Origin of the sequence: Nocardiopsis sp. NPDC007018, assembly GCF_040635075.1 — a bacterium.
In the GTDB taxonomy this organism is placed as follows: Bacteria; Actinomycetota; Actinomycetes; order Streptosporangiales; family Streptosporangiaceae; genus Nocardiopsis.
The window spans coordinates 1-47,672 of record NZ_JBEYHA010000043.1 but is presented as its reverse complement, the minus strand read 5'-3'; the positions used below and the strand labels follow the sequence as shown (position 1 = coordinate 47,672).

Genomic DNA, 47,672 nt, shown 5'->3' with positions numbered 1-47,672 from the left:
ACGCGCCGCGCCAGCTGGGAGGCGTGTTCGCGGTCGGACTCGTGGATGCCGATGTCCAGCAGGGACAGGCCCACGTAGTCGCGCCCGCCTACGAACCCGAACAGCTCGCGGGCGTACGGGTTCCAGTAGCGAAGAAGGCTGAACCGGTCGATGACGACGATGGCGATCTGGGCCTGGTCGACGACCTCGGCCGTGGCGAGCGCGTCGCTCTCCCGGAAGGGCTCACCCCACCGTGTCATCTAGCCGCCACCTCGCCGTCATGAGCTGCACACATGCCTGCTCCGGGTACCCCGAACGACCACACCTTGGGGCGAGCGTAGCAACACCGTCAACGTTCCCGCAGCGCAATGAGACAATCCCGATGAGCAACCAATCAACGTGGACGAACGCTTCACGGCTTGGCGACGAAGATGTGCCCGGCGACATCCGCCGGGAGCTCGGTGTTCTCGCTCGCGCCGATGACGCGCACGCCGTCGTCCGTTGCCTGAAGCACGACTTCCTGTCCGGGTTGTACCCCGGATTCGCGCAAGGTCAGCATGATGTCCGCGTCGGGCTGGAGCTGTTCGCTGATACGGCGCACCGTGACGGCGGTCTCGGTGTGGGAGACCGCGTCGATCATCGGCACGATGGAGTCGTCGGTGAACGGCTCGGGGGCGTACCCCTCCAGCCCCAGCTCCTCCAGGCCCGGGATCGGGTTGCCGTGCGGACACACCGAGGGCGCGTTGAGCAGCGTGACCAGGCGCTCCTCCACGGCTTCGGAGATGACGTGCTCCCAGCGGCAGGCCTCGATGTGGACGTCCTCCCACGGCAGCCCGATGACGTCGACGAGCAGGCGCTCGGCGAGACGGTGCTTGCGCATGACGTGGGTGGCGAGCCTGCGTCCCTCGGCGGTCATCACCAGGTGGCGGTCGTTCTCGACCCTCAGCAGGCCGTCGCGCTCCATACGGGCGACGGTCTGGCTCACCGTGGGGCCGCTCTGGTGCAGGCGCTCGGCGATCCGGGCCCGAAGCGGGACGATGCCCTCCTCTTCGAGCTCGAAGACCGTACGGAGGTACATCTCCGTGGTGTCGATCAGCCCGTGTGCGGTCAAGACTCCCCTCCCAAGGCTCTGCGCCCGACGCGCGGTCACGTGCGGGCACGGCAGGTCTCTCACAACACAGGCCGGGACCACGTGATTCCCTGGGGCCAGGTGGGGACCGGGGCGTCCGCACGACCGCGGGAGCGACCTCCGATGCGTCCAGCATATCGTGGCGCGGCGTGCGTGGATTTCGACACCGTCTCACGATCCGGACACTCCCCCACCGCGACTCTCCGTCGGCGCAAGGGTCCAAGGTCACAGGCGTGCAGGTGATCCCGTCGGTGTGTGAAGTATCCGAAGGTCCCCCGCACAGGGGCCGGTCGACCCGATTCGACTCGAACCCGCGTTCGACGCGACCAACGTCACTCCGGGGAACGCGGCGCGGGAACCGGCGTCGGGGGCGCCCCCGCTGGAGGGACCGGGGCTCACGGCGCGAGGCGCTCGACCACCCAACCCCCGTCGGTCCACAGGTAGCGGAACCGGTCGTGCATGCGGTCCTCGCCGCCCTGCCAGAACTCCACCTCGCTGGGCACCAGGCGGAAGCCGCCCCAGTAGGACGGCCTCGGGACGGGCTCGTCCGCCCGCCACACCGTGTCGAACCCCCGGTAGAGGCGGTCCAGCTCGGCGCGGTCGGCCACCGGCCGCGACTGGCGCTCGCTCGCCCACGCGCCCAGCTGAGACCCCCGGGGGCGGGACGCGAAGTAGAGGTCGTTCTCCTCGTCCCCGAGCCGCTCCACGCGCCCGGCGACCAGGACCTGGCGCCGGATCGCGTGCCAGGGGAACACGACGCAGGCCCGGGGATCGGCCGCCAGGGCGCGCCCCTTGCGCGAGGTGTAGTTGGTGAAGAAGCGCAGGCCGGTCGCGTCGTAGCCCTTCATCAGGACGGTCCTCGACCGGGGCATCCCGGAGGGCTCGACCGACGACAGCACCATCGCGTTGGGTTCGGCGAGACCCGACTCGTGCGCCTCGCCGAACCACACGTGGAACTGGGCCATCGGACGGTCGGCGAGGTCGCGGCGGCGCAGCGGTGCACCCAGGTACGGTTTCCGCAGTTCCGCGGGGTTCTGGTGGTCCACACGACGCATACTCTCACGGCGTGTCCGCCCCGCCCCCGGTGCCCGGGGACTGACACCGGGCGCCGGGTTCGACCGTGTTCGCGTTGCGCGTGCCACACCTTTGGACCACGTGCTGGCGTTGGCGTTCACCGGTTTCGGGATTGACCACCTCGGGCCCCACCAGCACCGTGCGGCCTTCGAACCAGTTCCCCTCGTTGACGGTGTCGAACTCGATGCGGCCCGAGACCCCGGTGAGGTTGCGGGTCCACTTCACCGCGCCGTGCGGCTCCTCCCGCTGCTCCTCGTACTACTCCTGGGTGCGCGGGCAGGGGTGCCGGTTCAGGCCGATCCACCACAGCGGACCACGGGCCCGAGTTCCTCCGGGGTGAGGCCGCCGGTGGGCAGCGCCTCGGAGACCCAGGAGGGCGGCGCCGGGCCACCGCGAGCGCGATGCCTCGGAGCGTCAGGTACTCGGAGCGCGTCGGGCGGCGGCCCAGGCTGTCGAGGACCCCGACGAAGGTCCGGTCCGTCCGTTCTTCTTCGCCAGGTGTCTGATCGGACACTCGAAGCTTCCTTCCGGGATCGTGTTGTCTGGCCCGCCCCGCGGCAAGTGCCTCATCAGACAGCAAAGGGCACCGGGTCGACATCCCCTTTGTCGCGATCGGGGCTGGCCCATACCGGCCAGTACCCGCCCACCTGTGATGATTCGATGTGACGGTCACGTGATTTCACGCCACCAATCGCCGACCTGACCGGCGCTCCGGCGACCTCCACCACTACGCTGGTCCGCGTGACCGAGATTCAGATTCCCGCGAACCTGCTGCCCGCCGACGGTCGTTTCGGGAGCGGCCCCTCCAAAGTCCGTGCCGCCCAGCTCGACGCCCTCGCCTCCTCCGGCTCCCGCTACCTGGGGACCTCCCACCGGCAGAAGCCGGTCAAGTCCCTGGTCGGTCGGGTCCGCGAAGGCGTGCGCGACCTTCTCTCCCTCCCCGAGGGCTACGAGGTGGTCCTCGGCAACGGCGGCACCACCGCCTTCTGGGACATCGCCGCCCACGGCCTGGTGCGCTCCAAGTCGCAGCACCTGGCGTTCGGCGAGTTCTCCAGCAAGTTCGCGAAGGTCGTCAAGGGCGCCCCCTGGCTGGACGACCCGACGGTCATCACCACCGACCCGGGCACCCACGGCGAGAGCGTCGCCGAGGCCGGGGTGGACGTGTACGCGCTCACCCACAACGAGACCTCCACCGGTGTGGCCGCACCGATCCGCCGCGTCGCCGGCGCGGACGAGGACGCCCTCGTCCTGGTCGACGCCACCAGCGGCGCGGGCGGCCTGCACGTCGACATCACCGAGACCGACGTCTACTACTTCGCACCGCAGAAGAGCTTCGCCGCCGACGGCGGCCTGTGGATCGCGGTCATGTCGCCCAGGGCCCTGGCCCGGGTGGACGAGATCGCGGCCAGCGGACGCTACGTCCCCGAGTTCTTCTCGCTGCCCACGGCGGTCGCCAACTCCGCCAAGGACCAGACGTACAACACCCCGGCCGTGGCCACCCTCCTGCTCCTCGCCGAGCAGCTGGAGTGGATGAACGGCCAGGGCGGGCTGAAGTGGGCCGTGGCCCGCACCCACGAGTCCAGCTCGATCCTCTACAACTGGGCGGACCGCTCCCCCGTCGCGTCGCCGTTCGTCGCCGACCCGGCCCAGCGCTCCCAGGTGGTCGGCACCATCGACTTCTCCGAGGAGGTCGACGCCGCCCGGATCGCCCAGGTGCTGCGCGCCCACGGCGTCGTGGACACCGAGCCCTACCGCAAGCTGGGCCGCAACCAGCTGCGCGTGGCGATGTTCCCCGCCGTGGAGCCCAGCGACGTGAACGCGCTCACCGAGTGCGTCGACCACGTCCTCGCCCAGCTCTCCTGACGCGGTTCACCCGGAGACCGTCCTGAATCGGTCCACCGACGCTGGAGAATGGAGGCCGACCCGCCGCGCGTGGGTCGGCCTCCTCCTCCTTCTTCCGATCATCGTTTCCCAGGACGGTCCCACTGTGCGCAGGAACAAGAAGACTGAACTCCCCATCAAGATCATCAGCCACCGCGGGGCCTCCGGTCACCGGCCCGAGCACACGCTGGCCTCGTACGAGCTGGGCGCCCGGCACGGCGGCGACTTCATCGAGATGGACCTGGTCTCCACCAAGGACGGGCACCTGATCTGCCGCCACGAGCAGGAGATCGGCGAGACCACCGACGTGGCCGACCGCCCCGAGTTCGCCGACCGGCGCACGGAGCGGACCATCGACGGGCGCACCGTCGAGGGGTTCTACGCGCAGGACTTCACCCTCGCCGAGATCAAGACGCTGCGCGCCCGCGAGCGCATGGCCGGGGTCCGACCGGACAACGCGGTGATGGACGGCACCTACGAGATCCCGACCCTCCAGGAGGTCGTCGAGCTGGCCCTGTCCCTGACCAAGGAGCTGGGCCGCCCCATCGGGATCTACCCGGAGACCAAGCACCCGGCCCACCACGTGGAGCAGGGCCTGGACCTCGAACCGCCGCTCATCGCCGCGCTGCGCGGGGCCGAGCTGGTCGGCGAGGAGCCCCGGGTGCCCGTGTTCCTCCAGTCCTTCGAGGCCGAGAGCCTGCGCAAGCTCGCCGAGACGGGGCTGCCGCTCGTCTACCTGATGGGGACCGAGGAGCACTGGCTGCACCACACGACCCCGGACGGCCTGGCCGAGGTGGCGTCGTTCGCGCACGGCATCGGCCCGCACAAGAGCCTGGTCATCCCCACCAACGAGGACGGCTCGCTGGGAGAGCCCACCGACCTGGTCCGGGACGCCCACGAGGCGGGTCTGGTCGTGCACCCCTACACGTTCCGCAGCGAGAACCACTTCCTCCCCGAGGACCTGCGCTCGGACGGCGAGCCCAAGGACTACGGGGGTTTCGCCGCCGAGTACGAGGCCTTCTTCGACGCGGGGGTGGACGGCGTGTTCACCGACTTCTCACGGCACGCGTTCCTGTGCCGCGAGCACTACCTGGACCCCCAGCCCGCCAAGTAGGCCCCCGTCCCTGGGCCCTTCGGCGCGGGCTCGGGGACCGGTCCCGGCGAGGAGTGCGCGACAGGTCCCGGGGAACGCGGAATCAGCGCCCCGACCACATGGCGGCGTTGACGATCGCGCTCATCTTGTCGGACAGCTCCGCGAGGGCTTCGGCCTCCCCGTCGAGGTCTCCCTCCCGCACCTGGAGGCGGATGCGGGCCGAGAACTCGTCCAGGAGGAAAACAATGGTCAGGGCCTCGGAGGACAGGAGCTCCGCCGTCCCGCCGCGCTCCTCCACCCTGGTCGCCAGCTCCCGCTCCAGGGCCGCGCGCAGGCTGTTCACCTCTTCGGCGAAGGTGAGCGGCCGCGAGATGGACTCACCTTCCGCCCCGGAATCCGCGTGATCCTGCCTTGAGAGGACATGCGTGCGCTGGTCCGGATTCGCGCCATCACCCATCAGGGACCTCCACGTAGGTTGCCGGACAGTGTAGCCCCGGGGTCGGGACCGGTGGCGCTGAGGGCCGGACCGGCGGAGCGGGCTCAGGTACGGCGCACCAGCAGGACGATGGCGCCGATCAGGACCACCGCCACCGCCGCCCCGCCGAGGATGAGCGGCAGCGCGCCGCCCGCGTCGGCCTCCTCCGGTTCCTCGGCGGCCGACTCGTCGACGACCGGGGAGGCCTCGGCCGCGTCCTCCGTGTCCGCGGCCATCTCCGGGAGCTGCTCGCCCGACAGCGGCACACGCCAGACCGGGGAGTTCGCCCCCTCGCTCCCGGCCATCAGCGCGGACCCGTCCGGGGTGAAGGCCACCGACTCGCCCTGGTCCATTTCCGGCAGGTCGAAGGAGCCCACCGGGCGGCCCGGCACCCCGTTCGTCCCGTCGTACACGCTCACACCCCAGTAGGTACGGATGGCGTAGCGGGTGCCGTCCGGGCTGAACGCGGCGTCGGTGGCGAAGAGCGGCGCGGAGTCCACTCTCGTCAGGACGTTCTCACCGACCGGGTCCAGGTTCTCCGGCGCGACGTACACGCTGCCCGCGAACTCCTTGGACACCACGTACAGCCGACCGTTGCGGGGGTCGATCATCATCCCCTCCGCGTCGCGCCCGCCGTCCTCGTACGTGAAGGTGAACACCGACGGGTCCAGCGCGGAGTCGCCGAGGACCTCGGGTTCGGTGAAGTGGTAGACGCGGACGCTCGGCCACCCACCGCCGAAGTTGTCGCCGATGTCGCCCACGAAGACGGCCGGAACCCCGTCCGGCCCCTGGGCGACGCTGATCGCCTCCCAGTCGCGCCGCTCCACGTTGAGGGTGACGGTGGCGACGGTCTCGCCGTCCTCGTTCACCGCGTACACCTCGGAGGGGTGGTCGCCGCTGTCGTTGTGCGTCCACCACACCCCCTCGTGCAGGAGGGAGGGTGCCAGGCCGCTGGACTCGGAGATGCGGTCGTCCTGGAACTCGAAGGCGATCTCCGAACCCTCGGGGCCCTCGCTGCCGCGCGGGTAGTCGAACCCGCCGGTGCCGTCCTCGGGGTCCGCGGTGGCCGCCACGGCGGGAACCGCCGGAGCCAGCGCGAGGAGGGCGGCGGCGACGAGGGTCAGAGAGCTTCTCATGCCCGCCATCCTGCCAGGGCCGCCCGCCGGGGGCTTGCACCCGGGTGTGAACGGGCACATTCGGCAGTGAGAGCGCCGCAAGGAGAGACCTCATGAGGATCGTCGCCTGTCTCAACGGTGACCGCCGTCCGGGTGCGCACCCGGCGCTGCCCGTCTCCGTCGACCAACTCGTCACCGACGCGCACGCCGTGGTGGCGGCGGGCGCCACCGGCCTCCACGTCCACCCGCGCGACGCGCGCGGGGCGGAGTCCCTGGAGCCCGGGGTGGTGGCCGAGCTCATGGAGCGCCTGCGCGCGGACGGGCCCGACGTCCCGGTGTCCCTGACCACCGCCCTGTCCGCGGAGCCCGACCCGTGGCGGCGCTACGACCTGGTGAGCCGGTGGGCGTCGCCGTCGTTGCCCGACTCGGTGTCGGTGAACCTGCACGAGGCGGGCTCGGTGGACCTGGTCAACCTGTTGGGCGACCGCCGGGTGGCGGTGGAGGCGGGGGTGTGGTCGGTGGACGCCGCGCGCATCCTGGTCGCCACCCGGGTGGAGGTGGCGGCGGTGCTGGTGGAGCCGACCCAGGTGGCGGTGGAGGACGCCCGGCGCAACACGGAGGCCATCACCCGGGTGCTGGACCGGGGCCGGGTGCGGGTCCCCCGGATGCTGCACGGGGTGGACGCGACCGCGTGGCCGATGCTCGAACGGGCGCTGGAGGAGGGGCTGGACCTCCGGATCGGCCTGGAGGACACGATGCGGCTGCCCGAGGGGGTGGAGGCGCACGACAACGCCGCCCTGGTGGAGCGTGCGGTCTCCCTCGCCGGGGCGGCCGCTTAGGGGCGGCCCCACTGGTCGCCCTCTCTCACAGCACATCCACCCGGGATTCGAGGCGGCGGAGGAACATGCACAGCGGGAACGCGTCGAACTGCATCTGCCCCACGCTCTGCCCGGGAGCGATCCGAGCCGCGTGCTCGTCCAGGACCTCGGCGATCACCAGGGCGTAACTCGGGGTCAACACGATCCTGCGGTCTCTCTTGATCGGCCACGAGGAATACTGGTAGTCCTCCAGGGACTCCTTTTCGTCCGGCCTTCGAGGGACCTCTTCGCTGTCGAAGATCTCCCTCTGAAAACGACCGTCCTCCTCCAGGGGAACAGCGAAGGCGAGATCACGCACACAATGAAGGGAGGGTTCCACACCTTCTGTGGGTTCGACCCACGCGGGTTCCTGGCTCCCGTCCAGGATGCGCGACACCCTCCGCGCGACATCCACCACCGGCACCGAGACTCCCCGCTCCCAGAGGCCGACGGCCTCGTCCCGGGAGGGGACCGCCTCAGCTGCCGCCCGGGCCAGAGCGCACAGCCGCTCGTAGTCGGCCTCGGACACCTCCCTCGCCTGCGCTGGCGCGTCGGGTCCGGTGGGCTGGGGCATCGCAGGTGTCTTGGGCCTGTCCCGCAGTGGTGCCCGCAACTGGTCCGCCACGTCTCGGTACACCTGGGCCAGCTCCCGGCTCTGGGGACCGAATGTCACCGCCGGGCGCCCGGGGGCCACGCGGGCGTCGAACTCCCCTTCGAACAGATAGCTCACCGAACTGTGCCATCCGGTCGTGAGAACCACCGCGCTGCCCGGAGCCAATCCCACGTACCCCATCGGGCGCGGCTGCGGGGTGAGCTTGGGCCCGTTCACCAGACGCTGGTGCCAGTCATCGGCCGCCCGCGTCAACGTGATCGGCTGCCCTTGCGGCCCCCGGCGCGACAGCAGGTGGTGCGCGGGGTCGAAGCCCTCCAGGGCCTGGACATCCTGCCGCGCCAGACGCGCCAACTCCGCCTCCAGCGCCGCCCACGCCGCGGACAGACGTGACGGCCATTCCTCCCCCAACCAGGGGTAGATATCGTCCTCCGTCCACATCATCTGTGAGGCGGCGGTACGGACTCGTCGGAAGTGATCCGCTCGACGCTCGTTCACGAAAGGCCCTTCAGGGGAGGGGAATGAAGAACTTCGACGCCATGCTATTCACGGCGAACGGCGGCACCCGAGCATGGGGGAATCGACGGACCGGCACGGGTCGGCCCCGGCGCACGAAGGGCTCCGCGACCTCGCGCTCCGTCTGGTCCACGACCGCGCCACCGCAGGGGAACCCTGCCGCGGACCCCTCCGCGGGTGTCTAGTGGCCGGTGCCCTCGGCGAGCTGGCGTTCGATCCGGTGCTGGGTGGCGGTGAGCGCCTCGATCCGTTCCCGGACCGCCTGGAGCCTCTGCTCGTAGAGCTCCACGACCCCGGCGCAGGCGGGTTCTCGGACCAGGTCCAGTTCGAGGCAGTCCTGGAGTTCCCGCACGTCCTCTGAGGTCAGACCGGATTCGAGGAGCAAGCGAATATTGCGCACCCGGTCCACGGCCTCGGGCCCGTACTCGCGGTACCCGTTGGCCGTGCGCTCCGAGGAGAGCAGTCCCCGCTGCTCGTAGTACCGCAGGGAGCGCGGGCTGGCGCCCGTGTGTTCGGCGAGTTCCCCGATGCGCATTCGTCTCCGACCTCCGTGGGGCGGGCGCGCCGGTACGCGCCCGCCCCACCAGCCTACGAAACGCGCTCACGCCGTGGTGGGCGCGCTCTCCGAGGGGGCCGTGGCCGGGAAGCGCCGGACGGAGAACGCCATCAGGGCCAGGGCGGCGAGCCCCACCGCGGTGGCCGCGACGGGAACGCCCGTTCCCCCGTACCCGGCGACGACGGCTCCGCCCAGGGCACCGGCCACCGCCGTCCCCACGTAGAGACCGCCCGTGTTGAGGGCCAACGCCTCGGTGCCCGCGTCCCCGGCGAGGAACAGCAGGCGGGCGCTCATCGGGGCCGCGAACCCCCAGGCGGCGAACCCCCACAGGGCCAGCGAGCAGCCCAGGACCCACACCGGGACGGTGGAGGGGAGGGCGAGCGCGGCCAGGAGCGCGCTGGCCCCGACCATCCCCGCGAAGGTGGCAAGCAGGACCCGGTCGGCGCCCCAGCGGTCGGTGGCCCGCCCGCACAGGAAGGTCCCGACGGCTCCGGCAGCGCCCACCGCCGCGATCAGCGGGGCCAGGGCCATCGGACCCGCACCCGTGAGGTCCCGGGTAAGCGGGGCGAGGTAGGTGTAGGTCATGAAGCCGCAGGAGGCACCGGCGACGGTCCCGGCGACGCAGGTCAGGATCGCGGGGCGCCCCAGGGGGCGCATCTGTGCGAGGAGCCCGGCCTCGGGCGCCCCCGGGAGCGGCGGCAGGAACCGGAGCGAGGCGAGCAGGACCGCGCCGGTGAGCAGGGCGACGGCGATGAAGGCCCAGCGCCAGCCGAACGCAGAGCCCAGGAGAGCGCCGAGCGGCACACCGAGGAAGAGGGCGACGGTCAGTCCGGCGGCGACGGCGCCGACCGCGCGCCCGGTGTGCCCGGCCGGTGCGAGCCGGGCCGCCATGGAGAAGGCGGCGGGGGTGAGGGCGGCGGCGGTCAGCGCCGCGACCACCCGCAGGGCCATGAGGACGGCGTACGTGGTCGCGAAGGCGGTGACCAGGTTGACGAGGGCGAACAGCGCGAGCCCGGCGACGACCAGGGTGCGGCGGGGCAGCCTCGCGGTGGCGACCGCCAGTGGCGGCGCGGCCACGGCGTAGGTGAGGGAGAAGACGGTGACGAGCTGTCCGGCGGCGGAGACGCTGACGTCGAGGTCCTCGGCCATGACCGGGAGGAGTCCGGCGATGACGAGGTCGTCGGTGCCGACGGCGAAGGCCGTGAGGGCCAGGCAGGCCAGCCAGCCGGATCGGAGTGTGTGCGTGGACATGGCCGCACGCTAGGACCCTGACACCGGTGTCAGGGTCAAGCCGCGGCTCAGCCGAGGATGGCGCCGAGCACCACGATGAGCATGATGGAACCCAGCACCACGGGCAGCAGCCAGCGCTGCTTGCGGTTGTTGGTGAGCATGCTCATGACGTGCCCCGCTCCGGTGCTCGTTGGGATTCGCTACCCCAGGGTAGTCCCCAGCTCCGGACGGTCCGGTAGCGGTCCGGCCCCGACGGGCGGCTCTCGACGAGGTCGACCCGGTCCGCACGCCAGTCGGTGGGGGTCGCCGGGCCCAGCGCACGCAGGGTCCGGGTGACGTCGCGCGGCCGCCGGGAGCGGGCGAGGGTGACGTGCGGCACGAAGGGGCGTGACGAGACGGGCACCCCCGCGTGCCGCGCGGAGTCGGCCAGGGCACCGGCGAGCCCGGTCAGCCCGGCGCCCCGGACACCGGCCCACACCACGGAGGCGCCCCGTCCGGCGTCCGGTTCTTCGGGGCGGGGGAAAACGCCCCAGCCGTCGAGGGTCAGGTCCAGGGGCGGGCGGCCCTCCACGGCGCGTTCCAGGGCCTCGGCCACCCGGGGCGTGCGATCACCGGGCTCCCCCAGGAAGACCAGGGTGAGGTGCCATCTCCCCGGCGGGCTCCAGCGCAGGTCCGGTGCCGTGGGTCGGGCCTCGCGCACCGCGCGGCGCAGGTGGTCGCGGACCCGGTCGGGCGGCCACAGCGCGACGAACAGGGGCATGGGATCATCATCCCTTCGACCCGGTCCGCCCGCCACCCTCCGACGCGGTGCGTCCCGCACGTCCGCCCCGTCCGCCACCGTCCTGTGAGCCGCCCGTGTACGTCCTCGCCTGTGTGTTCGTGGTCCTGACCGTCGCGGCCCTGGTCCGCATCACCGCCGGGTTCGGGTTCTCCCTGGCCGCCGTCCCGCCGCTGGCCCTGCTGCTGGACCCGGTGACGGCGGTGGTGGTCGCCGCGACCCTGGCCGTTCCGCTGAACCTGTGGGTCGCCCTGCGGGACCGTGCGCACGTGGACCGGCGGGCGGCCTCGCTGCTGCTCGTGTGCGCGCTGGCGGGGGTGCCGTTCGGGTTGTGGGCGATCAACGTGCTCTCGGAGAGGGTGCTGCTCGTGCTGATCGCGACCACCGTGGTGCTCGGCACGGTACTCGTGTGGCGGCGGGTACGCGTGCCCGGCGGTCTGGGGGCGGTCGCCGGGATGAGCGCGCTCTCGGGGGCGGCGTTCGCCTCCACCGCGATCGACGGCCCGTTGATGGTGGCGGGGCTCCAGGGGTCGCGGCTGTCCGAGCTGGAACCCCGCGTCCAGCGGGCCACGCTCGCCGTCACGTTCTCCGCGACGAGCGTGGCGACACTGGTGGGTTTCGGGTTCGGCGGGCAGCTAACCTCGCAGGTCGGCGGCCTTCTGGTGGTCGGGGCCCCGGCCCTGGTGCTCGGTACCCTCGTGGGGGAGCGGCTCTTCCGCAGGCTGGACGCCGAGCTGTTCCGCCGCACCGTGCTGGTGTTGCTCGCGGTCAGTTCGGTCTCCATGGTCACCCGGGTGGTCACCGCCTGATCCCCCGGCTGGTGCCGGGGTGGCCGGAGCGCTCTCGGTCCCGCCGGGGCTTCGAACCGTCTCGGCACCGGCGGCCGCCCGGCCCCGGCGACGGCGCAGCAGGGCACCGGCGGACAGCCCGCGCGCACGCATCAGCAGCACGGTGAGGACACCGACCACCACGACCGTCACCGCGCCGCCCGTGAGGAGGCTGGCCTGCGGCCCGAAGGCATCGGCGATCAGGCCCACCACGGGTGCGCCGATGGGGGCCACGCCCATGAACACCAGCAGGAACATGCTCATGACCCGGCCGCGCATCTGGGGGTCGACGCTCAGCTGGAAGGTGGCGTTGAGCGTGGTCACGAAAGTCATGAAGAGCACGCCCATGGGCACCAGGACCACGACGAACGAGACGTAGCCGGGCATGAGGCCCGCCAGGAGCTGGGTGGCTCCGAAGCCCATCGCACCGACCAGTACCAGCTTCAGCCTCGGGTGGTCGCGACGCGCCGCCAACAGCGCTCCGGCCAGCGCGCCCACCGCGAGCGAGGCGGCGGCCACCCCGAAGGCGGTGGCACCGGCCTCGTACACGTTGTTGACCATGAGTGCGATCTGGTTCTGCGCGTTGGCGCCGAAGAACTGCACGGAACCGGCCAGGACCAGCAGCAGGACCAGGTCGCGTCTACCGCCGATGTAGCGCAGGCCCTCACGGATCTGCCCCTTGCCGCGCGGAACGGGTTCGGTGGGGTTGAGCTCGGCGGTGCGGATCAGCAGGAGCGCCACGATGGTGAAGGCGAACGAGAGGCCGTTGACCATGAACACCGGGCCGCTGCCGACCAGGCCGATGAGCACACCGGCGACGGCGGGTCCGGTGACGCGGCCGAGCTGGAAGCTGGCGCTGTTCAGGGCGATCGCGTTGGGCAGCATCTCGCGGGCGACCATCTCGGGGACGAACGCCTGGCGCCCCGGGTTGTCGAGCACGGTGATCATGCCGAGGCCGAGGGCGAACAGGTAGACGTGCCAGACCTGGGCGGCGCCGAGGGTGGCCAGGACGCCCAGGCCGACGGCGAGGACGCCCATGGTGGCCTGGGTGCCGATCAGGAGCTTGCGCTTGTCGAAGCGGTCGACCATGGCGCCGCCCCAGAGCCCGAGGAAGAGCATGGGCAGGAACTGGAGCGCGGTGGTCAGGCCGAGCGCGATTCCGCTGCCTCCGCTGAGCTGGAGGACCAGCCAGTCCTGGGCGATGCGCTGCATCCAGGTGCCGGGGTTGGAGACCAGCTGGCCGAGGGCGTAGACGCGGTAGTTGCGGACGGCCAGGGACCGGAACATCGCGGCACGGCGCATCAGTCCCTCCCCGTCCGACGGTGGAACGGGGTGGGGACGTCCACCCGGGCGTGGTTTCGGGGGCAGAGAAGTAAACGGCGTTGACTCATCACCTGTCGCAACGCGGACCACCCCCGCCCGCATTCCCGCCGGGTCCCGCGTGGACCCCTCCCCCCGCACCCCGCGCCCGGGTTCGGCCCCTTCCTCCCGGTTTCGCCGTGCCGGCGCGACCACCGGGGCGCTCCACGACGAGGGCCGACACGGCTCACCGGGCCGGGAGGCACCGGTGAGGGGAGCGCGAGTCAGCCGATCAGGGCGTAGATCGGCGCCTCCGCGAAGTGGATCAGGAAGACCACCGAGATCAGCCACAGCAGCGGGTGCACCCGGCGGCCGCGGCCCGTGACCAGCATGACGAAGGCGTAGGCGAGCAGACCGAACCCGATGCCGTTCGCGATCGAGTAGGTGAACGGCATCATGATGATCGCCAGGAAGGAGCCGATGCCGATGGCCGGGTCCTTGAAGTCGATGTTGGTCACCTGGGTCATCATCATGAAGCCCACGATCACCAGGACCGGGGTGGCCGCCTCGAACGGCACCAGGGTGACCAGCGGCGTGAAGAGGGTCGCGACCAGGAACATCGCGCCGGTGACGATCGGGGCGATACCCGTGCGGGCGCCCTCGCCGACGCCCGCCGCGGACTCCGCGTAGAGCGTGGCGACCGAGGCGGAGCCGATGCCGCCGAGGACGGTGCCGAGGGAGTCGGCCACCAGCACCTCGCGGGTGCCCTCGATGTTGCCGTCCTCGTCGGCCATGCCGCCCTGGTGGGCGACGCCGACCATGGTGCCCATGGTGTCGAAGAAGTCGGCGAGCAGCAGGGTGAAGACCAGCATGACGACCGTGGCGACGCCGATGTCGGAGAAGCGTCCGGCCAGCCCGCCGTCGAGGAACAGGCCCAGCAGGGAGATGTCGGGGAGGGCGATCAGCGCACCGGGATCGCTGGGCAGGCTCGGGACGGTCAGACCCCATCCGAGGCCGTCGCCCCCGTCACCGAGGAGCGTCTCCACCGCGATGGCGAGGAACGTGGTGGCGACGATGCCGATGAGCAGGGCGCCGCGCACCTTGCGCACGTAGAGGCCGATGCTCAGGAGCAGGCCGACGACGAAGACGAGGATCGGCCAGCCGTTGAGCCCGCCGTCGCCGAGCTGGACCGGGGTTCCGTCACCGGCCTGCACGAACCCGGCGTTGACCAAGCCGATGAGGGCCAGGAACAGGCCCACGCCCACGGCGATCGCGACCTTGAGGCCGGGCGGGATCGCGGCGAAGACGGCGGTCCGGAAGCCGGTCAGCACGAGGACGAGCAGGACGACGCCCTCGATGATGATCAGCAGGAAGACGTCCGCCCACGGCATGAGCGGGGCGATGCCGTAGGCGACCACCGCGTTCAGGCCCATGCCCGCCGCGATGGCGAAGGGGTAGCGGCTGACCACGCCCATGAGCACGCAGGAGAGCGCGGCGACCAGGGCGGTCATGGCGGCGACGCCGGGGATGCCCAGGGTGTCGCCGTTGACGTCCTCGGCGGTGCCGATGATCAGCGGGTTGAGGACGACGATGTAGGCCATGGCGAAGAAGGTCGCCATCCCACCGCGGATCTCGGTCCCGAGGGTGGAACCGCGCTCGGACACGCGGAAGAAGTGGTCGAGGAAGCCCTTGGGTCTCCTCTGTTCGTCGGTGGGGGATGGTGTCGGTGCGTTCACGTCGTCAGCCTGACCTCGTCGGTTTACCGGACAACAAGGATTCTGCGCCAGGTTAGTTGCATCTTCGTACAACAGCCGACACCTGTTTCACATCATTTTCAGAGAAACCGCCATATCATCGGAGGATCGGATCATCGGGTGTGACCAAGGCATCTCTCCGCCGACCTCGGCCTCCGGCGCCTCTCCCCCTCCCTCCGCACCCAGCGGATAGCCTGGGACCGTGCCCAAACCTCGCCAGCCCGATCCCGAAGTCCACGAGAGCGACTACCGCGTCCCGGCCGCCATCGGCACGGCCGCGTGGGCGATCGCGCTCGTGGTCCTCCTGGCCATGGGAGACGGTCTTCCGGCCTCCGAGACGTGGTGGATCGGCGTGTGTGTGACCGGGATCGCCCTGGGCGTCTTCGGGTTCCTCTACATCCCCCGCCTGTTCCGCAAACGCGACGAGGCGGCGGATCGGGCGGCCGGGCGGAGCACCGGAGGGGACACCCCCGCGCCCGGTGCCTCCTGAACCGCGACCGCCCCACCGGGGCACCTCGTCACCTGACCGATAATGGGCGGGTGTCTGAGACAGAATTCCCGCGAGGACTCGCCGACCGCCTCCGCGGCATCCTGATCGACGCCGACTACACGGTGTCCGGGGTCCGCGACCGCCTCGGCGACGCCGCCGCCAAGGCCCTGGCCCGCGAGCAGCTCGTGCCCGCACTCCGCGCCACGGGCGGGGAGGAACGCCTCGGACTGCTCCTGCGCCTGTGGTGGCTCCAGTCCCCCATCCCGGCGCGCGCGGCACGTTCCATCCTGCCCGTCGACGAACTGGCCGACGCCGGACTGGTCTCCGTCGAAGAGGGACCGGGCGGCACGGTCGTGCGCGCCCTGGTCCACCTCGGCCCCTGGGAACTGGAGGACGGCCGCCCCGGCTTCGTGGTGTCCGACCCCAAGGTCCGCCCGGGCAGCGGGGACGTCCCGCGCGCCGACCACGTCGTCGGCGCGGGCGGCGCCTCGGCCAACCTCTCCCGGCTGATGGTCGACGGCCCCTACGAGCGCGCCCTGGACCTGGGCACCGGCTGCGGCGTGCAGGCCCTGCACCTGGCCTCCCGGGCCCGCGAGGTGGTCGCCACCGACCTCAACCCGCGCGCGGTGCGCCTGGCCGGGATCAGCCTGGCGCTGTCGGGGATCTCCGGCGCGCGGCTGGCCCAGGGGTCGCTGTTCGAGCCGGTCCGGGACGAGCGCTTCGACCTCATCGTGTCCAACCCGCCGTTCGTGATCACCCCCGAGGCGGCCCGCTACACCTACCGCGAGTCGGACCTTCCCGGCGACACCGTCTGCGCCGAGCTGGTCCGGCAGGCCCCGGCCCACCTCACCGAGGGCGGGTGGGCGCAGTTCCTCGCGAACTGGACGCACACCGACTCCGACGACTGGCAGGACCGCGTGGGCGGCTGGATCACCGGCACGGGCTGTTCCGGGTGGGTGGTGCAGCGCGACGTACAGGACCCCGCCGAGTACGTGGAGCTGTGGCTGCGCGACTCCTGCGAGCACGGCACCCCCGAGTACACGCGCCGGTACGACGCCTGGCTGGACTACTTCGACCGCGAGGGCATCAAGGGCATCGGGTTCGGCTGGATCAGCCTGCGCAACGACGTCGCCCAGGACGCCACCGTGCGGGTGGAGGAGCTGCGGCACGACGTCCAGCAGCCGGTCGGCCCCTACCTGCCGGACGTGGTGGACGGGGCGATGACCGCCCACCGCCTCACCGACGCGGCCCTGCTGGCCGCGCACGTGGCCCTGGCGCCGAACGTGGTCGAGGAGCGCGTGGCCGTGCCGGGGGCGCCCGACCCGGAGAAGATCCTGCTGCGCCAGCGCGACGGGCTGCGCCGCGTGGCCCGCATCGGCACCGTGGAAGCGGCCCTGGCGAGCGTCTGCGACGGCACGATGCCGGTCGGTCCGCTACTGGACGCCATCGCCGACCTCATGGGCGAGGACCCGGTGCTGATCCGCGAACGCACCCCGGAGGCACTGCGCACGCTGATCTCCGAGGGGTTCTTCCGCGTCGCCCGCTGACGAACCGTCGGAGGGTGCCCCGGCGATAGTCAGGGGGAACGGCCCCGGAGGTTGACCCCCGGGGCCGAGTCCCGGCAGTCGTACCCCGAGGAGCACCGCCACCGTGACCACGAACAGCGGCGACCGGCCGTCCGCGTCCCCGACCGCACCGCCGGTGGAGGACACCGTCCGACCCGCACCGGAGACCTCTCCCTGGCCCCGTCTGGTCCTGGCCGTGGCGGCGGGGTTCCTGGTGGGCGTCCTCACCTCGTTCGGGCAGGGCCTCCTCCCCGAGGTGCTGTCGCCCCTGGCCAACTCGTCGGGTTCCTGGAGCCTGGCCGCCCTCCTCCTCGCGTCCCTGTCACCCCGGCGCGGGTTCGCCGTCGCGGTCGGAGTGCTCGCGCTGTTCGCCATGGTGGGCGGATACGACGTGGCCTCGCTCCTGAGGGGATTCTCCCCGTCTCCGAGCGGATCGCTCTTCTGGTGCACGGCCGCGGTCGTGGTCGGCCCGTTCCTGGGGTGGGGAGGGCACGCCCTCAGGAACGGCGACCGGGTCGCCCCGCTCGCGGCGGGCGCGATGAGCGGCGTCCTGGTCGGTGAGGGCGTGTACGGACTCACCGTCATCGCCGACACCACTCCGGCCCCGTACTGGTGGGGGTCGATCACCCTCGGCGCGGCACTCCTCGTGTGGGCCGTGGTCCGACGGTTCCCCCGACCGTCGTCCGCCCTGCTCGCGGCGGCGGTCTGCGCCGTGGTCGCCACGGCCTTCCTCGCGGTCTACTCGCAGAACCTCATCTCGTTGTTCACCTGGCCCTCCTGACCCGGGGCGGCGGCCGGCGCCCCGTCCCGCCGACCGCGCCCGTGGAGAAGTGCGAACACGGCCGAGACGAGCAGGACACCCGCGGCGATGACCAAGGTGGCCAGGTAACCGTTGTCGAACGCCCGGGCGGCGGCGTCCAGTAGCTCGGCGGAGCCCCCGGAGTCCAGCTCCCCGGCGGCCGCACGGGCCTCGTCCATGCCCTCGGCCGCCCAGGGAGGCGCACCGGCGGGCAGAACGACCGTCCGGGTGTAGACGGCGGCCATCAGGCTGCCCAGCACCGCGACCCCGGACAGGCTGCCCAGCTCGTAGGAGACCTCCTCCACCGAGGCGGCCATCCCGGCCCGGTGCGCGGGGGCGTTGCCCACGATCGCCGCGGAGGCGGCCGTCATCGCCGCCGCGGTGCCCGCTCCGATCACCAGGAGCCCCGCCACAGTCCACGCCAGCGGCGCGGCCGAGGCCACGGCGACCACCACGGTGCCGAGGGCGGAGGTCGCCAACCCGGCGACGATCATCGGCCGGGTGCCCACCCGGTGCAGCAGTGCCCCGACGACCACCCCCACCGGCAGGGAGCCCAGGGCCATGGCGGCCACGGTGGTCCCCGCCTGCAAGGGGGTGAAGCCGAGGACGAGTTGCAGGCGCTGGGTGAGGACCAGCTGCACACCCGCCAGGGCGAACATCGCCATCCCGGCGGCGAGCACGCCCACGAGGATGCGGGGGTCGCGGAAGAGCGAGAAGTCGATCAGCGGGTGCGCCTGACCGCGTTGGCGCCGCACGAAGCTCCAGAGGCCCCCGACCGCGGCGAGCGCGGCGACCACGACCGCGACGGCCGAGGGCTCCGGGCCGGTCAGCTCCTTGATCGCGTAGACCACACCCACCAGGCCGACCATCACCTGCGCGGAGGCGACGACGTCCCAGGGGCGGTCGGAGCCGCCCGAGCCGCCGGGTGCCACCACGGCGGCCAGGACCAGCGCCGCCAACACGATCGGCACGTTCACCAGGAAGACCGAGCCCCACCAGAAGAACTCCAGCAGGGCGCCGCCGACGATGGGGCCGATCGCCGCTCCGACCATCGCCATGGTGCCCCAGACACCGATCGCGATCCCTCGTTCGCGCTCGTCCTCGAAGGTGACGCGGATCAGCGACAGCGTGGCGGGCATCATCGCGGCGGCGCCCACCGCGAGGAAGGCGCGCGCGGCGACGAGCACGGCCGGGCTGGCGGCGTAGGCGGCGGCCAGCGAGGCCGCGCCGAACAGCACCAGCCCCACCAGGTACATGCGCTTGTGGCCGACCCGGTCGCCGAGGGTCCCGGCGCCGAGCAGCAGGCCCGCCATCACCAGCGGGTAGGCGTTGATGATCCAGAGCCGTTCCGAGGCGCTGGCCCCGAGGTCGGAGCTGAGGGTGGGCAGGGCCGTGTACAGCACGGTCATGTCCACCGAGATGAGGAGCAGCCCGGCGGAGACGGCGGCCAACACCAGCCAGCGCCTGGCTCCGGAGACCGGGCTGGCACCGGGCTCGGGGGCTCCGGGGTCGCGGACGTCGCTCACGGCCGCTCCCCCCGCTCCCCCGGGTTGGCCGGTTCGCCGGCGACCAGGTCGGCGACGCGGGCCCGCAGCGCCCGTGCCACCTCGTCGGGGAGGGCGTTGCCGGGGGTGGCGTTGAACAGCAGCAGCCCGTCCGCGGCCAGACGCGCCAGGAAGAGGTCCAGCCCGCGGGGGTCGAGCGTGTGCGGGGTGGGGACCCACCGCTCCATGAGTTCGTCCCAGATCCGGGCCAGTTCGGGGTTGGACTCGGCCTCGACCATGAAGGCGAGGTCGGCGTGGCGGACCTCGTCCCGCATCATGACGCGTACGTAGGCGGCGCCGCGTTCCAGGCTGGTGGCCTGGGACCAGGGCTTGCCGAGTTCGGCGACGAGCCGTTCCTCCCAGTGCCGGGTGAGGTGGTGCTGGATCGCCAGGACCAAATCGTCCCTGGTCCGGAAGTGGTAGAGGAGCCCGCCCTTGGTGAGCCCGGCCTCCTCGGCGGTGGCCTCCAGGGTCAGCGCGGTGATGCCCCGCCGATCCGTCAGCCGGACGGCGGCATCGAGGATGAGTGTTCTCGAACTGGGTCGCATGGCAGTAACTGTACCTTCCGGAAGGTACAGTTACGCGGTGTGGCGTACGCCACACCTCCAGCGCCACAGGGCTCCCGTCAGGGGCCGTCCACCGCTCACGAACCGGGCCGGTAGCGTCGTCGGCATGAGCCCCACTCCGACCGCCCGCTTGTCAGCCCTCGCCGTCCACCCCGTCAAGGGGTGCGCCGGGCAGTCCCTCACCACCGCCGAGTTCACCCCCGCCGGGATCACCCACGACCGTTCGTTCATGGTGGTCGACGACGACGGCGACTTCCGCAGCCAGCGCAGGGACCCGCACATGGCGCGGATCGTCCCGGACCTGGCCGCGGACGGCTCCCGGCTGGTGCTGACCGTGGAGGGCCGCTCCCCCCTGAAGGTGGACGTGGACCCCGAGGGCCCCCGCCTGGACGTGACCGTGCACCACAACCCGCTGGTGGGCGTGGACCAGGGGGACGAGGCCGCCGGGTGGCTCACCGACCTGTTCGGCCGCCCCAGCCGCCTGGTGCGGGTCCCCGACGACAACCGGCGCGTGACCACGGGGGTCACCCCGGGCACCGCCGGGTTCGCGGACGGCCACGCCGTCGTCATCGGGTCGGTGACCTCGTTGGACCTGCTCAACGAGCGCATCGTGGCCAACGGCGACGACCCCGTGCCCATGGAGCGCTTCCGACCCAACATCGTCGTCACGGGCTGGGCCGAGCCGCACACCGAGGACCTGGTCCGCCGCGTGCGCGTGGGCACCACCGAACTGGGCTACGCGAAGATGTGCACCCGCTGCGCGGTCACCACCGTCGACCAGGAGACCGGGGTCAGGCGCGGCCCCGAACCGCTGCGCGCCCTGGCCGCCTACCGCCGGGTGGCCGACGGAGGCGTGGCCTTCTGCACGAAGTTCGCGGTGACCGCACCCGGCACGGTGTCCGTGGGTGACGCCCTCGACGTCACCGAGTGGGCCGACGCTCCCGAAGCCTAGGAAAAACGCCCCAGACAGAACGACCGCAGACCCGCCTACTCCAGGTCGGCCTCGTCCCGCATGCGGGCGGCGGACGACGGGTCGCGCAGCACGGCGGCGAGCAGGTGGCGGCGGGACCACTGGCCGGTCCGCCAGCACAGGGCCCGCGCCAGCCCCTCCGTCCCGGAAGCGTGCACCGCGCCGTCGCCGGTGTACCAGTCCACCTCCACACCGTCCACGGTGAGGGTCTGGTGGTGCAGGTAGGTGCGATCCGGTTCCCGGTCGCCCGAGAGGAACAGCGCCGCCTCGTCGGGGACCGCGCGGACGCGCCCGGCCGAGTTCACCTTGCCCGTGACGCTCTCCGAAGCCAGGTCCAGGTCGAGGACGTCGGCCAACCGTTCGGCCGCCTCCGCCTCGGCCAGCACCAGCGGCCGGTCGGCCACCAGGGGCAACAGGTCCGGGGAGTCCACCACCACGGCGTCCTCGGCGTCGGCGACGACGATCGCGCCCTCACTGACGGCGCGCACCAGAGAGGGCGGCGTGACGAGGTCGGCGTCCACCCCGGCCAGCGCCGTCCACAGACGGCGCAGGTCGGCGCGGCTCACGTGCCGGGACGGGTCGGCCAGCCGTCGGAGCAGGTCGTCCGGGCCGTCCGGGTCGGCGAGCAGGTCGGCGACCGTGCTCCGCACGCCGAGCGCGCGGGCGAACTCCGGGTCCACGTCGGCGGGCACCTCGTCGTAGAGCCCCGCCAGCGCGGGCTCGGCGTCGACGGTACGCAGACCCACCGGGGCACGGCCGTCCAGCAGGGCCCGGGTGCGCAACCACCAGGCCGTGTAGGAGGGGACGTCGACCACCCGTCCGTCCGGCATGAGCAGACGGGCGGGTTCGACCACCGCCGAGCGCAGCGGTTCCCGGGAGAGCATCTCCAGCGCCCCGGGCCAGGCGTCGTCGGCCACGTAGTCGAGGTCGGCGACGCACACCAGTTCGGGGACCACGGGCGGGAGTTCGGGGTCGCCCACGCGTTCCAGGACGTCGTCCGCCCAGTCGTCCAGACCGTCCGGGCCCTCGTCGCCGTCGTCGTCGAAGAGCGGCGACTCCTCCCCCAGTGCCGCGTCCTCGGCGCGCAGCACGGTGAGCTCCCACAGGGCGCCCACGGCCCGCAGGGCGTCGGTGCCGTGCCTGCGCACCAGGTCCTCGTGCACGGTTCCGAAGGGGGCGTCGTCCACCAGCAGGTCGGCCAGGGGCGCGCCGGGAACGAGGAGTTCGGCGGCGACCGAGTAGCCGTCCTCGTCGTCGCGCAGGGCCAGTTCGGACAGCCAGGGGGCGTCCCGGACCGTCGTCCCGGAGGCCGCCACCAGGTCGAGGACGGCCTCGGCCACGGGTTCGGGGTCGTCGGCGTCCAGTGACGCGCGGACCGCCGCCTCGGTGCGGGGGTCGGCCAGGACGGCGGCGGCCCCGGCCTCCACCGCTCCCAGGCGCAGCAGCAACGGGTGGGCGGCCTCGGGGTGCACCACGCGCACGCCCAGGGTGGCCAGGACGGACGGGTCGAGCCGGTTGCCGTCCGCGTCGGCCACCCGCGCCCAGTCCCCGGTGGGAACCAACAGCGAGCGCGGCCCCCGCACCAGGCGGTCGTCGGCCAAGGGGACCGGCAGGGAACCGAGTTCGTCGAGTTCGGCCCCGCCGGACCCGGCGGCGGCCAGGGCGGCGTAGAGCCCGCGCCACCACTCCGGCGGACGCCGGGTGTCGCCGAGCAGGTCCGCGAGGTCGGCCAACCCCAGCCGACGCACCCGCAGGGCCGTCAGCGCCGGGTGCCGGGGGCTCCACGAACCGGGCAGCAGCGGCGGGGCGAGCTCGGCCAGCAGATCGACCAGGTCGGGGGCGCCGCTGGCGCCACCGGTGTCCAACAGGACGGCGTCGCGCGGGGCGACGGGGAGACCGGCGGCGGTGACCAGGAACGGGGTGTCCTGGAGCGGTTCGGCGACACGGGTACGGAACACGGCGTCGACGGCCCCGCCGCCCACCCGGGTGGTCGGGACGAGGTCGAGGGCGGCGACCGGGGCGAACCGGCGCAGCAGCGCGCAGTAGGCCTCGGCCGCCTCCATGAGCAGCAGGTCGGTGGCGGCTCCCGGTTGCACCGCCCGGCGGTCCGCGCCCAGCGGGAACGTGCCGATGAGCACGGCGGGGAGGTCCAGTTCGGTGTCCGTGGGGGTGGGCGCGTGCACGACGCGCTCGACGTCGGCGGGCAGCTCCGCCACTCCCCCGTCGGCGGCCACCGGTGCCGCCCACGTCAACGACCAGGACGCGCGCGCGCGGTCCTCGGTGGGGCGGTCCTCCAGCAGGTGGGGGGCGAACTCCCCGGAGCGGCCGAGCACCCGCCAGGACGTGATCCGGCTGCCCCCGGCGTCGCTGTGGGTGGTGACCAGGTCGGTCCCGGCGTCTTCGTCACCGGGCGCCCGGGTGAGCGTGCGCTCCTCGCCGTCGACCACGACGCGCACCTCGGAGAGTCCGTCCAGGGCCAGGAGGAGCGCCTCACCGGTGCGGTCCAGCAGCTCCAGGACCCGGTCGCGGGCGCGCTCCTCGCGCAGGACCAGCGTGACGTAGGTGTCGTAGCCGCGCGCGGGGCGCTCCGGCACGACGTCGGCGGCGAACGGCAGGCGCAGCATCGGCACGTGTCCGGCGCGTCGGCCCACCTCGTCCGCGAGGTCGGCGTGGGTACCGTCGGCGTCGAGCAGGTCGGTGACCACCGCGCGGGCGCGTTCGGCGGAGAAGTGCACCGCGGTGCCGGCGGAGTCCACGGTGACGTCGTCGCTGAGCGCCGCCACGGCGGCGAACCCGACCCCGAACCGGCCCGCAGACCCGTGGTCGTCGCGCTTGCTGGAGGCCCGCAGCGTGGCCAGGGACTCCACGCCCGCCGGGGTCAGCGGCGCACCGGTGTTGGCGGCGGTGAGGCGGTCGCCGTCCAGGCACAGGAGGAGGCGGCCCGGGACGCCCGCGCGGCGGGCGGCGTCGGCGGCGTTCTGCGCGAGCTCCACCACCACCCGGTCGCGGTAGCCGCCGAGCGCGAAGTCCTCCTCCGCGTTGGCGTCCTCGCGGAACCGGGCGGGGGCGTCGGCCCACGCCGCCAGGACGCGCCGACGCAGTTCGGCCGTGTCGAAGGTGTCGGGCACCGAAGCGGTCACCGGCTCGGCCATGGTGGTCTCCTCCTGCGCTGGGCGCGCGGTCCGATCAGCCCCACACGCGCGCGCGGTCACGGACGGGAGCGCCAGGCGAGCTAGACAGTAGGTCGACCCTAGCCCACGACCGCGGCCGTTCGGGTCCGGACGGGGCGCGTGGCGCGGGCGCCGGGCCGCGCACGGAAGCGGGCCCCGCCGCTGGTGCGACGGGGCCCGTTGCTCAGGTGGATCGGCCCGTGTGGCCGACTCCGTGACGGGTGTCGTCAGGAGTCGCTGGAGACCAGTTCCAGTTCGGTGGTGTCGTCGAAGACGATGTGGTCGTACCCCATCTCGTCGACGACCGGGGCCACCGGCTCGTTCTGCGGGCCGGGGCGGCGAACCTCGGAGTGGGCTCCGCAGCCGTGGTCGAGTGACACGACGCGGCCGTCGTCGGGCGCGTACTCGTTGGTGCACACGCCGAACATCTGGCGCAGCTCACCCGCGAGCGGTGTCAGGAACCCGCAGGTGGCGCAGGCCGCCGGGGCGGCCGTGGCGATGGGGCTGCGCGGTCCGGCCTCGCCGCCGTACCAGCGCTCCGCGGCCTGCTCGCGGCCGACCTCGGAGAGGACCTGGCGTCGGCCGAGTCCCAGCTCCCACACCATCTGCTTGTCCATGCCCTCGGCGTCGAGTTCGCTGTCGGGCACCTGCGCGTAGCCGGGGACGAGTCGCTCGTCGTCCTCGTCGGTGGGAAGCAGGTCCCCCACACCGACGTCGCCCGGGCGCAGCCGCTCCTTCCAGGGCACCCAGTTGGGGGCGACCAGGGCGCCCTCGCCGGGCAGCAGGACCACCTCGTTGACCGTGACGTCCTTGGCGCGCGAGGCGCGGACGACGGTGACCGAGTAGGTCCATCCCGGGTAGGAGGGGTCCAGGCACTGGAAGCAGTGGGTGACCAGGCGTGTGTCCTCGACCTGGGCGGTGAGGTGCTCACCGACCCATTCGGGTCGCCCGACCTCCGCCGCCACCGAGCGGGCCAGATCCACCGCGTCGACACATGCCTTGTCCGGTACAGGAGAACGTCGAGAAGGGCTCACGTTCACCATTCTCACTGATCGCGGGCACCGATTTGACCATAACGCGGGTCAAGGATCGCCCGATACGACCTCTTGACGGAGTCTTGTGCCACCGAAGACGGCGGATACCGGGGATTCGGGCGGTCACCCGCCGTGTTTCCGTGGGTTCAGGACACGAAGTCACACGTTTTTTCGGTCGGCTCAGCGCTGGCGCGATCGAAGGACCCCCGCGACAGCTCGGGGGCGGCGCGGGGCGCCTCCCGGCGCCCTCCACCGCCCCCGACCAGGCCTCACGCGTGGGCCGCGCCTCGCGTCGTCAGGCCTCCAGGTCGTCCGCGACCACGCGCAGCACGGCGGCGACCCGTGCCGCCTCGCGCTTGTCGGGGTGGTGGCCGCGCCGGTAGCCGTTGGACACGTTCTCCAGGAGCTTGATGAGGTCCTCGGTGATGAGCACCATCTCGTCGGGCTTCTTACGCCGGGCCCTGGCGACCGAGTGCTGGGTGTCCAGGAGCCGGACCTGGAGCGCCTGGGCACCCTTGCGGCCCTCGGCCACACCGAACTCGACCCGCTGGCCGGGTGTGAGCCCGGCCGTCCCGGGCGGCAGCGAGGTGGAGTGGACGAACACCTCGCCTCCGTCGTCCCGGGTGAGAAAGCCGAAACCCTTGCCGTCGTCGTACCACTTGACCTTGCCGGTGGGCACGTGGAGACCTCATGCTTTCACTGACGGGCGCGCGCGGCGTCGGAAACGGTGCCGTCCACCTGATTCCCCCGCCCCGGGCGGCCCCTGGTTCCATGGATGTGTCCCCAGGCTAGTGCCGGGGCCCGCCCCTGGCGAGGGGTTATGCGGGTGCGGAGGCGGGACCGCCGGGCGCACGGAACGAGGCCCGGATGCGGCTCACCCGGGCCTCGTGCGTCGACGCCGCCCCCGTCACCGCTGGGTGCGGAGTGTGGGACGGGACTCGGCGGAGTCAGGGACGCCGTCGACGGGCCGGTGCCCGAGCTGGAGGCCGGACCACCTGTCGTGCACCGCCTCGAAGCGACAGCGGCGGTGTAGCACCCATGATGGCCCGCCGGTCCCCGCGGGCGGGGGCGGCAACGGGCCGACCGGAAAAGGCCTTTCCCAGGGTTTGCCAACCAATGACCGAACGGACCGATTCGGGGTCCCGGACCGAGGGCCGCCGTCGCCGCCCCGCTGCCGACCGCGCGCCGTCAGCTCCGTGCCGTCAGCTCCGTGCCGCCCGGTCCGCGACCCGCGCCGATCGGGCGGCCTTCGGAAAGAGGTACAGCACGCACGCCAACGAGGTGAGGCCCAGGGCGGGGACCCCGGTGGCGGGCAGGGCCTGCTGGATGTACTGGTCGACGAACTTCGCCTCGCCCGTCCACAGGGCCGTGCCGACCACGCAGGCCACCAGGGGGAGCCCCACGCCGATCCACTTGTCCCAGGCGCCCCACACCTGGCTGAGCACGACGAGGGCGGCGCCGAGCACCCAGAGGAAGGCCACGTCCCACCAGACCCCGGCGAGGACGAGCATGACCAGGGCCACGGCCTCGGGCGGGTGGTACCGGACCAGCATGAGGCTGTTGCGCGTCACCCCGGGCTTACGGGAGACCCGGCCGTCCATCCGCAGGTCGGTCTGGCTGGGCCCCTCCAACAGGGACATGATCCCCTGGCTGGGTCCGCCCCGCCACGGCGGCGGCGGGCGGTCCGCGTGGCGCGGTTTGGGCGGGATCATCTCGTCGTCCTCCAGGTCGACGGCCCGGCCGGTCAGCTCCTCCTGAACGATGTGTTCGGGGGAGCCGAAGCCCCGCAGGATGCGCCGCACCGTGTCGGCGTCGTCGGAGTCGGCCGCGGCGCGGCGCTCGTCGATGCGCGCCCGCAGGCCGGTGAGGTAGGCGGTCCTCTCCCTGGCCGACACCCGACCGTGCAGCGCGAGACCGACCTCGGAGAGATAGTCGAGTACCAATTGTTCCGAGCGCTGGGTCATGGCCCCATATTGGCCCACATTGACCTGCCTTTTAACCCCGCCCCCCGAATTTCGGGCAGAGAATTCTCCGCCGATACGGTTCGATTCAGCGTGAAGGGGGAGGCGGCGGGAGCGGGTGTGCTCCGCACCGTCCGATCACCTAGCGTTGATCCGATGACCGACTACGCGCCACCCGGGTCCGACCGGGACACGGACGACCCCGGGGGCCCGCCGGGGCGGCCCCCCACGTTCACCTCCTGGCTGCGCTCGCGCTCCGACGACGAGCTGACCGCCCTGCTGGACGCGCGCCCGGACCTGGCCCAACCGGTCCCCGCCGACATCGGCGCCCTGGCCCACCGCGCGACCTCGCGCAACGCCGCGCTGCGCGCCCTGGAACGGCTCGACCGGTTCACCCTCCAGGTCCTGGAGACCGTGGTGGCGCTCGGCGACGACCGGCTCTCCGAACCGGTGGGGGCCCCACCCGACGCGCTCGCGCACGGGCTCGGGCTGACCCCTTCCCACGGGCGCGGCGTCGAGCCGCTGGACTCCGCTCTGGAGACCCTGCTCTCCCTCGCCCTGGTCTGGCCGGACCGAGGCCGTCTGCGACCCGTCCAGGTCCTGCGCGAACTCCTGCCTCACCCCGCCCAACTGGGCCCGCCCGCGCGCGCCCTCCTCGCGGCGCTCCCGCACGACGCCGTCCGGCGGCTGGCCCGCGACCTCGTCCCGCACAGCACCGCCGACTCACCCGTGGAGACGGTCGCGACCGCGCTGTCCGACCCCGACCGTGTCCGCGCCCTGGTGGGGCAGGTCGGGGAGCCCGCCCGACGCCTCCTGGACAACCTCGCCTGGGGACCGCCCAACGGCACCGTCACCGACGCGCGCCGGGAGGTCGCCCTGGCCTCCGCCGCCTCACCCGTCGAGGAACTCATCGCCCGGGGACTCCTCGTGCCCACCGGCGACGACACCCTGACCCTGCCCCGCGAGGTGGGCCTGATCCTGCGCTCCGGAGTGCTGTTCCGCGAGGTCGAGACCGCCCCGCCCGGCTTCGAGGGGCGCCAGGTCCCGCCCGAGACCGTCGTCCGCGCCGCCGCAGGACAGGCCTTCACCGTGCTGCGCGCCGTCGACGAGCTACTGGAGCGCTGGTCCCGGGAGCCCGCCGCCGTCCTGCGCAACGGAGGGCTGGGCGTACGCGACCTGCGCCGGGCCGCGCAGGCGATGGACACCGACGAGGACACCGCCGCCCTGTACCTGGAGGTGGTCCGCGCCGCCGGGCTGATCGGCACCGACCACCGCCTCGCGGGCGAGTGGCTGCCGACCCGCGAGTACGACCTGTGGCGCGAGCGCGCCCCGGAGCGGCGGTGGCTGGTGCTGGCCCGGGCCTGGCTCGGCACGGACCGGGTGGCGGCCCTGACCGGTTCCCGTGACGCGGGCGGCCGCGTGCGCAACGTGCTCGGCCCCGGCATGGTGAGACCCGCCGCGCCGCAGGCCCGCCGCGACGTGCTCACGGAACTCGGCGCGGCCGAGCCCGGTCTGGCTCCCGACGACGACTCGCTCCGGGCCCGGCTGGCCTGGCGCCGCCCACGCCGCCAGGGCCCCGTCTACTCGGAGCTGGTCGGCTCCGCGCTCACCGAGGCCGCGGCCCTCGGCCTCACCGGCATGGGCGCGCTGGCCGAGCACACCCGGCCCCTGCTCACGCTCGACGAGGACGCCGACGACACCGCCGCGCGACTCCTCGCCGCCGAGCTGCCCCAGCCGTTGGACTACGTCCTCGTACAGGGCGACCTCACCGCCGTCGCGCCGGGGCCGCTCGTCGCCGACCTCGCCCGGGAGCTGGCCCTGGTCGCCGACGTCGAGTCCACGGGGGGCGCCACCGTGTACCGCTTCACCGAGGACTCCGTGCGGCGCGCCCTGGACGCCGGACGCGGGGTCTCCGACATCACCGGACTGTTGGAGCGCCACTCGCGCACCCCGCTGCCGCAGGCGCTGCGCTACCTGGTGGCGGACGCGGGCCGCAGGCACGGCAGGCTGCGCACCGGGGCGGCCTCCAGCTACCTGCGCTGTGACGAGCCCGCGCTGCTCGCCGAACTGCTCGCGGACCGCCGGGCCGCCGACCTCGAACTGCTGGCGCTCGCGCCGACCGTGGTGGTCAGCGGCCTGAACCGCGCGGCACTGACCGAACGCCTGCGCCAGCTCGGCTACCACCCGGTGGCCGAGACCGGCGACGGCACGATGCGGCTGGGCCGCCCCGAGGTTCGCCGCGCCGAACCGGAGCCCGTCTCCGCCGTCGAGGGCGCGCCGACCCCCGGGCTCACCCGCGCCGCCGTACGCGCGCTGCGGGCCGGGGACGAGGCCGCCACCGTCGCCCGCGTCCCGGTGTCGCTACCGGAGGGCGGCACCGCCGGTTCGCGTGCCTCCGCCGTCATGGAGGTCCTGGCGGGGGCGGCGGCCGACCGGCGCCGGGTGTGGATCGGCTACACGGACACCGACGGCCGCCAGGTCAGCCGGATCGTGGAGCCGTCCAGCGTGGACGGCGGCTTCCTCACCGCCTACGACACGACCCGGGACGCCGTCCACCGGTTCGCGGTCCACCGGATCACCGGGGTGGCCGAGCTCGCCGACTCCGACTGACCCGGCGCGCCCGCGGCCGCCGCGCGTCCGGGTATGGCCGACCGGCGCGCACCGCCGGGGACCGCTTTCCGGCCGGCCGGAGTCCGGGCCCGGGAGGGCCGAATGGCCGCCATCGGCCACGGACGACGGTCGACGCCGGGCGCGAAGCGGAGAAGATGGGAGGGTTGTGACGGCCGGAGCCAGTGATGGGAGGTAGGCGACGTGCGACCCGTCGGCCCGGGCGATCCCCGGATGATCGGGCCCTACCGCCTCACCCACCTCCTCGGCCAGGGCGGCATGGGACAGGTCTTCCTCGGCCGGACCAGGGGCGGGTGGGACGTGGTCGTGAAGATCATCCGCCCGGACCGCCTGCACGGCAGCGACTCCAGGAGTCCCGAGTACCGCGCCCGCTTCGCCCGCGAGGCCCGGGCGGCCCGCAGCGTCGGCGGTTTCTACACCGCCCACGTGCTCGACGCCGACCCCCTGGCCGAGCAGCCGTGGATCGCGACCGCCTACATCCCCGGGCCCACCCTGTCCCGCGCGGTGCGCGACGACGGCCCGCTGCCCCCGGCGGCCGTCCGCCTCCTGGGCGCGCGCCTGGCGGAGGGGCTGTCCGCCATCCACGCCTGCGGGCTGGTCCACCGCGACCTCAAGCCGGGCAACATCATCCTGGCCGACGACGGCCCCAAGATCATCGACTTCGGCATCGCCCGACCGTTGGACAACACGGCCATCAGCAGCACCGGCCGGGTCTTCGGCACGCTGTCGTTCATGTCCCCGGAGCAAGCCAGGGGCCGGGAGCTCTCCCCGGCGTCGGACGTGTTCTCGCTCGGCACGGTGCTCACCCTCGCGTCCACGGGTGTCAACCCGTACCGGACGGACAGCGCGCCCGCCACCCTCCTGCGCGTGGTGGACGCGCCGCCCCTGCACGCCCTGGAGGGGCTCCCGCCAGACCTGCGGGAGGTCGTCGCCGCGTGCTGGCACCACACGCCGGAGGAACGCCCCGCGCCGGACGACATCATCGCGCTTCTCCACCATGAGGAATCCGGCGCCGAGGAGCCCGGGCCGCCGGAGCCGACACGGGTCCCACCACCGGAGGAAGCGTCTCTCACGGTGGAGCGGACGACCGAACCGGATTCCGTGCCCGTACCACTGCCGCCTCCCGCGCCCGTCCCCGCCGCCGAAACCACCACCGACACCGGAGACACCGGCGACGGCAGCGACAGCGATGGGGACATCACCGGGGTAGGCGAGGAGCAGGGTGCCGCGCGGACCGGCGCAGCCGACACATCGGACGCGACCGGTCCAGGGCACACGACGACGACCGCGCCGCTTCCCGACACGGAACGGTCCGAGCCGGAACCCGAGCCGCAGGGAGACCCCCGTCCGGCCAGGGCCAGCCGTCCGGAGCCCCAGCTACGGCGAACAGCGCGGGTCCACACCACACGACCCGCCAAGCCCCGACCCGCACGCCGGGCCCTGGTCACCTCCTCGGTGGCGCTCCTGGCGCTCATCGGCCTCTCCCTCATCGCCCCCCTCGCCGGATTCCTGGACGGGCCCGCCCCGCACTGGCAGGAGGTACGGGAGGTGGCGTTCGCCCCCGACGCGACCACACTGGCGAGTGTCAGCCGAGACGACGTGCGGATCTGGGACGCCACGAGCGGCGCGGAGCTCCACACCGTCCCGGGGAGTACGGACACCGTCGGCTCGGCGACGTACGCGTCCGACGGCCAGACCCTCGTAACCACCGCGGGCGACACCGCCAGGATCTGGGGCCTCCCGCACGGCCGGGAGCTGGGCGTCCTCACCGGCCATGATGACGCCCTCACCTCCGCCGCGTACGCTCCCAACCGACGCACCCTGGCGACCAGCAGCAGGGACGGGACCGCGCGGATCTGGGACACCGAGAACCAGGAGTCGCGCCACGTCCTCCAAGGGCACGAGGGCGAGGTGACCTCCGTGTCCTACGCACCGGACAGCGCGACCGTGGCCACCACCGGCGCCGACGCCACCGTGCGTCTGTGGAGCGTCTCGACGGGCGAGGAACTCATGGTCCTCCGGGGGCAGGGGGCCGTGAACGGCGCGGTCTTCTCCCCCGACGGAGCGACGCTCACCGTCACCACTGCCAACGGCACCGCACGCGTTTGGGAGATCGAGAGCGGCGACCGACTCCACAACTTCCAGGGGCGCCGGGACATCGGCGTGGTCGCCTACGCACCCGACGGCGGCACCCTCGCCACCAGCGCCGTACCCGGATCGGACCAGACCGACAACGCCGTGCGCGTGTGGGACGTCGAGCGAGGCGAGGAGACCCACGTGCTCGAAGGGCACAGCGACACCGTCACGTCGGTGGTCTACTCACCGGCAGGCACCACCCTCAGCACCTCCAGCTCCGACGGCACCGTACGCGTGTGGGACACCCGCGACGGCGAGGAGCTCCACGTCTTCGGCCAGCACCGGGCCGCTGTCCTCGCGGCTGCCTACTCATCGGACGGCAGGTCCCTGGCGTCCGTCGGCCGCGACGGCGCCGTACTGGTCCGCCGGATCGACTGACCCGCGAGGCACGGAGCTCCGGAGGGCGGGAAGGTTAGAGTGGCGTAGGTCGATCACCGACAGCGAGAGACACCCCATGAGCAACGCACCGCTGCCCCCCGGAGCCTCCTCCCCCCGCGACCGGGCGCGCGAGGACCGCCTGCCCGAGGGCCGGGACCGGGCACCCGAGCGGGAGCGCGACGACGAACGGCGGGGCCCGGCCGGTTCGACCGGCGGCGCCAACAGCTCCACGATGGCGCTCATCCTGCACGCGGTGACCGCCCTGTGCTGCATGAACTGGATCTTCGGGATCGCCGGGATCACCTTCGCGGTGCGCGCAGCGCACGCCCGTGACCGGGGCCGCCCGGACCAGGCCGAGGTGCTCACCCGGTACTCGTGGTACTGCCTGGGCGCGGCGGGCGTGATGTTCTTCGTGATGCTGGTGCTGACCTTCGTAATGTTCACCCAGGCGGGGAACTGGATTCAGCAGATCGTCCCCGTGGTCAACTTCTGACCCCGGATTGGGGCAACGCGTACGGGTTCGTCCGCGTCCCACCCGAGTGGTGCGGGTATGCGACCCACAGGACCGGTGCGCGACGCGAGGGGGACCGAACCAGCGGTGAACGGCGACGGTAGTGATCCGAGGGCGTTCTGGGAGCGGGGGCGGGCCTCCGTCCCCGGTTCGGGGTTGCCCGCCCGTGTGCCCGCACCGCAGGGTCCGGGGGCGCCCACGCGGCCCGGACCGTCGCAGGGACCGGCCCCGGCCGCTCCTTCCGGCGGGCGCCCGCGGCCCGTGTACCCGGCGCCCCGGCGCGGCCTCCCGGCGGGGCCCGCGCGCCCCTGCGGCCCGCCGCCGCGTGTGGGCGGGGCCGTCGCGGCCCTGCTCGTGGCGGTGGGCACCCTCGTGGTCCCGGTGCTCGGCCTCGCCCTGGGCCTGTGGTTCTTCGTCCTGTTCTCCAACGTCCCCGGCATCGTCCTGGGCGTCCTGGCGCTGACCAAGATCCCCGACACGGACGAGGTGGAGCGGTTCATCCGCTACACGTGGGCGAGCACCTTCGCCTACACGGCGTTCTCGGTGGTGATCCTGTTGCCGGTCATGGTGATCACGGTCCTCTTCCTCTATCTGGGCGTCTGACCGGACCGCCCCGGGCGGCGGTCCGGGCGTCCGACCGCGCGAACCCCGGCCCCCGTTCCGCGTCCGACCCGAGACGAGCCCCGTTCCCGGGCATGATCGGAGGGGTTCCCGTGTTGCACATGGGGCCACCCCGTCCCCCGTGCCAGTGCCCGTACCCGCCGGAAGGCTCCGCGTGTCCTGCCTGATCGTCCAGTCCGACAAGACCCTCCTCCTCGAGATCGACCACGAGCTCGCCCCGGAGTGCCGCCGTTCCATCGCCCCGTTCGCCGAGCTCGAACGGGCTCCCGAGCACGTGCACACCTACCGGATCACGCCCCTGGCGCTGTGGAACGCGCGCGCCGCCGGACACGACGCCGAGCAGGTCGTGGACTCCCTCCTGCGCTTCTCCAAGTTCCCGGTGCCGCACTCGCTGCTGGTGGACATCGCCGAGACCATGGACCGGTACGGGCGTCTGCGGCTGGTGGGCGACCCCGTGCACGGCCTGGTGCTGGAGTCCTCGGACCGCGCCGTCCTGGAGGAGGTCGTGCGCGCGAAGAAGGTCAAGGGCATGTTGGGCGAGCGGATCGGCGACGACTCGGTCTCCGTCCACCCCAGCGAACGGGGCAACCTCAAGCAGGCCCTGCTGAAGATCGGCTGGCCCGCCGAGGACCTGGCCGGATACGTGGACGGCGAGGCCCACCGCATCGACCTCGCCGACGGCGACTGGGAGCTGCGGGGGTACCAGCGGGAGGCGGCGGAGAGCTTCCACGCGGGCGGTTCCGGCGTCGTGGTGCTCCCGTGCGGCGCGGGCAAGACCATCGTCGGCGCCGCCGCGATGGCGATGACCGGGGCGACGACCCTGATCCTGGTGACCAACACCGTGTCGGTGCACCAGTGGAAGTCCGAGCTGCTCAGGCGCACCTCGCTGACAGAGGACGAGATCGGGGAGTACTCCGGTACCCGCAAGGAGATCCGGCCGGTCACCATCGCCACCTACCAGGTGATGGCGGCGCGGCGGAAGGGCGTGTACACGCACCTGGAGCTGTTCGACGCCAAGGACTGGGGCCTGGTCGTCTACGACGAGGTGCACCTGCTGCCCGCGCCGATCTTCCGGATGACCGCCGACCTCCAGGCCCGTCGCCGCCTCGGGCTGACGGCCACCCTGGTGCGCGAGGACGGCCGCGAGGGCGACGTGTTCTCGCTGATCGGGCCGAAGCGCTACGACGCGCCGTGGAAGGACATGGAGAACCAGGGGTGGATCGCCCCGGCGGACTGCGTGGAGGTGCGCGTGGACCTCACCGAGTCCGAGCGGCTGGCGTACGCGACCGCCGAGCCGGAGGACCGGTACCGGTTCTGCGCGTCCACGGAGACCAAGACGGACGTGGTGCGGCGGATCGTGGAGGGCCACCCCGAGGAGCAGGTCCTGGTGATCGGTTCCTACATCGACCAGCTCGACGAACTGGGCGAGCGGCTGGGTGCGCCCGTGATCAAGGGCGAGACCCGCAACAAGGAGCGGGAGCGGCTCTTCGACGCGTTCCGAGCGGGTGAGCTGCGCACGCTGGTGGTCTCCAAGGTGGCCAACTTCTCGATCGACCTGCCCGAGGCCGGGGTCGCGGTGCAGGTGTCGGGGTCGTTCGGGTCACGGCAGGAGGAGGCCCAGCGACTGGGCCGGGTGCTGCGCCCGAAGGCGGACGGCCGCACCGCCCGGTTCTACGCGGTGGTCGCCCGGGACACCCTGGACCAGGACTACGCCGCGCACCGTCAGCGGTTCCTGGCGGAGCAGGGGTACGCGTACCGGATCGCGGACGCGGGCGACCTGCTCGCGGGCGAGGAGTCCTGACCGGGGAGGCGGGTCCCCGTTCCGACTGGTCGGGACGGGGTCACAGGGACGGCAGCACGCCGATCACGTAGGTTCCGGCGGCGATGCCCCAGGCGATCAGGGAGTAGCTGAGGGTGCGCGTGCGCAACAGCCGGTCGCCCCGTACCGAGGGCGCGGTGAAGGCGGCCACCAGCAGGGCGAGGCCGAGCAGCGCGGGGATCACCGAGGCCAGCGCGAACAGCTGGGACTGGGCGGCGCACGCGGCGTAGCCGGGACTGCCGGGATCACCACAGAACACGTCGTCCCCCGATCGGATCGTTCATGCGGTCGTACTCCCCCGACCGTACCGTTTCGGCGGGGCCGGATCGCCTGTGCCCGGGGCCGGATACCGGTGGTGACCGGCCGACCGGGGACGACCGAACCGCGTTCCACACCGGGGTGACCCAGGCCACCATCAGACCTTTACACGGGACGTCTCCGTGTCCAATCATGAGGGCAGGACACCCTACGGAGGTACCCCCATGACCGAGGCACCGGCCGTCCGGCCCCGCGACGGCTTCCACTCCCTGCGCGGCGGCGGACTCAACTGGGACTCGCTCCCCCTGAAGCTGTTCGCCAAGGGCAACGCGCGGTTCTGGAACCCCGCCGACATCGACCTCTCACAGGACGCCGAGGACTGGGCGGGGCTCGACGAGCGGTCCCGCACCCGCGTCCTGCGGCTGTGCGCCCTCTTCGTGGCGGGTGAGGAGGCGGTCACCGAGGACCTCCAGCCCTTCCTGCGCGCCATGGCCGCCGAGGGCCGCCTGGGCGACGAGATGTACCTGACGCAGTTCGCCTTCGAGGAGGCCAAGCACGTCCAGGCCTTCCGCCTCTGGCTGGACGCGATCGGCGTCCGCGAGGACCTGCACGGCCACGTGGACGCCAACCCCGCCTACCGCACCCTGTTCCACGAGGAGCTTCCCCGTTCCCTGGAGGCGCTGCTGGCCGACCCCGGGCCCCGCAACCAGGTACGGGCCTCCGTGACCTACAACCACATCATCGAGGGGTCCCTCGCCCTCACCGGCTACTACGCGTGGAACCACGTGTGCACCGTCCGTGACATCTTCCCCGGCATGCGTCGGATCATCCGGCTGATCGGGGCCGACGAACGCCGCCACATGGCGTGGGGCACCTTCACCTGTCGGCGTCACGTGGCCGCCGACGACCGCAACTGGGACGTGGTGCGCGAGCGCCTCGACGAGCTGCTCCCCCACGTCATGGGCACCGTCAGGGACGGTGACCTGCCCTCGGACGACCCGGCCGTCCAGCGCTTCGAGCTCCCGCCCGGGAAGCTCCTGGAGTACGCGGGCGACCGCGCGTTGCGGCGGTTGGGCGCCATCGAGTCCGCGCGCGGGGTGCCGCTGGCGCGGATCGACCTGGACGCCTCGCCGGAGGAGCTGGAGGAACGGTTCGGCGAGGAGGACCGGGCCGCCATGGCCCGGCTGGAGGGCTGAGCGCCCCCGTCGGCGCGGTCGGCCCCTCGCCACGGGCACGGCGGCGGACCGGGGCCGCGTGGACGAGGACGGGACCGCGCCGGGGTCACTTGCCCTCGCGCAGCACCAGGTCGATGGCGATCGCCGACGCCACCACCAGGGTGCGCAGCGGTTCCGGAAGCGAGGGGTAGCGGTGGTGCAGCGCGTAGCTGTCCGCGGCCGTGAAGAGCTCCCCGAGGTCGGGCAGCCTGCGGTCGACCCGGGCGACCTCGTGCCCGTTGTGGTCGTTGATCCGGAAGTCACGGCCGACGAGGTCGCCCTCGATCACCCCGACCTTGCGCTTCCACCCGTCCAACAGGGTGAACTGGGAACCGAAGAACTTCAGGTCCTGTTCGATCGTGCCCACCGGCCGGCCGTCGGGCAGGCTCACGCTGGTGGTCGCCGTCATCCACGACCAGTGCTTGCGGATCACCAGCCGGACGGCGCCGTTCAGGTCGGTGACGTGCACGAGCCGCTCGAAGCCCCCGGTGCTGCGGGACAGCTGCCGCAGCACCTGCACGCCCCCGCTCGCGCCCTGTTCCCGCGCCCACCCGACCTGCCGGCCGAAGGCGTCGAAGACCTCGTAGTCGGAGAGGTCGACCATGAAGCGCTTGGGCTGGCGGACCAGGAGGGGATTGGCGGTGAAGATGTCCATGGTGAGCGATCCTAGGACGCGTCCTCCACGCGCCAGAGCTCGCGTCTGCCCCTTTCGGCCTCCAGCGCGATCCGGCCGAAGGGCTCGGACCTCCAGTCTCCCCCGCTCCGGTGGTTGGCGTACAGGACCTCGCCCTCCCGGGAGAGCACGTACACCGAGTCCGCGAGGTGGTGGGTCTCCAGGAACTCGACGGTGTTGGGCACCCCCAGGTAGAAGCGGTCGTGGTGGATCTCCGGCAGCCAGCGGCCGAACCCCTGGTCGCGGGTGGCGCGCCGGTGGCGGTCGGCGATCGCGAACCGGCTGTTGGAGGTGTGCGTGGCCACGAAGGCGACCTCGACCCGGTACCCGGCCTCCCGGAAGCCGAGGACCCAGGCGGCCGCCCAGTCCGCCCGGCCCAGGGGGTGGCTGCACACGACGTCGTAGCGGCCGCCGCGCACGTGCTCCATGGCCCGCTGGTGCAGTCCGCCGACCTGCCCGGACACCGCCGTGGACGCGGCCCGGTCGTCGGCGGTCATGGCCCACTCGTAGTCGGGGGAGAGCCGCAGCAGGTCGTCGCCGTCGTAGCTGACCGTCCCCCGGGGAAGGACCGGCAGCACGAGGCGTTGGAGGGTGGACTTGCCGGAACCGGGCTGACCGCCGAGGAGCAGCAGACGGGGCCGCTCGCGCGGGGTCCCGGTGAGCCGTTCGCGCAGGGCGAGGTCGAAGAGGGCGTCCAGGTCGGCGTCGCCGAGTTCGCGGCCCAGCGCGCCGGGGTCCGCCCCGTCCGGAGGTCGTACGGGGGCCTCCCGGAGCCCGGCGACGAGGTCGGGCAGGTCCGCGTTGACACGGGCGACCTCGTCGGGGCCGAGGAAGGGGAGCAGTGCCTCCTCCGCCAGCAGGCGCCCGGCGCGTTCGACCAGTGCGGGGTCCGCGTCGCCTCGGGCGAGGCAGGCGCCGATGGCGGCGCTGTAGAGGTTGTAGGCGCGTTCGCGCTCCTCGCGCTGGTGTGCGGTCTGGGGCGGCACACCGCCGCAGGCGCTCTCCGCGAGGAGGGGGAGGACCTCGTCCTCCGGGTGCTCGGCGGAGGGTTCGGGGCCCGCGCCGGGCCCGGTTCCGGAGGGGGAGGGTGTCATGTTCGTCCGCTCTCGCCGTGGCCCGGTGGGGGGGTGGGGCCGGGGGTGTACGCAACCGACTACCCGTCGAGGTTAGTGGCTCAGGTCACCTGTGGACGGCGGTTCCCGGCCGGAGGCTCCGGCCTAAAGTGGCCACATGTCCACGAACTCCGTTTCCCCCTCCTCCTCCGTCATCGAGGCCCTGGCCTGGGTCCACGTGCGCGACGGCCGCCTGCTGTGCGTGCGTTCGGAGGGCAAGGACCTCCTGTACATCCCGGGCGGCAAGCGCGAACCGGGCGAGACCGACGAGGAGGCGGTGGCCCGCGAGACCCTGGAGGAGGTCAGCGTGGTGCTGCGCCCCGGAACCCTCTACCGGGTGGCCGAGATCGACCAGGAGGCGCACGGCCAGGCTCCGGGTACCCGGGTCCGGCTGATCTGCTACGGCGGCGAGCACGATGGCGAGATCACCCCCGCGAACGAGATCGACGAGGCCGTGTGGATCTCCTACGAGGAGCGCCACCGGTGCGCCCCGGCCGTGCGGGACCTGGTCGAGCTGCTGCACACCCGGGGCGAGCTGCCCTAGCCGCCGCCTCGGGGCCCGCGTCCGCCGGTGTCCCTCGATTTCCGGTGTCCCCTCGATCGCCGGGGAGAGGCACCACGGTTGCGGGAGCACCCGTCCGGTCGCCGTTCGGTGCACGTCGGCCACCGCCCCCGTGCGCCCGGTCGGAGCCGTCCGGCCCCCGACCGGGCTTGGAGTTCAGGACGCCGTCCGCCCCGCCGCGCCCGGGTCGGGCACCTGACCGGCCCAGGTACCGGTGTCGCGCAGGAACAGCATCGCGACGGTGACACCGAGCGCGAACGGCAGCAGGAAGACGGTGCCCATGACCGTCTCCATGCCCCGGACCTCGAACAGGTCCCAGCTGAGGAGCCCCTGGGCCGCGACCTGGAAGGCCAGGTGGAACCCCACGCAGGCCCAGACGTTGCCGGTGATCACGCGCAGGCAGCCCAGCACCACACCCATGCCGAGGAAGAGCGGCAGCCGCTCGGCGAGGACGTCCCACCCACCGGTGAGGACCCACAGACCGGTCCCCCACAGCGTGAACAACGCCGCCTGCGCGAGCAACGCCACCCAGGCGGACACCACGGTGTTGAGGTTGCGGAAGAGGTACCCGCGAAAGATCAGCTCCTCCGGCAGCGCCTCGTAGAGCAGCACCAGGACGGTGAGGACCGCGAGGGACAGCACGATCTCCGTCAGGGGCGCTACCGGGGTGATCGAGACCCCCAGAGCGAGGGCGACCCCCAGGCCCACCACCGCGGGCAGCAGCCAGGACAGCGCTCCGACGAGCAGCGGCCACCAGGCCTCACGCGGACCGGTCAGGCGCAACCCCGACCACGGACGGCGGTCGAGGAAGCGGCGGGCAGCCCACACCAGCGCCGTTCCGAGGACGGCCACGACGACGGCGTTCGCCCAGTGTCCGGCGTTGCCCCCGCCCGCCGGTTCGGGGAACAGGCCGTTGGCCAGGAGCAGCGCGGACCACAGCAGGACGGCTCCGGCGGTGACCGCCACCACGCGGACGGGAAGGCTCGGACGGGCGGACCCGACCTCACGGGAGGAGGTGTCGTTCATGGGTCCAGGCTCTCGCTCCGCCCCCGACGGACGCCATCGGGGAACACCCGGAGAGCCCCCTGAAACGGGCGGCACCCGCCCCTGAACGCCTCGTGGTCGAACGCGAGAAAACCAGTGGCCCGCTCCGACTCCGCTGGATAGGTTCGGTAACCGTGCGCGCACTACCCCAGCCTCCGGGTGACCCGGACCACCGCTCCGCCGACCGCTTCCTGATCTGGATCGCCCGCAAGGAGTGGCGTTCCCTCCTGTGGGCGTCGGCGACGGTCTCCGTCACCCTGCTGAGCGCCGTCCTGGTCTCCCACCTGCTCGGCGCGGCCCTGGACTCCGGGCTGGACGAGGGAGGCACGTCCGCCCTCCTGTACTGGTTCGCGCTGATCGCCGCGTGCGGCCTCGCCTCGGCGGCCACGATCCCCCTGCACGAACGCTCCGCCTCCTTCAACTGGTACGCCACCGCGTACCGGACGATCCAGCTCGTCACCCGTCGCGCGTCCCGGCTGGGCCCCACGCTGACCCGGCGGCTGCCGAGCGGTGAGGTGGTGGCGGTCGGCACCGACGACATCGAGCAGATCGGCGAGTTCTACGAGCGCTCCAACATGCTGGTGGCGTCGCTGGTCTCCATCGTGGTCGTCGCCTTCCTGATGCTCTCCTCGCACGTCGTCTTCGGAATCATCGTGCTGGTGGCGGTACCGCTCATCATCGCGGGCATGGTCCCCCTGCTGCGTCCGCTCAACCGGCGCACACACGCGCACCGCGACCGGCAGGCCGAGCTCACGACGCGCGCCACCGACCTGGTCTCCGGCCTGCGGGTGCTGCGCGGGGTGGGCGGTGAGCGCACCACCGGCGAGCGCTACCGCGCCGAGTCCCAGCGGGTGCGCGCAGCGGGAGTCCGGGTGGGGTGGATGGACGCCGCCCTGGAGGCGGTCCGCACCCTGTATCCGGGCCTGCTGCTGGTGGGGATCGTCTGGTACGGCGCCCGACTGGCGCTGGTCGGTGAGATCACCGTGGGTGAGCTCGTCGCCTTCTACGGCTACACCGGCGCGCTGGCGGCCTCGGTCCGCTTCGTCATGCTGGTGAGTTCCTCCCTGGTCTCCGCGCGGGTCGCCGCCGCCCGCGTGGTGCGGGTGCTGGGTATGGAGCACGACCTCACCGACCCCGAGGTCCCCGCCCCGGCCCCCACCGGCCCGTACGACCTGCGCGACCCGGCCAGCGGTGTGCTCCTGGCGCACGGGCGGGTCACCGGCGTGGTCTGCGCCGACCGGGCCGACGTGGGTCCCCTGGTGGAGCGGCTGGGCCGTTACCGGGACGGCGGCGCCGAGCTGTCGTCCGTCCCCCTGGACCGGCTCCCTCTGAGGGAGGTGCGCCGCCGCGTGCTGGTCGCGGGCAACGACGCCCACCTGTTCTCCGGGCGGCTGCGCGACGAACTCGACCCCCGCGCCGACCACACGGACGGGGGCGTGACCGCCGTGCTGCGCGCCGCGTCGGCGGAGGACGTGCTCGCCCAGTCCCCGCTGGGTCTGGACGTCGAGCTCACCGAACGCGGCCGCGAGTACTCCGGCGGTCAGCAGCAGCGCCTCCGGTTGGCCCGCGCCCTGCTGAGCGACCCCGACGTGCTGATCCTCGTCGAACCCACCTCGGCTGTGGACGCCCACTCGGAGGCGGCCGTCGCCGAACGCCTCCGGGGGGTTCGCGCCGACCGCACCACCGGTGTGGTCACCACCAGCCCCCTGCTGTTGGACCGGGCCGACCACGTGCAGTTCCTCGTGGAGGGCCGTGTGGTGGCCGAGGGCGCCCACCGGGACCTGCTCCGCACCCACGACGGCTACGCCGCCACCGTCCTGCGCACGACGCTGGAGGAGGAGAAGGTATGACCCAGACCAGCGACCCCCGCACCCGCGCCCCGGGGCGGTCCCCCGCACCGCCGACCGGTCACGGCACCGGCACCACGCGTCCGGGCGGTCCGCCCACCGCCCCGGTCGACCCGTCCGCCCTTCCCGTGGCCTCCACCTCGGCGGTGTGGCGCAGGCTCCGTCTCGCGGGCCGCGAGCACGGAGTGCTCCTGTCCCAGGTGGTGGCGTTGTACGCCCTGGCCACGGGTGCGGCTCTGGTGGCCCCGTGGGTGCTCGGGCTGATCGTCGACGCCGTCCGCGAGGGCACCACCCCGGGACGCGTGGACGCCATGGCCGTGGTCATCGTGGTCTCGCTGCTGGCGAACGCCGCCCTGCTCCTGGGCGCGGTGGCCCAGTCGATCCGGCTCGGTGAGGGGCTGCTGGCCGAGCTGCGCGAGGAGTTCGTCCGGGCGGTCCTGCGGCTGCCCCTGGGAACCGTGGAGCGCGCGGGTACCGGCGACCTGGTCGCTCGGACCGGCCGCGACATCAACGCGCTCAACTACATGGTGCGCGACTCGGTGCCGCAGATCGCGACCGGCGTGGCGACCGTCCTGGTCATCCTGGTCGCCCAGGCGTTCCTGCACCCGGCGCTCCTGCTCGCGTGGGTGCCGTCCGTCCTGGTGATCTGGGTGAGTACCCGCTGGTACGCGCGGCGGGCCCCGGACGGGTACCTCGCCGAGATGGGCACCTACTCCCGACTGACGCAGGGCGTGAGCGACACCGTGGAGGGGGCGCACACCCTGGAGGCCCTGGGCCGACAGGAGTGGCAGGACCTGCGCACCGACGCCGACGTGCACCGCGCCTACCTGGCGGAGCGGTACACGCTCTGGTTGCGGACGGTGTGGTATCCGCCGCTGGAGTTCTCGTACATGTTCGCCTCGGCGACGACCTTCCTGGTCGCGGGTCTTCTGCACACCCAGGGAGAGATGTCCCTGGGACAGATCGCCACGGCGGTGTTCCTGACCGTGCAGATGGCCCGCCCCCTGGAGCACATGATCGACCAGATCGACAACGTGATGGTGGGATTCACGGCGCTGCGCCGCCTACTTGGGGTCCAGGACACCGAGGAGCCCGTGCGTCCGGCGGCCGGTTCCGGGGGCGCCCCCGGAACCGGCGGAGCCGACACCGGCGAACCGGGTGCCGTGGAGATCCGCGGCGTCCGGTTCGGCTACGTCCCCGGCAAGGAGGTGCTGCGCGGGGTGGACCTCGACCTGCGCCCCGGCGAGCGGCTCGCCATGGTGGGCCCCAGCGGTGCCGGGAAGTCCACTCTCGGCAAGCTGCTGGCCGGGGTGTACCTGCCGGGGTCCGGGACCGTGCGCGTGGGTGGCGGGGACCTCGCGGCGTCGACCCCCGAGGAGCGTCGTGAACGCGTGATCCTGCTCAGCCAGGAGAGCCACGTGTTCCGGGGCACGGTCGCCGAGAACCTCGCCCTGGCGCTGGAGGACGAGCACGTGGACCGCGACCGGTTGTGGCGAGCCCTGGAGGCGGTGGACGCCGACTCCTGGGTGCGGGCGCTGCCGGAGGGGCTGGACACCCGGGTGGGCTCGGGCCAGGAGGCCCTCGACCCGGCCCACGTGCAGCAGCTGGCCCTGGCCCGCGTGGTGCTGGCCGACCCGCAGGTCCTGGTTCTGGACGAGGCCACCTCGATGATCGATCCGCGTTCGGCCCGCAGGTTGGAGGGCTCGCTCGCCGGGGTCCTGGCGGGGCGCACCGTGGTGGCCATCGCCCACCGCCTGTACACCGCGCACGACGCGGACCGCGTCGCGGTGGTGGACGGTGGGGAGATCGTCGAGCTCGGCACCCACGACGAGCTCCTGGCCCGGGGCGGTTCCTACGCCGCGCTGTGGCACGCCTGGCACGGCGAGGGCTGAGTCCGCGGGGCCCGGGGGCCGGGGACCGCACCGGCACCGACCCGCCGAAAACCGGTGGACACGGCGTCCCCGTCCGGGTGACACTGCGCGGATGACCACCCCGGATATTCCCCCCCTGTACCGCGACGTCGACTTCAACGGCCCGCTCAACGACGAGCGGGCCGTCCGGCTGATCCGCTCCCTCGGCCCGCTGGAGGGCCGCCACCTGGTGGACATCGGCTGCGGCTGGGCCGAGCTCCTGCTGCGTGCGCTGGCCACCGCGCCCACCGCGACCGGCTTCGGCATCGACCTCAGCGAGGACTACGTGCGGTTCGGCCGCGCCAACGCCGAGGAGCGCGGTCTCGCCGACCGGGTCGAGCTGGTGGCCGGGGACGCGGGCGCGTGGCGGGGCGGGCGCGCGGACGTGGTGCTCAACATCGGTGCTAGCCACGTCTGGGGCGGCGACCCGGTGACGCACACGGCCAACGCCCTGGAGGCCCTGGCCGACCTGACCCGCCCGGGCGGCCGGGCAGTGTTCGGAGAGTGCTTCTGGAAGCGGCCGCCGACCGACGCGGAGATGGCCGCCATGCCGTCCGTCCCGCGCGCGCAGCACCGCCCGCTTCCGGAGTTGGTGGACTTCGCGCTCTCCCACGGCTTCCGGCTGATCGCGCTGGCGGAGACCACCGTGGACGAGTGGGACGAGTTCGAGAACCTGCACGCGTTGGGCTGGGAGGACTGGCTGGCGGAGAACCCCGGTTCCCCCGACTTCGACGAGGTCCGCGACCGGGCCGACCGACACCGTCACGCCCGTGTGCACGGCCAGCGGGAGACCCTCGGCTTCGCCTACCTCACCCTCCTGCGGGTCTGAGGAGGCGTCCGTGCGGGCTCCGGCGGTGTTCCCGGAGCCCGCTCCCGACCGCGTGCGTTGGTGTGTGGGCACTCGGCGCCCAGGGTCGGGAGGTCACGGGAGGAGGGGCGGGCGGCACGACGGCGGCGGAGCGTCAGAAGAAGCGCAGGCGCTCGCGCTCCTGGCGCTCGGCGTTCTCCACGTACACGTGGCCGCCCTCGGCCATGACCGACTCCAGGTACGCGTACACCTGGAGCGCCCGGTTGATGACGTCGGTCTGGGTGTCACCCGTGGCGGCGACGGCCTCCTCCAGCGCCTTGGTGGAGCGCGCGGTGAGGTTGACGGTGACCCGCGCCGACGAACCGGCGGGCCTTCTCCCGGCCGGACGTCCCCGCCCCTGGGAGGAGTCGGTCAGTTCCGTTTCCGTGCTGTGGGACGACATGGCGCGACCTCGCTCTGTGACGTGACGACGGTGGGCTCGAACAGCGGGAAGACGCGTGGAACGCGGCCTCGCGCGAGGGCACGGAGCCGGAACCCACCGCTCGCCGACTCCGGCCATTCCCGCCCCCGATCCCGATCGCATCTTTGGTAAGGCTAAGAAGACCCTAACAGATGCCTGTCGTGAAGGGAAAATACATCTTCTCGCATCATGTTTGATGCATGAAAACAGCCTCCATGCTACGATCCCGGCGTGGACACTCGGCGCTCCGGCGTCATCGGCGCCTGCCCCGGACCCACCGGCCCGGGCGCGGCACCGCCCCCGTACGCCAACGTCTGGAGGTTCGTTCATGGGAGATCCCCGAGGCCGGCTCCCGCAGGAGCGGCAGGCTCGGGAAGACCGCGTGAGGGAGATTCGTCTGGACGACGAACCCCCGCGCGCGAGAGCGGACGTCGACATCGACCGGACCCCCTTCACCTACCGGATGGAGGCGGGCATCGGCTCGGGAGGGCTCTGGGCCCGGTTCAGGGCGAGGACCCGCGCGGGCTCAGCGGCGGAACGGGCCTCGGCCGCCCTCCTCGTCCTGGGCGGCACCGTCCTCCCCCCTCTCACACTCGGAGGCCTGGCCCACGTCGCCGGGGCTCCCGCCGCCGCCACTCTGGCGGTGGCCGGGGCGGCCTGGCTGGTCGCCACCCTGGTGGCCCTGCGCGTCACCGGGCCGCGGTGACGCCCCGGGAGCCCGCGCCCCGGGCCCGGGCCGCCCGTGCCCCCGGCGTCCGTCCGGATACGGTCGGCCCGTGAGCTCCATGGGACCCGTGACCTTCGCCGACCTGGACGAGGCCGCGCGCCGAGCCGGGATCACGCGGTTCTCGGCGGGCGCGATCGTGCACCGGAACGCGCGGAGTGAGATCCTCCTGCTCCGCCGCCGCGACGACGACACGTCCTTCCCCGGCGCGGAGAGCCTGCCCTCGGGCGGGGTCGACCCCGGGGAGACGGTCCTGGACGGCTTGGCCCGGGAGCTACGCGAGGAGATCGGTCGGCCCGGCGGGCCGCTCCCCCTGGACCCCTTCGTGACCTGGTTCGACTACGTGTCCCGGCACGGGTTCCCCAAGCGCCAGTTCACCTTCGCCCTCCCCCACGACGGCGCGGAGGTGGTGCTCTCCGACGAGCACACGGCGTACCGGTGGCTTCCCGCCGAGGAGTACGCGGCCAGCGACCTCACCCCGCAGGTGGGGGCGGCGGTCCGGGCCTGGCTCGACGCCACGGGCGCGGATCGCCCTCCCCGCCCCTAGACCCCCCGACCGGGCCCGCTCCGACCGGCGGATCGGGGTCGAGGTGGCCCTGGACCCCGAGCACCTCGTGAACTCTGGGACCTCGGCGGCCCGGTCACCCTTTCTTGGCCCGCCCTTGGGCGCGTCACCGGTGCGAACCGGGTACCGCCACCGTGCGCGGACCGCGCACCGGCAGCCGACGGGGGGACAGCATGACCACGGGACCCAACGCCGACACCCTGGTGATCTTCGGGGTGACCGGGGACCTCGCCCGCAAGTACCTCATGCCCGCCCTCTACCACCTGGCCACCCGGGAGGAGCCCCGCACCCGGATCGTGGGGGTGGCCCGCTGCGACTGGGACACCGAGACCCTGCGGCGCCGCACCCGCGAGGCCGTCACCGAGCACCTCGCCGAGACGGACTCCGAGCGCGGCACCACCGTCGACGAGGCGGCCCTGCGCTCCCTCACGGACCGGATGACCCTGGTCGCCGGTGACCTCAACGACCCCGGCACCTACGCGGACCTGGCCGCCCTCCTCCCCGAGGGTTCGCACACCGCCCACTACCTCGCGGTACCACCCGCCCTGTTCACGACGGTCGCCCGCTCGCTCGCGGAGGCGGGGCTGCACCGCGACAGCCGTCTGGTCGTGGAGAAGCCCTTCGGGCACGACCTCGCCTCGGCCCGCGAACTCCACCGGGCGCTCCTGGACTGCTTTCCCTCGGAGAGCCTGTACCTGGTCGACCACTTCCTCGGAGAGGAACCGATCCGCGGACTTCCGGTGACCCGGTTCGGCAACACCCTGTTGGAGCCCGTGTGGAACCGGACGTACGTGGACAACGTGCAGATCACCATGGCCGAGGACTTCGGGGTGGACGACCGGGGCTCCTTCTACGACGCCGCCGGGGCGGTCCGGGACGTGTTCCAGAACCACCTCCTCCAACTGTTCGCCCTGCTCACCATGGACGCCCCGGTGACCACGGGCGCCGTCGCGCTCAAGGACGAGAAGCTGCGTCTGCTGCGGGCCGTGCGCACCCTCGAACCGGCCGACGCCGTCCGGGGCCGCTACGACGGCTACCTGGACACGGAGGGGGTGCGGCCCGACTCCACCTCGGAGACCTTCTTCGCGCTGCGCATGTGGGTGGACAACCGCCGCTGGTCGGGGGTGCCG

General features: G+C 72.8%; 43 protein-coding genes and 1 pseudogene. 21 read left to right on the top strand and 23 right to left on the bottom strand.

The annotated features are described in order from the left end of the window. The 4 genes from ABZ635_RS20650 to ABZ635_RS20635 form a co-directional block, all read right to left on the bottom strand. Positions 1-239: PAS domain-containing protein (locus ABZ635_RS20650; RefSeq protein WP_357767575.1), on the bottom strand; the 239-nt coding region annotated here is incomplete at its 3' end. 152 nt (positions 240-391) lie between these two features. Beyond that, entirely contained in the window at positions 392-1,090 is a 699-nt protein-coding gene (locus ABZ635_RS20645) for an iron dependent repressor, metal binding and dimerization domain protein (protein WP_357767572.1), read from the bottom strand. Positions 1,091-1,503: 413 nt separating this feature from the next. Continuing rightward, positions 1,504-2,154: a pyridoxamine 5'-phosphate oxidase gene (gene pdxH, locus ABZ635_RS20640; protein WP_357767569.1), complete on the bottom strand. Its 651-nt coding sequence runs from the start codon at positions 2,152-2,154 to the stop codon at positions 1,504-1,506. Between the two features lie 13 nt (positions 2,155-2,167). Next, positions 2,168-2,407 (bottom strand): hypothetical protein, encoded by a 240-nt coding sequence (locus ABZ635_RS20635; protein WP_357767566.1) that lies wholly within the window; start codon positions 2,405-2,407, stop codon positions 2,168-2,170. Positions 2,408-2,923: 516 nt separating this feature from the next. Between ABZ635_RS20635 and serC the strand changes: the two genes are divergently transcribed. Beyond that, positions 2,924-4,045 carry a phosphoserine transaminase gene (gene serC, locus ABZ635_RS20630; protein ID WP_357767563.1) on the top strand — a complete coding sequence of 374 codons (1,122 nt, stop codon included), beginning with the start codon at positions 2,924-2,926 and terminating at the stop codon, positions 4,043-4,045. Between the two features lie 124 nt (positions 4,046-4,169). Beyond that, positions 4,170-5,177 (top strand): glycerophosphodiester phosphodiesterase family protein, encoded by a 1,008-nt coding sequence (locus ABZ635_RS20625; protein WP_357767560.1) that lies wholly within the window; start codon positions 4,170-4,172, stop codon positions 5,175-5,177. An 82-nt stretch (positions 5,178-5,259) separates the two neighbouring features. On the opposite strand, the gene ABZ635_RS20620 is transcribed toward ABZ635_RS20625, so the two are convergent. Further along, a complete protein-coding gene (locus ABZ635_RS20620; protein ID WP_357767557.1) occupies positions 5,260-5,499 on the bottom strand; it encodes a hypothetical protein in 240 nt (79 codons plus the stop codon). A gap of 197 nt (positions 5,500-5,696) precedes the next feature. Continuing rightward, positions 5,697-6,767: a WD40 repeat domain-containing protein gene (locus ABZ635_RS20615; RefSeq protein WP_357767555.1), complete on the bottom strand. Its 1,071-nt coding sequence runs from the start codon at positions 6,765-6,767 to the stop codon at positions 5,697-5,699. A 92-nt stretch (positions 6,768-6,859) separates the two neighbouring features. Here ABZ635_RS20615 and ABZ635_RS20610 point away from each other — a divergent pair, with 92 nt between their 5' ends. Next, positions 6,860-7,585 (top strand): 3-keto-5-aminohexanoate cleavage protein, encoded by a 726-nt coding sequence (locus ABZ635_RS20610; RefSeq protein WP_357767552.1) that lies wholly within the window; start codon positions 6,860-6,862, stop codon positions 7,583-7,585. 25 nt (positions 7,586-7,610) lie between these two features. On the opposite strand, the gene ABZ635_RS20605 is transcribed toward ABZ635_RS20610, so the two are convergent. The 4 genes from ABZ635_RS20605 to thpR all read right to left on the bottom strand — a co-directional run bounded on the left by ABZ635_RS20605 (position 7,611) and on the right by thpR (position 11,275). Beyond that, positions 7,611-8,711, bottom strand: coding sequence for a hypothetical protein (locus ABZ635_RS20605; RefSeq protein WP_357767549.1), 1,101 nt, complete (start codon positions 8,709-8,711; stop codon positions 7,611-7,613). 199 nt (positions 8,712-8,910) lie between these two features. Continuing rightward, positions 8,911-9,264 carry a MerR family transcriptional regulator gene (locus ABZ635_RS20600; protein WP_357767546.1) on the bottom strand — a complete coding sequence of 118 codons (354 nt, stop codon included), beginning with the start codon at positions 9,262-9,264 and terminating at the stop codon, positions 8,911-8,913. A 66-nt stretch (positions 9,265-9,330) separates the two neighbouring features. Beyond that, positions 9,331-10,536, bottom strand: coding sequence for an MFS transporter (locus ABZ635_RS20595; protein WP_357767542.1), 1,206 nt, complete (start codon positions 10,534-10,536; stop codon positions 9,331-9,333). Between the two features lie 142 nt (positions 10,537-10,678). Then, positions 10,679-11,275, bottom strand: a complete 597-nt coding sequence (thpR, locus tag ABZ635_RS20590; RefSeq protein ID WP_357767539.1) for an RNA 2',3'-cyclic phosphodiesterase — start codon at positions 11,273-11,275, stop codon at positions 10,679-10,681. Here thpR and ABZ635_RS20585 point away from each other — a divergent pair. Further along, a pseudogene (locus ABZ635_RS20585) lies at positions 11,191-12,018 on the top strand (sulfite exporter TauE/SafE family protein); the annotation flags it as partial. The gene thpR and the pseudogene ABZ635_RS20585 sit on opposite strands and share 85 nt — an antisense overlap. On the opposite strand, the gene ABZ635_RS20580 reads toward ABZ635_RS20585, so the two are convergent. After that, positions 11,929-13,422 (bottom strand): MFS transporter, encoded by a 1,494-nt coding sequence (locus ABZ635_RS20580; RefSeq protein WP_357767536.1) that lies wholly within the window; start codon positions 13,420-13,422, stop codon positions 11,929-11,931. The pseudogene ABZ635_RS20585 and the gene ABZ635_RS20580 sit on opposite strands and share 90 nt — an antisense overlap. 281 nt (positions 13,423-13,703) lie before the next feature. Then, a complete protein-coding gene (locus ABZ635_RS20575; RefSeq protein ID WP_357767533.1) occupies positions 13,704-15,155 on the bottom strand; it encodes an NCS2 family permease in 1,452 nt (483 codons plus the stop codon). 220 nt (positions 15,156-15,375) lie between these two features. Between ABZ635_RS20575 and ABZ635_RS20570 the strand changes: the two genes are divergently transcribed. The 3 genes from ABZ635_RS20570 (at position 15,376) to ABZ635_RS20560 (ending at position 18,009) form a co-directional block, all read left to right on the top strand. After that, complete coding sequence (locus ABZ635_RS20570) at positions 15,376-15,663, top strand: DUF2530 domain-containing protein (RefSeq protein WP_357767530.1); 288 nt, start codon at positions 15,376-15,378, stop codon at positions 15,661-15,663. 50 nt (positions 15,664-15,713) lie between these two features. Then, on the top strand, positions 15,714-17,210 hold the full coding sequence (locus tag ABZ635_RS20565; protein ID WP_357767527.1) for a methyltransferase: 1,497 nt from the start codon (positions 15,714-15,716) through the stop codon (positions 17,208-17,210). 103 nt (positions 17,211-17,313) lie between these two features. Continuing rightward, positions 17,314-18,009 (top strand): DUF6518 family protein, encoded by a 696-nt coding sequence (locus ABZ635_RS20560; RefSeq protein WP_357767524.1) that lies wholly within the window; start codon positions 17,314-17,316, stop codon positions 18,007-18,009. On the opposite strand, the gene ABZ635_RS20555 is transcribed toward ABZ635_RS20560, so the two are convergent. Together ABZ635_RS20555 and ABZ635_RS20550 are read right to left on the bottom strand one after the other, a co-directional pair. Continuing rightward, a complete protein-coding gene (locus tag ABZ635_RS20555; RefSeq protein ID WP_357767521.1) occupies positions 17,967-19,553 on the bottom strand; it encodes an MFS transporter in 1,587 nt (528 codons plus the stop codon). The genes ABZ635_RS20560 and ABZ635_RS20555 overlap by 43 nt on opposite strands. Beyond that, the gene (locus tag ABZ635_RS20550; RefSeq protein ID WP_357767518.1) at positions 19,550-20,119 is read right to left on the bottom strand and encodes a TetR/AcrR family transcriptional regulator; all 570 of its coding nucleotides are present in this window, start codon (positions 20,117-20,119) and stop codon (positions 19,550-19,552) included. The genes ABZ635_RS20555 and ABZ635_RS20550 overlap by 4 nt, the downstream gene beginning before the upstream one ends. Before the next feature lie 124 nt (positions 20,120-20,243). Between ABZ635_RS20550 and ABZ635_RS20545 the strand changes: the two genes are divergently transcribed. Then, entirely contained in the window at positions 20,244-21,089 is an 846-nt protein-coding gene (locus ABZ635_RS20545; RefSeq protein WP_357767515.1) for an MOSC N-terminal beta barrel domain-containing protein, read from the top strand. 35 nt (positions 21,090-21,124) lie between these two features. Here the strand turns inward: ABZ635_RS20545 and ABZ635_RS20540 are convergent, their stop codons facing one another. The 4 genes from ABZ635_RS20540 to ABZ635_RS20525 form a co-directional block, all read right to left on the bottom strand. Continuing rightward, on the bottom strand, positions 21,125-24,259 hold the full coding sequence (locus ABZ635_RS20540; RefSeq protein WP_357767512.1) for an ATP-binding protein: 3,135 nt from the start codon (positions 24,257-24,259) through the stop codon (positions 21,125-21,127). A 245-nt stretch (positions 24,260-24,504) separates the two neighbouring features. Further along, positions 24,505-25,260 (bottom strand): DUF3027 domain-containing protein, encoded by a 756-nt coding sequence (locus ABZ635_RS20535; protein WP_357767582.1) that lies wholly within the window; start codon positions 25,258-25,260, stop codon positions 24,505-24,507. Between the two features lie 346 nt (positions 25,261-25,606). Next, positions 25,607-25,990, bottom strand: a complete 384-nt coding sequence (locus ABZ635_RS20530) for a cold-shock protein (protein WP_357767509.1) — start codon at positions 25,988-25,990, stop codon at positions 25,607-25,609. Between the two features lie 523 nt (positions 25,991-26,513). Next, positions 26,514-27,275 carry a hypothetical protein gene (locus ABZ635_RS20525; RefSeq protein WP_357767506.1) on the bottom strand — a complete coding sequence of 254 codons (762 nt, stop codon included), beginning with the start codon at positions 27,273-27,275 and terminating at the stop codon, positions 26,514-26,516. Between the two features lie 153 nt (positions 27,276-27,428). Here ABZ635_RS20525 and ABZ635_RS20520 point away from each other — a divergent pair, with 153 nt between their 5' ends. The 5 genes from ABZ635_RS20520 to ABZ635_RS20500 all read left to right on the top strand — a co-directional run bounded on the left by ABZ635_RS20520 (position 27,429) and on the right by ABZ635_RS20500 (position 35,347). Next, positions 27,429-29,882 (top strand): helicase-associated domain-containing protein, encoded by a 2,454-nt coding sequence (locus ABZ635_RS20520; protein ID WP_357767503.1) that lies wholly within the window; start codon positions 27,429-27,431, stop codon positions 29,880-29,882. A 201-nt stretch (positions 29,883-30,083) separates the two neighbouring features. After that, positions 30,084-32,414: a protein kinase gene (locus ABZ635_RS20515; protein ID WP_357767500.1), complete on the top strand. Its 2,331-nt coding sequence runs from the start codon at positions 30,084-30,086 to the stop codon at positions 32,412-32,414. Between the two features lie 76 nt (positions 32,415-32,490). Beyond that, entirely contained in the window at positions 32,491-32,907 is a 417-nt protein-coding gene (locus ABZ635_RS20510) for a hypothetical protein (RefSeq protein WP_357767497.1), read from the top strand. A gap of 345 nt (positions 32,908-33,252) precedes the next feature. Continuing rightward, positions 33,253-33,528, top strand: a complete 276-nt coding sequence (locus tag ABZ635_RS20505) for a hypothetical protein (protein WP_357767494.1) — start codon at positions 33,253-33,255, stop codon at positions 33,526-33,528. 172 nt (positions 33,529-33,700) lie between these two features. Further along, positions 33,701-35,347, top strand: a complete 1,647-nt coding sequence (locus ABZ635_RS20500; RefSeq protein WP_357767581.1) for a DNA repair helicase XPB — start codon at positions 33,701-33,703, stop codon at positions 35,345-35,347. 40 nt (positions 35,348-35,387) lie between these two features. Here ABZ635_RS20500 and ABZ635_RS20495 read toward each other — a convergent pair whose 3' ends face one another. Next, positions 35,388-35,624 carry a hypothetical protein gene (locus tag ABZ635_RS20495; protein WP_357767491.1) on the bottom strand — a complete coding sequence of 79 codons (237 nt, stop codon included), beginning with the start codon at positions 35,622-35,624 and terminating at the stop codon, positions 35,388-35,390. A gap of 223 nt (positions 35,625-35,847) precedes the next feature. Between ABZ635_RS20495 and ABZ635_RS20490 the strand changes: the two genes are divergently transcribed. Then, positions 35,848-36,819, top strand: a complete 972-nt coding sequence (locus ABZ635_RS20490) for a R2-like ligand-binding oxidase (RefSeq protein ID WP_357767488.1) — start codon at positions 35,848-35,850, stop codon at positions 36,817-36,819. Between the two features lie 85 nt (positions 36,820-36,904). Here ABZ635_RS20490 and ABZ635_RS20485 read toward each other — a convergent pair whose 3' ends face one another. Together ABZ635_RS20485 and ABZ635_RS20480 are read right to left on the bottom strand one after the other, a co-directional pair. Beyond that, positions 36,905-37,492: a phospholipid scramblase-related protein gene (locus ABZ635_RS20485; protein ID WP_357767485.1), complete on the bottom strand. Its 588-nt coding sequence runs from the start codon at positions 37,490-37,492 to the stop codon at positions 36,905-36,907. A gap of 11 nt (positions 37,493-37,503) precedes the next feature. Further along, the gene (locus ABZ635_RS20480) at positions 37,504-38,604 is read right to left on the bottom strand and encodes a zeta toxin family protein (RefSeq protein ID WP_357767482.1); all 1,101 of its coding nucleotides are present in this window, start codon (positions 38,602-38,604) and stop codon (positions 37,504-37,506) included. Between the two features lie 136 nt (positions 38,605-38,740). Between ABZ635_RS20480 and ABZ635_RS20475 the strand changes: the two genes are divergently transcribed. After that, positions 38,741-39,166, top strand: coding sequence for an NUDIX domain-containing protein (locus ABZ635_RS20475; protein ID WP_357767480.1), 426 nt, complete (start codon positions 38,741-38,743; stop codon positions 39,164-39,166). A gap of 174 nt (positions 39,167-39,340) precedes the next feature. On the opposite strand, the gene ABZ635_RS20470 is transcribed toward ABZ635_RS20475, so the two are convergent. Further along, entirely contained in the window at positions 39,341-40,210 is an 870-nt protein-coding gene (locus ABZ635_RS20470; RefSeq protein ID WP_357767477.1) for a type II CAAX endopeptidase family protein, read from the bottom strand. A 152-nt stretch (positions 40,211-40,362) separates the two neighbouring features. Here ABZ635_RS20470 and ABZ635_RS20465 point away from each other — a divergent pair, with 152 nt between their 5' ends. From ABZ635_RS20465 to ABZ635_RS20455, 3 genes are all read left to right on the top strand, one after another. Continuing rightward, the gene (locus ABZ635_RS20465) at positions 40,363-42,078 is read left to right on the top strand and encodes an ABC transporter ATP-binding protein (protein WP_357767474.1); all 1,716 of its coding nucleotides are present in this window, start codon (positions 40,363-40,365) and stop codon (positions 42,076-42,078) included. After that, positions 42,075-43,967: an ABC transporter ATP-binding protein gene (locus ABZ635_RS20460; RefSeq protein WP_357767472.1), complete on the top strand. Its 1,893-nt coding sequence runs from the start codon at positions 42,075-42,077 to the stop codon at positions 43,965-43,967. The genes ABZ635_RS20465 and ABZ635_RS20460 overlap by 4 nt, the downstream gene beginning before the upstream one ends. Before the next feature lie 91 nt (positions 43,968-44,058). Continuing rightward, on the top strand, positions 44,059-44,814 hold the full coding sequence (locus ABZ635_RS20455) for a class I SAM-dependent methyltransferase (protein ID WP_357767468.1): 756 nt from the start codon (positions 44,059-44,061) through the stop codon (positions 44,812-44,814). Positions 44,815-44,947: 133 nt separating this feature from the next. On the opposite strand, the gene ABZ635_RS20450 is transcribed toward ABZ635_RS20455, so the two are convergent. Beyond that, on the bottom strand, positions 44,948-45,235 hold the full coding sequence (locus tag ABZ635_RS20450) for a hypothetical protein (protein WP_357767465.1): 288 nt from the start codon (positions 45,233-45,235) through the stop codon (positions 44,948-44,950). A 400-nt stretch (positions 45,236-45,635) separates the two neighbouring features. On the opposite strand from ABZ635_RS20450, the gene ABZ635_RS20445 reads away from it, so the two are divergent. The 3 genes from ABZ635_RS20445 to ABZ635_RS20435 all read left to right on the top strand — a co-directional run. Then, positions 45,636-45,959: a hypothetical protein gene (locus ABZ635_RS20445; protein WP_357767462.1), complete on the top strand. Its 324-nt coding sequence runs from the start codon at positions 45,636-45,638 to the stop codon at positions 45,957-45,959. A 79-nt stretch (positions 45,960-46,038) separates the two neighbouring features. Beyond that, complete coding sequence (locus ABZ635_RS20440) at positions 46,039-46,524, top strand: NUDIX hydrolase (protein ID WP_357767578.1); 486 nt, start codon at positions 46,039-46,041, stop codon at positions 46,522-46,524. A 191-nt stretch (positions 46,525-46,715) separates the two neighbouring features. Next, on the top strand, positions 46,716-47,672 hold a 957-nt coding region (locus tag ABZ635_RS20435), incomplete at its 3' end, for a glucose-6-phosphate dehydrogenase (RefSeq protein WP_357767460.1).

Bases quoted from the DNA above. Each gene is read 5' to 3' on its own strand.
- ABZ635_RS20615 (WP_357767555.1), bottom strand. From the start codon at position 6,767: ATGAGAAGCTCTCTGACCCTCGTCGCCGCCGCCCTCCTCGCGCTGGCT.
- ABZ635_RS20610 (WP_357767552.1), top strand. From the start codon at position 6,860: ATGAGGATCGTCGCCTGTCTCAACGGTGACCGCCGTCCGGGTGCGCAC.
- ABZ635_RS20600 (WP_357767546.1), bottom strand. From the start codon at position 9,264: ATGCGCATCGGGGAACTCGCCGAACACACGGGCGCCAGCCCGCGCTCC.
- ABZ635_RS20595 (WP_357767542.1), bottom strand. From the start codon at position 10,536: ATGTCCACGCACACACTCCGATCCGGCTGGCTGGCCTGCCTGGCCCTC.
- thpR (WP_357767539.1), bottom strand. From the start codon at position 11,275: ATGCCCCTGTTCGTCGCGCTGTGGCCGCCCGACCGGGTCCGCGACCAC.
- ABZ635_RS20580 (WP_357767536.1), bottom strand. From the start codon at position 13,422: ATGCGCCGTGCCGCGATGTTCCGGTCCCTGGCCGTCCGCAACTACCGC.
- ABZ635_RS20550 (WP_357767518.1), bottom strand. From the start codon at position 20,119: ATGCGACCCAGTTCGAGAACACTCATCCTCGATGCCGCCGTCCGGCTG.
- ABZ635_RS20545 (WP_357767515.1), top strand. From the start codon at position 20,244: ATGAGCCCCACTCCGACCGCCCGCTTGTCAGCCCTCGCCGTCCACCCC.
- ABZ635_RS20540 (WP_357767512.1), bottom strand. From the start codon at position 24,259: ATGGCCGAGCCGGTGACCGCTTCGGTGCCCGACACCTTCGACACGGCC.
- ABZ635_RS20525 (WP_357767506.1), bottom strand. From the start codon at position 27,275: ATGACCCAGCGCTCGGAACAATTGGTACTCGACTATCTCTCCGAGGTC.
- ABZ635_RS20520 (WP_357767503.1), top strand. From the start codon at position 27,429: ATGACCGACTACGCGCCACCCGGGTCCGACCGGGACACGGACGACCCC.
- ABZ635_RS20510 (WP_357767497.1), top strand. From the start codon at position 32,491: ATGAGCAACGCACCGCTGCCCCCCGGAGCCTCCTCCCCCCGCGACCGG.
- ABZ635_RS20490 (WP_357767488.1), top strand. From the start codon at position 35,848: ATGACCGAGGCACCGGCCGTCCGGCCCCGCGACGGCTTCCACTCCCTG.
- ABZ635_RS20485 (WP_357767485.1), bottom strand. From the start codon at position 37,492: ATGGACATCTTCACCGCCAATCCCCTCCTGGTCCGCCAGCCCAAGCGC.
- ABZ635_RS20480 (WP_357767482.1), bottom strand. From the start codon at position 38,604: ATGACACCCTCCCCCTCCGGAACCGGGCCCGGCGCGGGCCCCGAACCC.
- ABZ635_RS20475 (WP_357767480.1), top strand. From the start codon at position 38,741: ATGTCCACGAACTCCGTTTCCCCCTCCTCCTCCGTCATCGAGGCCCTG.
- ABZ635_RS20470 (WP_357767477.1), bottom strand. From the start codon at position 40,210: ATGAACGACACCTCCTCCCGTGAGGTCGGGTCCGCCCGTCCGAGCCTT.
- ABZ635_RS20460 (WP_357767472.1), top strand. From the start codon at position 42,075: ATGACCCAGACCAGCGACCCCCGCACCCGCGCCCCGGGGCGGTCCCCC.
- ABZ635_RS20455 (WP_357767468.1), top strand. From the start codon at position 44,059: ATGACCACCCCGGATATTCCCCCCCTGTACCGCGACGTCGACTTCAAC.
- ABZ635_RS20450 (WP_357767465.1), bottom strand. From the start codon at position 45,235: ATGTCGTCCCACAGCACGGAAACGGAACTGACCGACTCCTCCCAGGGG.
- ABZ635_RS20440 (WP_357767578.1), top strand. From the start codon at position 46,039: ATGGGACCCGTGACCTTCGCCGACCTGGACGAGGCCGCGCGCCGAGCC.